Genomic DNA, 57,671 nt, shown 5'->3' on the forward strand with positions numbered 1-57,671 from the left:
TAATTTTTTTTAAATTATTTTCATCTACCAGAACCATTGTTAACTATTTATAGTTAGTTAATTATAATTATATTATTATAAAACAAATTCATATTTTATTTTTTAAGGTGATTATATGTTGCTTGAAATAGAAAATTTGGCGGTTGAAGTGGCCGGTAAAAAAGTTTTAAAGGATATCAATCTCTCTATTGCTGAAGGAGAAACTCATGTTCTTTTAGGACCTAATGGTGCAGGTAAAAGTACTTTATTTTTAACAATTTTGGGTTTTCCAAATTATAAAATTGTTAACGGCACTATCAAATTTAAAGGTCAGGATATTACTGGGTTATCCACTGCAGAAAGAGTTAAATTAGGTATTGGAGTAAGTTTTCAAACACCTCCTGCAATTAGGGGAGTTTCAGTAGGAGATTTATTGAAAATCATTTCTAATCAGGATGTTAGTGATGAATTAAATCCTAGAATGCAAGAATTGGCTAGACAACTTAAATTCAGTGATGAGTTCTTAAATCGTGATGTCAATTTAGGATTTTCCGGAGGGGAAGTTAAACGTTCCGAAATTTTGCAGTTGCTTGCTCAAATGCCGGATTTCACCATGTTTGATGAACCTGATTCCGGTGTGGATATTGAAAATGTAGAATTATTAGCTTCTGAAATTGGTACTTTATTGGATAAAGATAAACCACAACGCAGTAGAAAAAGAAGTGGACTTTTAATTACTCATTTAGGTTATATTTTAAATTTTGTTAGTGCTGATAAAGCGCATGTTTTAATTGATGGGGTCATTTCCTGTTCTGGAAACCCGTCTGAAATTTTAGAAGATATTAGAAAAAACGGTTTTAATGGATGTGTTGAGTGTGCGCAATGTTTATGAAGATGCTGAAAGAGCAAAAGATAAAAAAGCAGCAATCGGTGCTGATGTAACTATTGAAAACTTCACTGATGAAACTGTTAATGCTTTGGACATGATTGATGATTTGAATGATTTAAATAAACAGACCAAATCAGATCTTTTAAAAGTAGGTGTTGATACTGACGAAAAAAACAGGTCAGGTTCCTTTTTACAAGTTGACCAAAGTAATATTTTTACAAATAACACTATGTCTGATTCCATTGAAGTGATGAATATTGGAATTGCATTGGAAAAATATAATTGGCTTGAAGATTACTTGTGGAATGTTGTTAAACCTGATGCTGATAAATACACTGCTAAAACTGCTTTAAGAGAGCAAAAAGATGGTGTTAAAAGCGGTTATTTTGTAAGATCTCTTCCTAATACCTGTGAAGTAATGCCTGTTCAGGCTTGTATGTTTATCAGTGATGAGGATATTATGCAAACTGCACACAATGTAATTATTGCTGAGGAAAACTCTGAACTTCACTTGATTACCGGTTGTGCAACTGGTGATGATGTGTCTTCTGCAATGCACGTTGGCGTATCTGAGATGTATTTAAAACCTGGTGCTAAAATAACATTCACTATGGTTCATAATTGGGCTGAACAAGTTGAAGTGCGCCCAAGAACTGGAATCAAATTAGGTGATAACTCAACTTATATCAATAATTATATTTTAACCAGTCCTGTAAGTACTTTACAATCTTATCCTACTGCTTATTGTGATGGTAAAAACTCAAGAGCTATTTTCCAATCTATTCAGGGCGGTAAAAAAGATTCTATCATTGATGTGGGTTCTAGAGCTTTACTTAATGCTGAAGGGGCCCGTGCTGAAGTTATTTCAAGAGCTGTTGCTCAGGATGAATCTAAAATTTATGCCCGAGGTCATTTGTCCGGAGCTGTTCCTGGTGTTAGGGGACACTTGGAATGTAGTGGATTAGTTTTATCTGATGACAGTTTAATTTATGCAGTTCCTGAACTTGAAGCTAGTTCTGCAAACTTAGAATTATCTCACGAGGCTGCTGTAGGTAAAATTGATGAAGATGAGATTAATTACCTAACTTCAAGGGGTATTTCCGAAGAAGATGCGGAATCCATGATTGTAAGAGGATTTTTAAACATGGATATTACTGGGCTTCCTGATGAATTAGCTCAACAAACTCAAAATATGATTGATATGAGTCTTGATGGAATGTAATTCCATCTATTTTTTCCTTTTTTTCTTGTTTTTTTGATTTAACTTCATTCTCAAGAATTCTTGTTTTATAGTATATAAACCTTTTGGCTTTAGTTTCTAAGTAACCTTTATATTAATTATTAATGAAATATATTAATCAGTACATAATGTTCTGCTGAGCTAGCTCATTAAGTACATAAATTGTGATTTTAAGGCATACCTAAACAGTATTCCTTAAAAGAAAAATTTTAAAATTTTTTAAAAAACTTTAAAATTGGATTTAGAAAGATTTAAATTTTTCTAAAGACGGAAAAAAATATTTATAGAGGAGGAGAAACTCTATGGCTGATGATGTAAAAATTGTAATGTTTTGTTGCAACTGGTGTTCCTATGGAGGAGCAGACACAGCTGGTACTGCAAGGATGCAATACCCACCGAATATTAGAGTTATTCGTGTAATGTGTTCTGGAAGAATTGATCCACAATTTGTTTTAAAAGCATTTAAAGAAGGTGCTGACGGTGTATTTGTAGCTGGATGTCACATGGGTGACTGCCACTATGATGCAGGTAACTACAAATTAGATCGTAGAATGAGATTAATTTATAAATTAGTTGAAGATATGGGAATTGGAAAAGAAAGAGTTCACCACGACTGGATTTCCGCATCCGAAGGTGAAAAATTCTCTGAATCTGTTAAAATGATGGTTAACAGAATCAAAGATTTAGGTCCAGCTCCATTAAAACAACAATTAGATGCTGAAAGATAGATTGGAGGAATGAATATGGCAGATAAAGTAAAAATAGGAACTATGTGGTTCGGCGGATGTTCCGGTTGCCACTTATCCATTGCGGATTTCCACGAATCCTTAATTGATGTAATGGAATTTGCAGATTTTGAATTTTCCCCTGTACTCATGGATACTAAATATGATGAAGTACCTGAATTAGACATTATTATTGTCGAAGGTGGAGTAAGAAACGATGAAAACAGAGAATTAGCCGAAATGTTAAACGAAAAAGCTAATATGGTTATCGCTTACGGAACCTGTTCATGTTACGGAGGTATTCCAGGTCTCGGAAACTTATGGACTGTTGAAGAATTAGAAGAAGAAGCATACATTAACTCTGTATCTACTGTAAACCCTGAAGGAATTATTCCTCACGAAGATGTACCTCATCTCGAAAGCAGAGTAAGACCTATTGGTGAAGTTATGGATATTGACTTAATGATTCCAGGTTGCCCACCTCGTTCTGATGTTGTAGCAGAAGCTATTTTAACATTATTAAGAGGCGAAACAATCGAATTACCTTCAACCAACCTTTGTGAAGTATGTCCTAGAGAAAAACCACCTGCAGGTTTAGCTATGGACTTCATTAAAAGACAATTTGAATTAGGTGCTCCTGAACCTGATTTATGTTTAATTACTCAAGGTTTAGTATGTATGGGTCCTGCAACCGTATCATTATGTGGTGCAGAATGTCCTTCCATTGGTATCCAATGTAGAGGATGTTACGGTCCTACTGCTAAAGTATTAGACCAAGGAGCAAAAATGATCAGTGCGATTGCATCTGACTACGGTGTACAAGAAGATAAAACTGTAGACCCTGAAACTGTCGCAGATCAATTAGATGATATTGTAGGTACTTTCTATACTTACACATTACCTGCTGCTTTAGTACCAATTAAAATGCAGAAAGGAGGAGAATAAAATGGTTAAACTTACTATGGAGCCTGTCACTCGTATTGAAGGACACGCTAAAATTACAGTACATCTTGACGATGCTGGAAATGTACAAGAAACAAGATTACACGTTATGGAATTCAGAGGTTTCGAAAAATTCTTAACAGGTCGTCCTGTAGAAGAATTACCAAGATTAGTACCTCGTATTTGTGGTATTTGTGATGTACAACACCACTTAGCAGCTGCTAAAGCAGTTGACCAAATTTTCGGTTACGATGATTATGAAATCTTGCCTGCAGCATACAGAATGAGAGAAATTATGAACTGGGGTTCCTACATGCACTCCCACGCTCTTCATTTCTACTTCTTAGCAGCACCAGATTTAATCATTCCAAACGGAACTAGAAAAACTAGAAATGTTTTCCAAGTAATTAAAGACATGCCTGAAATAGCACTTCAAGCTATTAACATCAGAAGAAACGGTTTAGAAATGGTTAGAAAAATCGGTGGTCGTCCAATTCACCCAACTTCATCCACTCCTGGTGGTATTTCTACCGAATTAGATGATGAAACTCAAAAAGATTTACTTGAAAGAGCTAAACAAAATGTTGAATTAGCACAAGCTACTTTAGACTTAGCTATTCCAGTATTTGAAGAAAACATTGACTTAATATCTTCATTAGGTAACTTCGGTGACACAAGACACTGTGGTACTGTAAAACCTGATGGAACTTGGGATGTATATAACGGTAATATCAGATTCAGAGATAAAGATGGAAGCGACATGTTCGAATACAGAAATGAAGAATATGTTGACATTGTTGCAGAACATGTAAAACCTTACTCCTGGTTAAAATTCCCTTACATTAAAGAATTAGGATACCCAGAAGGTATTTACAGAGTTGCACCATTATCCAGGATTAACGTATGTGACCAAATGCCTAAAGAAGCACCTCTTGCACAAGAAGCTCTTAAAGCTTTCCGTGATGCATTTGGATATGCTCAAGCACCATTATTATTCAACTATGCTAGACTCATTGAATTATTAGCATCTGCTGAATGTGCTGCTGCAGCATTAGAAGAAGACTTATCAGCTCAAAAATTCCCTGATGAATTAGAAAGAACTGAAGGTAAAGGTGTAGGTATTGTAGAAGCACCTCGTGGTACTTTAATCCACCATTACGAATCTGATGATAATGGATTATGTAATTACGCTAACATTGTTGTTGCTACAATCCAAAACAACCCAGCTATGGAAATGGGTATTCACCAAGTTGCTAAAGATTACATCAAACCAGGTATGGAAGTTGGCGATGAAATCTTCAACTTAATGGAAATGGTTATCAGAGCTTACGACCCATGTTTATCTTGTGCTACCCACTCAATGGATAGTCAAATGAGATTAGCTGAAGTAGATATTGTAGACAGTGAAGGAAACCTCATTAAAAAATTCTAAATTTAAGGGGGTTTTTTACAAATGATAGTATTTAACGAAGATGGCTGTATAAAATGTGGTGCTTGTGAAGGTACTTGTCCTACATCAGCTATTGAAGTAACACCTGAATCTATTATTCACTGTGACCTTTGTGGGGAAGAACCTAAATGTGCAGATGTTTGTCCTCAAGGTGCATTAAAAGCAGAAGAATACGAAATTGCTGATGGAATTACTCAAATCAGATTAGTATTCAACTCTGTTTTATGTGACTCCTGTGGTAAATGTGCTGAAGTTTGCCCACAAGAAACTATTAATGTCACTGGTGCTAAATTAAAAGAAGTTGAAGGATTCTGTGTAATGTGTCAAAAATGTGTTGACATTTGCCCAGTAGATGTAATTGGTATTCCTGGTCTTAAAGAACCTGCTGAATATGAACTTGACCTCAAAGGAAAAGGTCCTGTTTACATCAAAGATTGTGTTGGATGTGGAACCTGTGTTGAACCATGTCCTGTAAGTGCAATTACTCTTGAAGAAGTTGGAAGTCCAGTTACTGTAAATGATGATTGTATTAGATGTGGATTATGTTCCCAAACTTGTCCTTGGAATGCAATATTTATTGCAGAAAAAGTACCTGTTAAACGTTCTAAAGAAATCACTTCATTTACTTTCGATTCAGCTAAATGTATTGGTTGTAACACTTGTGTAGAAGCATGTCCTGGAGACTTTATTTCTGCAAACAGTGCAAGTTTAACTGTTGCTATTCCTAGTGTCTGTGCTGCATGTGGCTTATGTGTAAAAATGTGTCCTGTTGATGCATTAGACATTGAAGTCGAATGGGGTGAAGGTGCTCCTGTAGACGCAGAAGGTATCGGAAGAGACGCAGAAAAATGTGACTTCATTGGTGCATGTGCTAACAAATGTCCTACTGAAGCTATTCGTGTAGTTACCAAAACTGGTATGTCCTGCCCTGCTTTAGTAGAAACTGATGCTGAACCATCTTTCACTAGTTGTATTAGATGTGGAGCATGTGCTTCCGTATGTTCTAACGATGCATTAAAAGTTGAACAATACGAAATCACTATTGACGGCGAACCTGTCGCTAGAGACAGAATTGCATTCAACCCATCTAAATGTGATCAATGTGGTGACTGTATCGAAGCATGTCCTTATGACATGATTCACAAAACAGAAAATCCTAAATTACCAATTGCAGGATTCTGTACTTTATGTGGTCAATGTCTTGAAGCATGTCCTGAAGACGCATTATGTTATAAATAGGTGTGTAAACACACCTTAATTTTTTCTTTTTTTAAAAAATCAGTTTAATTTATCCATTACTACTTTTCCATTAACGATTGTCATTATAGGCATTCCAATATATTTCCAACCGTCAAACGGAGAATATTCTGCTTTTGTTTTAAATTCATCAATGTCGAATTTGCCTTCTTGTTTTAAATCAATTAATGTTAAGTCCGCATCATATCCGACAGCTATTTTTCCTTTATTTTTAAGATTAAATACTTTTGCAGCATTTTCAGATAATATTTTTGGGATTATTTTTAAATCAATGTTTCCTTTATTGACTTCTGTTAAAAGTAATGGAACTACTGTTTCCAAATTAGGGATTCCTGGAGATGATGACCATACACCTTTTGTTTTATCTTCCAGTGTATGAGGGGCATGATCTGTTCCGATTATGGAAGTTGAATTTAAATCATTTAATGAAATGCTGTCACGTTTTTCTCTAAGTGGGGGGTTGGTTTTTATGAATGTGCCATATGTATTATATGCTGAATTATCCAGCAATAAGTGATGCGGTGTAAATTCCCAGCTTACATGCATTGTTTTACTTGCATCTTTCGCAAGAGACAATGATTTTGCGGAACTTAAATGGCAAATGTGTAAACGTAAATTGTTTTCACCTGCAAGTTTTATGGCCTGTGCAACTGATTCGTCTTCTGATTTTGCAGGTCTTGCATAACTGTAGTCTATTGCTTTGTTTTCCTGTTTTTGTTTTAATTTGTTGGTTTCTTCCTGTACTATTGACTGTTTTTCACAGTGTACACAGACAAGTCCATTATATTCAGTTGTATCTTTCAGATGGCCTAAATTGGAAAATATTTCTTCTAGGCTTTCGTCAGTTTCCAAATCCATGAAAACTTTAAATGAGACAGGGTTAAGCTCAACCATTTTTTCCATTTCTTTTAGCTCATTATGTCCTGCCTGAAGCTCAAAGTTAACCACAGATTTTTCATTTCCAATTTCAATTTTCTCCTTCAGTGCTTTGTAGGTATTGGTCTTTGGAATGGTGTTGGGCATATCAATCACGGTTGTAAATCCTCCGGCAGCCGCACTTAAACTGCCTGTTTTAAAATCTTCTTTCTGTGTTAGTCCGGGATCTCTAAAATGAACGTGGGGATCGATAAGGCCTGGTAGAATATAATTGTTTTTTGCATCGATATACTTATCTGCTTTTATAGGATTTTTTGAAATTTCAATTATTTTTCCGTTTTCTATTTTAATAAAATGTTCTCCAGCATCATCTACAAGTTTACAATTTTTTATAACTAAATTCATTGTCAAATCCCCATTACTTTAGTTTAATATATGTAGTTTATATTTTAAAACATAATCTTTTTTTAATTTAATAAATATATTTATTTTTATGTCTCAAGTTTCAAACATTCTGAAGAGGGATTATGAATTATTTTTGAATGATTTGTCTCAGGATTATAAAATTTCCGATACCACTTCAGATGAGATTTTAGTGTCAGATTTTACTGAGTATAATCCTTTACATAATGGTCATTTTCATTGTATGAAAACTGCAAAACATATGTTTAATGAGTCATTATTTGTAGCTGTTGTGCCGGGATTATTTGAAAGAAGTGGGAGAGGAATACCATATATATTACCAAGGGAACTTAGGGCAGAAATTGCAATTTCTGTTGGTGCAGATATTGTAGTTGAAGGACCTCCTATGGGAATAATGGGTTCGGGCCAGTATTCATTATGCCTTTGTAAAATGTTTAAAGCCTTAAACACTGATTATATTCCTAGGGGGTATAAACCTGTTGAAGGAATGGATGAAATATTAAAAAGAATTAACATGGGACATCATGTAGCTTCAAAACCATATAAAATTGTAGATAAAACTACTAATGAGATTCTGTTAAAAGGTAAATTGGAGGAAGACAACTATGTAATAACCTCTTTTGCCAATTCATTAAGTAAAATTGGTTTTGATTATGCTGATAAGTTTATTTTTGTTGAGAGAATAGGTGGGGTCAGCGGCACCCTTATCCGTGAAAGCATTTTGGAAGATAATTTTGATAATGTATTGGACATGATGCCTTCCAAAACCATTGAGGTTTTAAAACGTGAAATTAAAAATGATTCCATCATTTATGGTATTCGAGATGTCGATAGAATTTTAGATACGGCAAATAATTACAGTTTTGAGGAATTGTCCAATTTAAATCTGTTTAATGAAAAATTAGCTCAAAATATTATTGACAATAGGTATTATGATGATTTAAATCAACTTGAGGATGCTATTCTTCAGGGATTTTCAACACATTTCCGCCAAAGGGTATTAAGTATTTTAGAAAATCCGATACCTAAAAAAGTAATTTCACAATATATTGATAAATATCCTTCAGTAATCAGAATTTTAGGATATAAAAATAAAAATAGTTTAGAAATATTTAAAAAAAAGATAAATAATGAAAATATTTCATTATTTTAACGTGTTAAAACTGTATTGATAACATTTTGCGGATTCTTAAGTGCGAATATAGCATCCATATATGTTGGATAAGCTGCATTTAAGAAGAACAAGTATATTATGTAGTACAATACAACTAAAATCACTATAATTAAGATTATAGTTAATAGTATATCCACAACACCCATTGGTTCTTTTTCTTCCTGGTAATTTAAGTTATGGATGTTTTTATCAACGGATTTGTCACCACTCATTTCTCTAGCAATTTCAGCTCTAATTCTTGCTTCCATTTCTTCTGGAGTCTCATTTCTTGGAGCTACTTTTCTAGTTACCTGTTCTTTAGGTGGTTGTTCAACAGGTCTAGGTTTGTATTCCTTTTTTGTTAGAGAACCGTATTGTTCTTCATCTTTTGCTAACTGTTCACCTAAAGGAACTTCCTTTTCATCAAAATACAAGTCATCTAAATATTTTTCATATTTGTCCTCAAGATCTTGTCTTGCACTTGTTTTTTGAGGTTCATAAGAGTGATCTGGATAAATGTAGTCATCTTCTTGAGGTGCTGCTTGTTGTTGAATTTCCTCTTGAGGATTATATTCATATTCGTCTTGTGCAACTTGTTGTGGGGCTTGCTGATAAATGCTTTCATCTTCAATTAAATAGGATGATTCCAATCCTCCACTATATTCAATATTGTCTTTTATGTTGTATGGAGAATCATCACTAATTGCCTTATATTCTTGAACAGGTTCTTCCTGAGCATATGGTATTTCATAGTCTTCTTGCGGTTGGTAGACACTTTCTTCAACAGGTTGCTCTTCAACATGAACCGGTTCGGGTTCAACTGTTTCTTGTGGGCTAGAATTATCTAATCCAAGGCCTACAATTTTTTCCAAACAGTCTTTACAGTAAATTTTTCCAGCAATTTCTAAACCACATTCTTTACAAATGGATTTTCCACATATTGCACAAATATCTGTGCCCTCTCTTTCAGGATGATAATGACATTCCATAAATTACACACTCTAACGAATAAATTTTATTAATGTATATATTTATTATTTTTATTCATATATATCTTTTCATGATTTGTTTGTTTTTTCAATTATTTTTTCCGCAACTATTTCTGAAGCAATCAAATCGTCAACTGTTGCAAGGAAACTGCCTAAACTTTCACTATTTATTTTATAATCGATAGTATTTTTGTTTAGATTGCTTTCAAGATAATTTTCGTTATCAATTTCTAATGAATTATATATCAAGCAAGCAAATTCTTCAGTTTTATAATTTAGTCTTATTGATCCGTTTATTTTCATTTTTTTCACTTCATTCTCAATAATAATATTATATTATATTTGATGTATAAATTAATTTTTATCAATACATTTTTGAAAATATGGTAACATTTATTAATGACTTAATTAATATATTTAAGTATTCTATATATTACGATATATGATTTTTATATAGCTATCATTGGAATTTAATAATTATATAGCTATTTTTTAATTAGACATGTTTATCATGTTATTTTCATTTCGGAGGAATAATTATGGTTCGTGCTTATACAAGAAGAGATTATATTAGAAAAACCCCAAATTCAAGAATTGTACAATATGATATGGGTAATTTAAGAGATGAATTCCCTGTATCTTTAAGTTTAGCTGTTAAAAAACCAGCTCAAATTAGACACAACTCCTTAGAAGCAGCAAGGATTGCTTCTAACAGATTAATGCAAAGAGCTGCTGGTAGAATGGGTTACCACTTAAAATTAAGAGTATATCCTCACCAAATCGTAAGAGAAAACCCGATGGCAACTGGTGCAGGTGCGGATAGGGTACAAAGTGGTATGAGAAACGCATTCGGTAAACCAATCAGTGTTGAAGCTATTGTTAAAAAAGATCAAAGAGTCATCACTATTGACTGCCAAGAAAAAAACTTTGAACAGGCTAAAGTTGCATTAAAAAGAGCAGGTATGAAATTACCAGTTCCATGCAAAATAGTTGTTGACAAAGGCGCAGAATTAATTAAATAATTTTTTTAATTAATTTCTTTTCACTCTTTTTTTATAATTTTTATAAACTTTTTTTTACTGATTTTTCGATTTTTATAATTAAATATTTAAACTTTAAAATTAATATTTAATATATAGTATTGACGTTGTTTTTTCTATCTAAACTATTGTCAATTTATTTAAATTTTAATCCAAGAGGTTATATTTCATGTATGTTGTAAAATTTGAGGATTTAAATAAATCCGACATTGGAATTGCCGGTGGAAAAGGTGCTAATTTGGGTGAATTAACTCAAGCAGGTATTCCAGTACCACCTGGTTTTGTAGTAACTGCACAAGCTTATGAAAAGTTCATGGACGAAGCGGGAATTAATGATAAAGTCATGAGCATTCTTGATGAAATTGATATTAATGATACCAAAGCTCTTCAGGCAGCTGCTGAAGAAATAAAAAGTATCATCATTGAAGCTCCTATTCCAGAAGATTTAGTCATCTTTATTCGTGAATATTATAATGAACTTTGTCAAAGAGTTGGTGAAGATGATACTGATGTTGCAATTAGGTCATCAGCTACTGCAGAAGATTTACCTGAAGCTTCTTTTGCAGGTCAACAAGATACTTTCTTACATGTTTCTGGTGATGATGAAGTAATTGAATACATTAGGAAATGTTGGGCTTCACTATTTGAAGCTAGAGCTATTTTCTACAGAGAAGAAAATGACTTTGAACATTCTAAAGTTTATATTGCAGTTGTTGTTCAAAAAATGGCAATTGCAGACAAAGCTGGTGTGATGTTTACTGTAAATCCATCTACCGGTGAAGAAATTGCTTTAATTGAAGGATCTTGGGGACTTGGTGAATCAGTAGTGTCCGGTGATGTAACTCCTGATAATTATCAAGTTGACAAAAAGAACAATGAAATTATCAATGTAACCATTAGTGATAAAAAAGTCATGTACACTAATGATGAAAGCGGTACTAGTGTCAAAGTTGAAGTTCCTGAAGAAAAAAGAAAAGAAAGAGTTTTATCTGATGATGAACTCATTGAATTAACTGAAATGGGTAAAAGGGTTCAAGCTCATTATGGTGAACCAATGGATACTGAATGGGCATTTGAAAGAGACAATTTATTCTTATTACAAGCAAGACCAATTACCACTTTAGGCGATGCAGTAGAAGACACTGGTGATGAATCTTCAGATTTAGGTGAAGTTCTTGTAAGAGGTCTTGGTGCAAGTCCTGGAATGGCATCTGGTAAAGTTAAAATTGTTCTGGATATTGATGAGTTAGATAAAATCAAAGATGGCGACATCATGGTTACTACCATGACCACTCCTGATATGGTTCCTGCTATGAGAAGAGCAAGCGGTATTGTAACTGATGAGGGCGGAGTAACCTGCCATGCATCAATTATTTCCCGTGAACTCGGAATTCCTTGTGTTGTAGGAACTGGTGATGCTACAACTACATTAAAAGAGGAATCCGGTGTTACATTGGATGGTAAAAAAGGTTTAGTATTTGATGGAATTTCCGAAACCAAACCTGAAGCTCCAGTTCAAGGAGGTGCTGTTGAAGCAGCCCCAATAATAACTGTTACTGAAGTAAAAGCTAATGTAAGTATGCCTGAAGCAGCAGAAAAAGCAGCAGCTACTGGTGCTGATGGTGTTGGACTTTTAAGAACCGAACATTTAATGTTAACTTCAGGTATTCACCCTGGCAAATTCATTGCTGATGGAAGAGAAGATGAATTAATCGACACCATTGCAGACAATGTTATGATTGTAGCAGATGCATTCTATCCAAAACCGGTATGGTACAGAACTTTAGATGCACCTACAGATGAATTCATAACTTTAGAAGGTGGGGAAAACGAACCTAGAGAACACAATCCAATGCTCGGTTGGAGAGGTATCAGAAGAGAATTGGACCAACCTGAAATCCTTAAATGTGAATTTAAAGCTATTAAAAAGTTACATGAAAAAGGATACACTAACATTGGTATTATGATTCCATTATCACAAAGTCCTGAAGAACTTAAACAAGCTAAAGCACTTTGTTCTGAAGTCGGCTTTGAACCTCACAAGGATGTTGAGTTTGGAATGATGGTAGAAATTCCTGCAGCTGCAATAATGATTGATGAATATATTAAAGTTGGAATCGACTTTGTAAGTTTAGGAACAAACGATTTAACTCAATATACTCTTGCAGTCGACAGAAACAATGAGTTTGTAGCAAAACACTACACTGAAGAACACCCTGCAGTAATGAAATTAATTGAAAGAACAATTAGAAAATGTGCTGAAGCGGGTGTTAAATGTAGTATTTGCGGTCAAGCAGGTAGTGTTCCACACATTGTTGAAAAACTTGTTGCATTTGGAATTACTAGTGTATCTTCAAATACTGATGCTATTGCTGAAGTTAGAAAGACTGTTGCTAGAGCTGAACAAAAAATTATTCTTGACGCTGCACGTAAACGTTTAGAATAATCTTTTTATTTCTCTTTTTTATTTTTATTTTTATTATAATAATGTTTAGTTAGGTTGTTTTATGCAAGATAAACCAGTAGATAAAGATGATATTTTAAAAGAATTATCCGAACTCCATGAATTGGATTATAATTATTCTGATGGAAGGATTTTAGGATCAATGTGTACTGAGGCACATCCATTTGCAAAAGAAGTTTATTGCAAATTTCTTGATACAAATTTAGGTGATCCTGGCCTTTTTAAAGGAACAAAACGTATTGAAGATGAGGTTATTCAATCTATTGGTGAAATATTGTCTCTTGATGTTGCATATGGTAATATTGTGACTGGAGGTACTGAAGCTAATCTCATGGCTATCCGTGCTGCTAGAAACCATGCAAGAAAATATAAAGGAATTGTTGACGGTGAAATAATCATCCCTGAATCTGCACATTTTTCTTTTAAAAAAGCAGCTGATATGTTAAATTTGAAAATTGTGGAAGCGGAATTGGATGAAAATTATAAAATCGATGTTGATTCATTAAAAAAAGTAATCTCTGATAAGACTGTTGCAATTGTAGCTATTGCAGGTACTACTGAATTGGGATTAATTGACCCTATTGAAGAAATTTCAAAAATAGCTTTTGATAATAATATTTATTTCCATGTTGATGCTGCATTCGGTGGTTTTTCTATTCCATTTTTAAAACAAAGGGGATATGATTTACCTACTTTTGATTTTTCCCTACCTGGTGTTTGTTCCGTTACTGTTGATCCTCATAAAATGGGATTGGCACCAATTCCTGCTGGGGGAATAATTTTTAGAAAAGAAGAGTATCTGGAAGTTATGGCCGTTGATTCTCCATATCTGACTGTAAAAACTCAATCCACTATTGTGGGTACTCGATTAGGTGCATCTTCAGCTGCAACTTATGCAATAATGAACTATTTTGGAAAAGAAGGATATGCCGATTTGGCACAAGATTTAATGAAAAATACTCAATATCTATATGATGGATTGCTTGAAATTGGATATGATGTTATATGCAAACCTGAATTAAATATTCTAGCTTTCAATCATCCGGATATCGAAACTAATGAATTTGCTGAAAAATTAGAAAAATTAGGTTGGAAAGTTTCTGTTGCTAAATGCCCAGTATCCATCCGAGTAGTTTTAATGAATCATATTAAAAAAACCCATATAAAAGAATTATTAGAAGATTTAAAAGATTTGTTTTAACCTTCAATCTTCTGTAATTTTTTCAACATACATTAGAGGATAATTTAACTCCTCAATAAACTCTATTCTTATTATAGCTTCAACATTATCTACTTTTGTATAGATTTTAACATCCAGCATATCTCCTGTAAGTGAAGTATAGTCAAATTCGGTCATTGATTCTTCAAGTTTGTCGAAGCGAATATTCACTTTCACATCTTCAATTGCAGGTTGCAACTTTAATGATTCTTCCATACTTGTCTCTAAGCTATTTTTAGTACTTTTATTCACTGGGGTTCCTACGAACTGGTGAAATAGTGCACCCATACTTATAGCGCCTTCAAATATGGCTCTTTCACGGGTTGTTATATTTGAGAAGTATTCTTTATCAACATCCATTATAATCCTCCGTTTAAAAAGTTAATCTTATCGTAAATAATTTCAGACGGTATTGGGAACATGCAACAGTAGAATAATATTGCTGATATAATCAATACTGCTGCTAAGATGAATATTCTTTGATTTTTAGGATATATGAAACTAAAGATTATTCCTACAATTAAGAATATTGCGCTTATAATCCATGCGTTTGATTCTTGAGGATTGTCTTTAATTATTTCTGTATTGAGCGGATTGGTTTCACTCACCTCTCCTTGTATTATCAATCTGTTTTCAGTAGATCCTATCGGGTCACATGTAATTAGATACAGCTTGTTTCCTCCTTCCTGAGCAACAAGCTCGTAGGTTGCAGGCACGATTGTTGAATTAGTTACAGTATAAGTTATTTCTCCAATTCCGGGCCATTCTAGAACCAATTTATCTCCCGAATTCAGTTCATTCAACCTTAAAAATGGTGAACCCTGCAGGGTCCTATGTCCAAATAGTAATACGTCCCCATCAAGCGGATTATATGATGTAGGTTCATGCAATACTCCCTGAGATAATGATACATTATTTAATTTCTCATTTACTCCTATGGAAGGTATTAAAATTGCTGGAGATTCAATATTTCTTTCTATTGAAACTTTAGTTGAGAAATAGTTGACTTCTCCTAAGGCATATAATCCAATTATAAGTATGCATATTATAATGACTATTGTTGAAATAGTTGGTTTATTCATAATATCACTTTTGTATTGCATAATATAATAATTTTTTTAATTGGTGTATGCGGTATTTATTTCATTAATCATCCAATTTGGTGCATTGGATGTTGGAATTGTTAACACTATATTTTCCATATTATTTAGCATGAAATTAACTTTATCTCTTGGTGTTTCAATCAAAAGCATATATTGCGCATCCAAATCCCCTAGATTTATTTGACGTTCGTAATTGGATAATTTGACTCCATAATTTTTCAGCATGTCGATTGTTTCTTTTTCATCATATCCCTTAATAATGGATCCTTTAAGAAGTTCCAACACATTTGAAGAAAATGCTTTAGTATTTTCTTTCGGATATGTTGTATTTCCTTTAACATTCATATTTGATTTTGAATACTCAGAATCAATTTCCCCATTTTCCTCATATCTCATTATCGATAAAACAGTACATCCGCTTATTTCAGGGCTTGTTGTGTTGGTGATATTTGTATCATATTCACTGTAGTTAGAACTCAAATAGATATCTACTACGCTACCTACATTAATTAAACCCGCTCCGGCCTGAAGTCGGGAAACGAGTATTGGTACGGATACGGTATTCGGTTTTTCGAATTTGATTTGGGATAATATTGTTGCATCATTATCGTTAACGATTTTTATTGCTTCTGCACTATTCATTAAAACGTCTTTGCTTTCATTTTCATAAACGACCATTGTTCTGTTGTATTTATCTTGGTTAGCCGTAATTGATTTTTTATGGTATGATTTCCAATCCTTCGTTGCAGGTGTTAGAATATTGATGTTTTCTAATTCTTCTGCATTTCTTGCATCGTTAATTTTATTTTCCAAGGTTAATGCATTTGGTGAAGTTATTAACGGTCCGGAATATAAGTCGTGAAGTTCATTTAATTTTGTTGTTCTCATGAGTGATAGTTCTTCTTGCTGGGGCTGGTAGATTAGGAAATAATAGGATGATATGATTAATGTAATTATTATTAATGTTGTTATTATAATCCCAATCTTTCTTTTTTGTTCATCTTCAGTTATCTTTGTTGATTTTGGATTCAAATAGATTCCGATTTTATGATTCAGTTTCCTTAAAGGACTTATTTCATCTTTTTTATTCGGTTTTGGCAAATTTTCTTCATAATATTGTTGTTTAATTTCTTTTGTTTTTCCAAAACCTTTTGGGAACAATGGATCTTTAGGTTTTTTGTTCATTTTTCTACTCCTAATAATTTTATTAAAAGTAGATGGTTAATTTAATTAGTATTGGATGTAATTTTTAATTAAATTAATTATAAGGTAGTATAAGCAGAATACTAACAATAATAGTGCTGGTATATTAATATTAAACATAACAAGTTTGAATGGAAGAATTAACAAGAATATTAGGATGCATGATATTGCAAGTATTGGAATATTGTCGAATTTGGGATAAATAATGGTACTTATCATAATTAAAGAGATGATTATGCTTAATGCTAAAGCAAGATATGGGTTATATATTCCACTTAAATATAATGTGGCAATTACAAATGCGATTCCAGGTATTGGGAATCCTATGAAATCTTTGGTATCGATTTCATCGGCAATTACATTATATCTTGTTAATCTTAAGACTCCACAAATAACAATTAATAAGCTAACTATTAGGCCAATTAGTTGAATATTGGGGGATGTGGTGTTAATAGTTGAATATACGAATACTGCTGGTGCAACACCAAAAGATACGACATCTGATAGGGAATCGATATTTTTTCCGAATCTTAATGTGTCTTGTCTGTTGGTTTTCCTTGCTACCCAACCATCTACTGAGTCAAACATTATTGCAAATATCATTAATAGGGCAGATAACTCAAAATTATTGTTGAGGGCATTTATTATTGATAAAAAGCCACAACTCATATTTAATAGAGATATTATGTCAGATATTGCTATAAATTTTTTAATATTTGTATCTTCAATTTTCATGTTTAACTCCAGTAATACTTTTTACTTCATATGTTATTAATTTTGTCTTTGTTTCTGCCTTATTTTTATTTATATTTGTTTTTAATTATTTATAAGTGTTGTTTCTTTATTGATTTGTTATTTTTTTTACTTTTTTAAAATTTACTTGGCATATAGGTATCTTTTTTTAATTAGTCAAAGTAACTATTTAGTTCTCTTTAAAATTTGAGATTTTTTGACTATTTTTGATAAATTACCAATTGAAAGATAAAATATATATAATAATATTTTTAATAAATATTAATTGTTAGACTATAAATTGATGACTGAAAATTCATTTATTCTTTTGAATTTTATGTTATCTGTTTTTAGTAACTGAATTAATATTAATGAATTGTGAGTAGTTAAATGATTGAAGATAATATTCGTGTTCTTAGACAAGCTGCAAGAGCCACATCAGATAAAGATTATAAAATCGAAAAAAATTGGTGTGTTATTGCAGGCAATGTCGAATTGATTGATGAAATGGCATATAAAGCTATTTTATCCAATGCTACTATAAAGATCTTATTCAGGGAACATGTAATATTAAAAGAAGGCAAATTGGATAAAAAATTTGATTTCATCATGCTTTATGGTAACTCTATTGTAATTAATGATTTCAAAGACATTACTAGAAGTGGTGGTGGTGCATATGTTCAGATATCTCGCAAATATTTGGCTGATGAGCCTAATATCATGGTTCTTGTTGGGCCGAATGATGTTGTTAAATATGTAGCATCTGCACTTGAGAAATCAAGAATTCAATTTAAAACTCTTCAGGAATCTCATACTACTAGTTTCATTGATGTTGATATAAATAATGAAGTTAGATTACCCAATTTCATAAAATCTGCTTTAAAACCTTTCTACAATGCAAATGAAGTTGTTTTAACAACTCTTGTAGTTTCAATTAAAAATGATGCAGACGTTGGGAAAGTTCAAAGCATAGCTACATCTAATAAAATATTCGTTATCGACTTTAAAGATATTGTAACGGAGGATTAACCATGAATATTTTCGGAAAAGACGAGGAAGAACCACAAGTTGATGATACTAGAGTCATTAGCAATAGTTTAGGAATTGATTTAGGAACTTTAAACACTGTAATTGCAAAACCTTCAGGAGATAAATTTGATTTATATCAAATTCCATCTGTTGTTGCAGTTAAAAAAGATGATCCATCAGAAGTTTTGGCTGTTGGTGAAGAAGCTAAAAGAATGCTTGGAAGAACTCCGGAAGACATTCTTGCAGTTAGACCTTTGAAAAAGGGAGTAATTGAGAATGTTGTACAAGCGCAAGCATTACTTATTAAAGCAATGCAAATCGGTATTAATGAAGGAGAAAGTGTTGGAAGGATAGTTATTGGTATTCCTGGTGATGCATCTGAAGTAGAAAAAAATGCTGCTGAAGAGATTGGTAGAAAAGCTGGTGCTCAAAATATATTGGTCATTAGTGAAGGATTAGCTGCAGCTATCGGTGCAGGTTTACCTATCGCAGAGCCAAATGGTACTATGGTTGTCGATATTGGTGCAGGTTCAACTGATGTCGTTGTAATTTCTCTTGGTGGTATAAATGATATTGAAACCGTTAGATGTGGTGGTGACGATATAGATAATAGAATTGTAGAACTTGTTGCAGAAAAATATGATGTAGCTATTGGTATTCATGATGCTGAATCTGCAAAAATTGAAGTGGGTATGGTTCATTGTTCAGAACAACTTGAAAACTTGAGTGTTGAGGTAATTGGTAAATCTTTAGAAACAAATAGGCCTAAAAAAGTTGTTATTGATTCAATGCTAGTTGCTGAAGCAGTAGAACCATATATGCAACAAATTGTAGGTGGCTTAAATATGATTTTGGAAAGATTATCTCCAGAATTGATGATGGGTGTTTACAATAATTCTGTTGCAGTTGGTGGAAGTTCCAGACTTCGTGGTTTAAAAGAAAGAATTTTCGATGAAATAGGAATTCCTATTGAAATTTCCGATGACCCGATGACTGTTGTAGCAAAAGGTACTGCAATTGTAGCTGCCGAACCTCTTGCATTAGAACCTGAAGTCCGTCTTAGGGCTATGAAATAAATAAATTTTTATTTATTTCTCTTTTTTTTATTGATTTTTATGGATATTTTAGGTATTGATGAAGCAGGCAGAGGTTCTGTTTTGGGACCTTTGGTTATTGCGGGCGTTGTTGTACCTGAAAAAATGGAAAAAGTTTTAGAGCGTATGGGAGTAAAGGATTCTAAAAGATTGGCTCCTCATAGGCGAACTATTTTATCTCGCAAACTTAAAAAGATGTTTGATTATGAGATTGTTGTTATTACTGCCCGTGAAATTGATGAGATGCGGGCTGAAGGAATCAATCTTAATGAAATAGAAAAAAATGCAATGGAATCTATTTTATTAAAAATGAAACCTGAAAAAGCAATAGTCGATGCTGTTGATGTTAAAGCAGAACGTTTTCAGGAAAATCTTTGCAAAGACACTGGTGTTAATGTTATAGCTGAACATAAGGCTGATGATAAATATATTGAAGTGAGTGCGGCTTCAATCATTGCTAAAGCTGAAAGGGATAATCAAATTTCGCAAATCAACAAGGAATTCATTAAATCCGGAGGAATTGGTTCGGGTTATCCTTCTGACCCAAAAACAAAGGAATTCTTAACTCATTATTCGTATGATGAAATGCCTGATTTTGTAAGAAGGTCATGGGCGACTGTAGCTAAATTGAGATAATTCATCTTTTTTTTAAATAATATTTAAGTATATGAATTAATAAATTTATTTTTATAAACTTTTCGATAATAATAGTATATAGAGGATGAAAATGATTATTGAATATATTGCTCCACTTCTTGATGGGATTGTGGATATCTTCACTCAAGGTGGAATTATTACTTACATAATTCTTTTTGTTGGAATTTATGGTATTGTTATTTCAATAAGAAAAATTGCTTATCTTAGAAGAATCAGCAAAGTTGATACAACTGAGATATTTGGCGTTGTTACTGCATCCATGGAAAGAGGTGGTGCAGTTGAAGCTCTTAAACAAATTAACGGTTTTAAAAACCCTATTTCTAAAATTATTTCTGAAACTTTAAAGATTGGATATAAAAATAAAACAGAAGTTGAAGAAAGTATGGAGCAAATTTTCATTGTTGAAGTGGCAAAAATGACTAAAGGATTGAGTACTATTAAAACCATTACGGAGCTTGCTCCTTTTTTAGGTTTGATTGGTACTGTTATAGGTATTTGGATGACATTTAAATCATTGGGGGTTCATCCGGACTCCGCAGCCATGGCTGAAGGTATTTACGTTGCTTTAACAACAACAATTATGGGACTTTTAGTGGCTATTATATTGTTGCCTATTTATACTTATATCCAGGGGCTTATTGAATCTGAAATGGATAAAATTGAGCTTGCTACAAAAATGACTAATTGGGGATTTGCAGTTGTTAAAGTTAGGGTGGATTCCAATGTCGAATGTGCACTTGAAGCCCTTCAGGAAGCTGAAGGTGTTGTAAATACAAGATTAATTTCAGATCCTTATGCTAATATTAAGGTTTCATTTAAACCTAGTATGTTAGATAAAAGTATTTCAAATATTATTTTAGAAAAATGTAATGTTAATGCTGAAATTACTGAAAGTAAACTTAAACAATAGGTGATTTGATGGCTATTGATGTTAGAGGCTATAAAAAGAAAGTTTTAGACCAAAAACCAAGTATTAATCTGGTTCCTTTCATTGATATTCTATTTACAATCATGATTTTTCTAGTGGTTACAAGTAATTTTTCAGCTACTGATGTTCAAACTGATGATTCTAGTGTTGCAGATGGTGCAACTGGAAAACCAAATGTTACTGATGTTTCTGGTGATGCACAATACTATGTTATGCCTGTAGCTAATTTACATAAAGTTACAGTTAATGGTGTTGATAAGTCAGACACGATATCGGGCAGTTCAGTTGGTGTTCTAGGAAAAGTAATCGACCAAGGACAGATTTCTATTAAACCTGGTGAAATAGATATTAAAACTCCTGCGGGAGTCTCTCCAGATGAAGCTGTTCAACGTCCTGAAGTATAATTGGGGGAACAAAATTGTATACAGGTAGAATTTTATCAACAGGAATGAATAATGACGGAAAACCTTTTGTGGCATATCGTGTTTCAAGCAGATCATTTCCAAACAGACAATGTTTGAAATTTGAAAATCGTGCAGCGATTGTTCCGAAAGAAGGTTTTGAAAAGGATATTTATGAGAACACATATATCACATACAATTGTATTCGTATTGTAAGGGATATGGCAATTGTGTCTAATGGTTCTCATACTGATGTTATAGCAGATAAAATTGCTTTAGGAATGAATATCAAGGATGCTATTGCATATTCATTGCTTACTATGGATTATGAAAAAGATGATTATCATACTCCAAGAATTGCTGCTGTTGTCACATCAACCAATAAAAAAGATGAATATGGCTGTTATGTTGGAATTGCTAATGATAAAAAATTGTTAGTGGAGCAAATTCCTTATGGGGATGCGGTATTTATTTCAACTTATGGAAGTCAGGTGCATGATTTAGTTGAGTTTGAAGCAAAAACAGCTACTGAATCTGCTAAATTTATTTTTGATGAAGGTACTTTTGCAAATTATAAAAAGCCAGTAACTTCATGTGCGGCTGTTTTTGATGGAGAATGGACTATTGATGTCTATAATCCATAATTTTTTATTTTTTTTTAAAATTTTTTAGAGGATATTATGACTATTGAATTAATTGGCTTAGAGAATATTCCTATTGTTGATGACAATGATGATATTTCAAAAATTGTTAAAGAGGCAATAGATAAGCAGGGTTGTTTAATTAATCACGGGGATATTATTTTAATCGCAGAAACTTTAATTTCAAAAGCTGAAGGTAATTTTATTGAATTAGATGGTTTGACCCCATCCGATGAAGCTTTTGAGTTGGCTGAAAAAGCTAATAAAGATCCAAAACTCGTTGAAGCTATTATCCAACAATCAAATGAGATTGTTGAAGTTGGTCCCAGTTTTATTATTACTGAAACAAAACAGGGATTTGTTTGTGCAAATGCTGGAATTGACGAATCAAATGTCGGTGAAGGTTTAGCTACTCCTATGCCTGTTAATGCAGACAAATCTGCTTTTGAAATTCGAGAATATTTGGAAAATGAGTTTGGCGAAGAAATTGCTGTAATTATAACTGATACTCAAGGAAGGGCATTTAGATTTGGAGCTATTGGGACTGCTATTGGATGTTCTGGAATTTCTCCTCTCTGGAAAAGAGTCGGTGAAAAAGATTTATACGGTCGTGAACTTGAAACTACTGAAATTGCAACTGCCGATGAATTGGCTGCTGCAGCATCTCTTATTATGGGACAAGCAGATGAGGGGCTGCCTGTTGTAATTGTAAGGGGATTCAGTAATTTTGATGATTTGAGAAATGTTGATTCAGATATTTCTCCGTTAATCATGCCAAAGGAATTTGATGTATTTAGAAAATAAGTGGTTTTATGATTACAGTTTTATCGGGGGGCACAGGAACCCCAAAATTATTGCAGGGTTTAAAAGAAATAATTGATCCTGCTGAATTAACTATTATTGTTAATACATTGGAAAATGATTATTTTGCAGGAGTTTATGTTTCTGCAGATATTGACACTGTTTTATATACGATGGCTGATTTAATCAATGAGGAATTGTGGTATGGTATTAAAGATGATACTTTTATCACTCATGAAAGGCTTGAAGAGATAGGATGTTCTGAACTGTTGAGAATAGGTGATAAGGACAGAGCAACCAAAATACAAAAAACATTATTGATGGAAAAATATGATTTGGCGAAAGCCTGTGAGATTCAAGCGAAAAATATGGGTTTGACATCAAAAATTATTCCCATGAGTAATGAACACTCTGACATTAAAATAGTCACTGACATTGGTGAATTGGAATTTCATGATTTTTTAATTAAACATCGCTCCGAACCTAAAGTGTTGGATGTTAAGTTTTCCAGTGTGGCTCCAGCTTCAGGAATAATTGATGCGATAAATAATTCTGATGCGGTTATAATAGGTCCATCAAATCCAATTACTTCAATTTCACCGATTTTGTCTCTTGAAGGAGTAAGGGAAGCTTTAAAAAATGCTTATGTAGTTGCTGTTTCTCCAATTATTGGTTCGGGTGCAGTTTCGGGTCCTGCAAGCAAATTTATGGAAGCACTTAATGTAGATGTTTCTGCAATAGGTGTTGCATCACTATATCAGGATTTTTTAGATGCTCTTGTAATTGATACAAAAGATGACGATAAGAAAGTTGAGGTAAATCAAATAATTAATAAGGTAATAGTTACAAATACTATAATGAATAATTTAGATGCTAAAAAAAATTTGGCTAAAATTATTATTGAAAATATTCCTTAATATTTAATAGGCGGTTATTCAATGATACAAATGACTTTAATACAAATTGACAATTATGGTCCTTGGACTGTTACTCCAAGGCCGAGAACTGAATCTGATTTACAAATGCTTCAGGCAAATTTATTTGCTGATTTAAATAATCATTTTGGGAATAAAAAAGGTTTAGTTTTCTTTACAAGATTCGATAATTTACTTGCAATTTCAAATGGTCTTGATGAAGAAGATCATTTAAGAATTCAAAGATCTATTAGAAACAGATACCCTATCACTATAAGTATGGGTGTAGGTGCTGCTGAAACTCCACATGAAGCTCAAAAATTAGCTACTATTGCTCTTCAAAAAGCAGGAAGCGCTCAATCAGGTGAAAGAAAGGAGATTTTAGCTATCGATAGTTTAGTAAGTGAAGAAGATAGTTTCGTTCAAGCAGCACATATAGACATTAACAGTGTCACTGAAACTTTGACTGATATAGAATCAGCATTTGATACAAGTTTTATGGTTAATAAGGCTCAGCATTATTTAATGACAAAATTGATTAAAAAAGGAGCATTATTGTTCTTCATCGGTGGAGACAACTTCATGTCCCCATGTAATGGTTTATCCGAAAAGGAAATCGAAGATATCATGGTTGAAATTGATGAAGAAATTGGCATTAAACTTAAAGCAGGTATTGGAAGAGGCAAAAACGCTGAAGATGCTGCTTATATGGCTGATATAGGTCTTGAAGAAATTCGTGCCCACAATAATGAAATGTGGACTTGGGTAATCGAAAAAGAATATTGAGGATTTTCATGCTTAAAGTAGTTGCACCGATGGCCGGAATAACTGATGCTAATTTTTTAAATAAAGTTATTCCATTTGGTTTTAACGTAGCTACTTTGGGTGGATATAGTTTAGATGCTCCAACTATTGAAGCAAGTAAAAGAATCATTGAAAGGGGAAGAAAAGAATTTGATTTTCCTTTAGATGAAATTTATTCTCATATTGAAAACGAGGTTGCTTCAATAAAAAGTGTTCATAGTGATGTAAAAGTGTCTGCTAATGTAAGATCAACTACTCCTCAACCAATAATTGATGTCGGCAATATTCCTGATTTGGATATTGTTGAAATTAATTGTCATTGCCGCCAAGATGAAATTTTAAGTATTGGTTGTGGGCAGGAAATGCTAAAAAGGCAGGACTTACAAGATTTTGTTTCTCAAGTTGTGGATAATGTTAGCTGTGAAGTTTCAGTTAAGATTCGTGCTAATGTTGAAGGTGTTAATACTTTAGACATTGCTTGTTTAATTGAAGATGCTGGCGCTGATTATTTACATATTGATGCTATGAAAAAAGGAGTTTTCGATGCAGATTATAATCTTTTAAAAGATATATGTAATAATGTTCACATTCAAGTTATTGGAAATAATTCTGTTAATAGTGATGTTAATGTTAAAAAAATGATTGAAACTGGTGTAAACGGTTTTTCAATAGCTCGTGGAGTTATTTCTGGTAATTTAGATTTTAATATTTCTGATTTTTAATATTTTTAAAACAATTGTTATTAGAAAACATTATTAATAGTTTAAAATAAAAATAGTTTCAATAGGTGATTACATGGATTTTATAACTCTTAAGAATATTACAAAAACTTTTGATGGTGTCGATGTTCTTAAAGATATTAATTTGAAGATCAATGAAGGAGAGACTTTAGGTATATTAGGGAGAAGTGGAAGTGGAAAATCTGTTTTAATCAACATGCTCAGAGGTACAAAGGATTACATGCCTGACGGAGGTCAAATATTGATTAATGTTGCAATCTGTCCGGAATGTGGTCTTGTTGATTCACCTTCTCATGACGGTAAAAAATGCAGTTGCGGAGCAACATTTAAAACTCAGGAAGTAGATTTCTTCAATTGTGAACGAAAATTATTCGCAAGTATTAAAAGAAGAATTTCCATTATGTTACAACGTAACTTCGCGTTATATGATGAGGAAACTGTTATTGAGAATGTCATGAGAGCAATGGGTGATGACAAAGAATATGAAGAGAAAATTTACTTTGCTTTGGAATTATTAGAAATGGTTCAGATGAACCACAGGATTACTCATATTGCACGTGACTTGAGTGGGGGAGAAAAACAAAGAGTTGTACTTGCAAGGCAATTAGCTAAAAATCCAATGATGTTTTTAGCAGACGAGCCAACTGGTACTTTAGATCCACAAACTGCAGTAAAACTTCACAACACTTTAAAAGAAGGTGTAAAAGATGAAGGAATTACCATGTTAATCACATCTCACTGGCCTGAAGTAATGGTTGAACTTGCTGATAGTGTAATTTGGTTGGAAGATGGTCAAATTAAACAAGAGGGCAATCCTCAAGAAGTTGTAGACAGCTTCATGGAAACAGTTCCTATTCCTGAAAAACCTGAAATCCCTGAATTTGGTGAACCGGAAGTTGTTCTTGAAGATGTTAAAAAACATTATTATTCTATCGAACGTGGTGTTGTAAAAGCTGTTGACGGAATAAGTCTAACTATCAATAAAGAAGAAATCTTCGGTATTGTTGGATTAAGTGGTTCTGGTAAAACAACTACTACCCGTATGTTAATGGGATTAACTGAGCCAAGTAGTGGTGATATTCAAATTAAACTTGGTGATGAATGGATTGACATGACTAAAGTCGGTCCACTTAATCGTGGTCGTATCATGCCTTATATAGGCTTATTGCATCAGGAATATTCATTATATCCTCACAGAACAATTTTAGGTAACTTGACTGATGCTATTAGTTTAAACTTACCTGCTGAGTTCGGTAAAATGAAAGCGGTTCATGCATTAACTACCGTGGGGTTCACTGATGTTAATGCTCAATCTATTTTGGATAAATATCCTGACCAGTTAAGTGTAGGAGAAAAGCACAGGGTTGCACTTGCTCAAGTTTTAATTAAAGAACCTAATTTAATCGTGTTGGATGAACCAACCGGTACAATGGACCCTGTTACTCGTGTTGTTGTAACTGATTCTATTCTTAAAGCTCGTGCTGAATTAGAACAAACATTCATTATTATTTCTCACGATATGGATTTCGTGTTAGATGTTTGTGACAGGGCAGCTTTAATGAGGGGAGGTAAACTCCTGGATATAGGCACTCCTGAAGAAATAGTCGATAAATTAACTGTAGATGAAAAAGAAGACATGCTTAAAGAACATTAATTCTTCTTATTCATTTAATATTTTTTTTATTTTTTTCCAATTCGGACAAAAATCGTCCATTAATTCTTTAAATTTTTTGCCATGATTGAATTCTATCAGATGGCACAGTTCATGAATCATCACATACTCCAAACATATTGGATCTTTTTTTGCTAGATTTAGATTAAGTGTAATTCTTTTATCCTGATATCTGCAGTTTCCCCAATTTTTCATATTTCTTATTTTGACTTCTGAAGGTTTTTTTCCAACGATTTTTACGCATTTTTCTAAAACCGGAGGGATTGCTTTTTTCAGTTCTAATCTGTAAAATTCAGCCAGTATTTTTCTTCTCTTTTCAATGGTGCTTCTTTTAGGGACCGGCAAATATAATATTGATTTTTCTTTATCTACTAAAACCTGTTTAATGTTTTCATTTGAAATCAATTGCAAAGTATATTCATTTCCCCACAAAAAATGTTTTTCGCTATTAACATATTTCAAAGGTGCTTTAATGCCATTTTTCAAAATCAGGTCCTGTTTTTTTAAAATCCATTCTTTTTTGGACTTTACAAAATTGGTTATTTCCTCATCGGATAAATATAATGGGGCAGATATTTTAACTTCGCCGTCTGGCGGTAAAATGCGCAGATACATATTTTTAATATTCTTGCGGTATAATGTGAGGGTTATACCTTCAATTAGCACTGTTTCTTTTGACATTTTAAAACCTAATCTGGTTTAATCTTAATATTTTTTTATTTTTGAACCATTGCTTTGGAAAAGCCGGTGAATTCTTGCACAAATATGTTAATATTTTGAAGGTTATATATTTTCCTCACAAAAAGATTATATATTCTTAGTTAAAATAAATTATATTATTATTTTATAAATATTACGTATTATATTAAATTATTTTGGAGGTTTATTATGACTTGGGAAGATGCACCATCTCATATTTGCAGGGGTGGGGATGTTAGAGGATTGGCTTTTTGCTGCCCTCCAGTTAAACCATGTCCGGTATTAAATGCATTACAGGAAGTAAACTTAACTCCTCAAGAGTATATTGATATTAAGATTCAATTCGGTAAAGAAACTAGATTAGGTGAAGGCGCAGGGACCTGTTTCGGTTCTCTTATTTGGTGCTGTAAGCCATCAAAACCTTGTCCGTTAAGGGATATGACTTTAAGAAATATGGGAATGAGTCATGATGAATACTTGGACTTAAAAAAAGAGTTATCCGAAAGGTTGGTCGGTGTTAAAAAACCGGATCCTGATGAAAAAGCAGAAGCATTGGCTGAAACATTTCATGTAAGTAAATTGGAAGCTATGAATGTTTTAACTGAATGCAATAATGATTTGAGGGCAGCTGTAAAAGTTTTACATGCAAGGTCTCTTGAAAATTCTGATTAAAATGGATTGGACTTCTCTTTATTTAAAAACATCTAATTTAAATGTTTTTATTTTAGGTACAGGTGAGGTTGCAACCAGGCGCGCTAATAAATTTTTAGACCATGGGGCTAATGTCAGGTTGGCTGGAAATCACTTGTCAGAAGATTTAGAACATAAAGGGGCTGTTTTATGTTCAACTGATGATGCTGATGATTTGGTCAAGTGGGCTGATTTGGTAGTTGTTGCCAGTGGTGATGAAGAGTTGTCCGAATATGTTTGCGGAATAGCTCAAAATAAATTGGTTAATAGAGCAGATTTTCCGCATAAAGGGGATGTAATTGTTCCAACAAGTTTCAATATAGGAGAAATTGAAATATCTATTTTTACAAACGGCAAAAGCCCATTGATGGCTCGTCAATTAAGAAAGAAAATTCAATCAATAATCACTGAAGAAGATATCTTAAAAATCGAACTTCAGGATTATGCACGTTCCATTTTAAAAGAAAATATTGAAAATCAGAAAGATAGGCGAAAATATCTTTATGAAATTTTTGAAGATGAAACTATCAACGATTTGATTGATGATGGAAAAATTGATGATGCTAAAATTTATATTGATAATTTAATAAGGGGATTAGAGTGATACTTAATTTAAGAGTTGACCATAAAATGGCAAATATTCAGTCAATGGAAAGCATTTCCAAAGATATGGATGAACTGTTCTGGAAATTGCAGGAGAAATATTCCATAAATGAATTTGTTGAAATTTCAACATGCAATAGGAAAGAATATTATATCAGTAACGATTATATTTCAGAGGATGATGAATTATTGTCTCATGAAAATCAGAGTATTGTAATTGAATATGGTCCCTCAGCTGTTATGCATCTGTTGCGAATGACTTCAGGTTTAGAGTCAATGATTGTTGGTGAAGATCAAATCTTGGGTCAGGTTAAGGATGCAAAGCATAAAGCTTCAAAAGAACATCACTGCGGTAAGGCTCTTGACACTATTTTTACAAAAGCAATTCATGTTGGCCAGGTTGTAAGAAACAAAACTAAAATCAATAAGGGATCAGTTTCCATTGGCTCTGCAGCAATTGACCTTGCTGAAAAGCACATGGGCAGTTTGGATGACAAGTCTGTTTTGGTCATTGGTGCTGGAAAGATGGGCAGGTTAGTTGCTAAGGCACTTGCTGAAAAAGATTTGAATGCTATTTTTGTTGCAAATAGGACTTATTATGTTGCTGTTGATTTGGCAAAAGATTTGGGTGGGGAAGCTATTCTTTTTAATGAACTGGAAGATTATTTGGCTACTGCCGATTTGGTAATCAGTGCAACCAGCGCTCCTCATGCCATTATTGACAAGGAACGTCTTTTAGGTATTGAAAGAGATTATAATAACTTAATGATGGTTGATATTGCAAATCCTCGTGATATTTCTGAAGATGTTTGTGAATTGGGTGTTAAATCATTTAATATTGATGACTTAAGGGAAATCGCTGATGAGAATACTAGTCTTAGAATTAAGGAATTTGGTGAAGCAGAAAATATCATCGATGAAGAGTTCATTTTGCTTAAAGAAACCTTTAAAATAATGGAAGTTGATGAACTTCTTGGTAATTTAAGAGCATCTATGGAAGAGATAAGACAACGTGAAACTCAAAAAGCTAGTCTTAAGCTGGCTGATGTAGATGGTAGCGCAAAAATTCTGAATAATTTAACCAACTCAATTGTCAATAAGATATTTTTTGATATTTCAAAAAAAGTTAAAGTTGCTGCAAAAGATGAAAATAAACAAATCATTGAAGCAGCAGAGTATATTTTTAATTCAGATTAAAGGAATATCTATTCAAACATTCCTTTAACATCACTGTTTTTAATTTTTGTTGAATCTAGGGCATAATCAATATTTTGCATTCTGATTATGCTGTCGTCATTAGCTATTGCATTGTGAAGAGCAGTTTTAAGAACTTTTTCTTTTATGTCTCTTCCGGACAATCCTTTTGTAACTTTTATAAGTTTGTTTAAATCAAGTTCATATTTTAAAGGCATGGTTTTCAAATTATTTTCTATAATAGCTAATCTTTCCTCATCATTTGGCAATTTGAATTCAATTTCTTCTTCGAATCTGCTTCTTACAGCATAATCCAATGAAGTAGGATTGTTGGTTGCTCCAATTGTTATTACAGATTCATTTTCACTTATTCCATCCATTTCGGTTAAAAGTGAATTTACTATTTCTGAAACGTCTCCTCTCAATGATTGAAAAGATCTGTGAAGTGCAATTGCATCGATTTCATCAATAAATATTATGGATGGTGAATTTTCACTGGCTTTTTTAAACAAATCATGAATTTTAGATGCACCATCGCCGACATGGTCTCCTATTAATGATGTTGCCTTAATTAAATACAATGGGACTTCAAGCTCATTGGCAAGTGCCTTTACAAGCATGGTTTTACCTGTACCTGGAAGTCCGTAAAACAATATATTTTTTGGAGCCCATGGTCCGAATGTTTCTGGACTTTCCAAATATTTTGTAATGACCTTAACTTTATTTTTGGCATTTTCCTGGCCAATGATATCTGAAAGGTGTAAATTTGATTTGATTTTTGTATTGTCCTTTAGTTTATTCAATTCATCGGTAATTATTTTAATTCTTGTTTTTTCAGAAATTATGGAATTATTTGGTTTTGCAGTTACAATTTCAAAACCATAATCTGGGATGATTTTTTGATCAAACAAATGTGAATTTTCACATACGACCAGTCCCAACCACTGTTCACGTGCATATTCTTCAAATAAATCTTTGTTGGTAATTTCTATATCCTCATCCATCAAATTAAATTCAAATGGATAACCGACTGGTTTAAGTACAACAAGCTCTGCATAATCCTTATTTTCATTTTCTTTAATGACTGGCTTTGTGTTAACTGATTTTAGTTCTTGTTTTTTGCTATCGTTTTTCAAATCATCACCTCCTAAACCTCATTTTTTAACATTTTTCTTATTTGTTTTAATTATTTAAATACTTGTTGAAAGTAATATATGTTTAATTGGGAGTAGAGTTTATGAGTTTTAGAACAAGAAGAGTAATGTTTATGACGCCGTTTTACATGTTATTTGAGTTTTTCCTGCTTAAATATACATTTGCCGTTTTGGGCAATGTAAATGATGTTTACATTATTTTATTGACTGTGGTGATAGGTTTATTGCATGTTGTGCCGATGTTTCTGGAGGCAGAAAAATCAACCAAACTGGGAAGGTTATGCCAGACAGTTGATGGAGTCTGGATGTGGGCTTCAGTGATGTTTTTAATAGATATTTTAATTATTTATCTCATTGGTGCTTTTGTACAACTTCCTTTTTGGATTAGAGTTATTTTACTTGCAATTGTACCAATCCTTGGTATTTATAATTATTATAAAGCTCATAAATTGGTTGTCAATGAAAAAACTATATTGCTCGAGAATTTGCCTTGTGAAATCAGCATTGCTCATTTATCAGATGTTCATTTTGGCTCTGTAAGACACAAAGAGATTATCCGTAAAGTCGTCGACAAATTAAAAGAACTTGAAGGCATCTGTGAGATTGCTATCATTTCAGGGGATTTGGCAGACGGTTCATCAGTAGTTGAAGAGGATGATTTTCTTGAATTTAAAAAAGTTAACATGCCTATACTATTTACTCCTGGAAACCATGATTTCTATCCTGGAATTGAGAATGTCTTTAAAGCATGTAAAAAAGCAGGTATTATTGTTTTGGATAATGAAAGTTTTGAATTTGAATGTTTGAATATTTTCGGTTTGACATTCAGTTTTGAAGATAGGGATGTTCCAAAAATAGATGATAGTCTTATTCGTGAAGGTTTTGTTAATATTATTAATTATCATGTACCATATTACTTCGATGAGTTCTCTAAAATCGGATTTGATATTCAATTATCCGGCCATACTCATGGGGGACAGTTCTATCCTGCCATAAATTTTGCAAATAGGATGTTTGAATATAATATGGGTCTTTTTAAGAATGATTTGGGCAAATATATTCATGTTACAACAGGTGTCGGGTCAATGGACACTCCGATGAGGTGGGGAACTGATTCTGAAATTGTTGTTTTGAAATTAAAAGATAACAATAAACTATAAGTTTTTTAATAAATATTATCAAATATTAAATTAGGTTTTTATCATGGCAATTGAAGATAATCATAATCATTTTTGTATTTACTGTGGAGCAAAAATCGATCCAAACCAGAACTTTTGTGCGGATTGCGGAAAACCTGTTTACAAGGATGAATCTGTAATTCAAAAGAGCCCATCAAAGTATGATGCAAAAATCAATGAATTGGCTCAAGAATATAACAGTAAACAGGCCAGAGCTAAGGAATTAGTTGAAAAACTTTTTGATTCAAGCCATATGGCATACGAACGGTTCGATTCTTCAATCAATAAATCAAATAATCTATTTGATATTCAATTGGGAATTGCAAGAAAGATGGCTGAGATGGATGTTGATGAAAATCCTTTCATTGAAAAAGAGATTGAGTCTAAACTTGTTACTCTGCAAACATTCATTGATAAAATGGATGATTTAACTAATGAATTAATTATTCATTTAAGCTCAAATAAAAAAGATGATGAGGATATAAATAATTTATTTAAAGATATGGATGATTTAATAGATTCCGTTAAAGATTATTAAATCATGTTTTTATATATCTCTTTCATTTTTAATGCGTCAACATCTCTTAGAGGTGTTTCACATATGATATTCGCTTTCCATCCATTGTCAATAAGATTTGCAAGTAAATCTTCGATATTCGGACCATATTCATCACTTTCATCTAATGTATGATGTTTTACTTCGCCGTGACTGGCATATTCGATGGTTGTAAAGTGACAATGCAGGCGGTCAATATCGAGCTGATTTTCAATTGTTGAGAATATGCAATTATAATCGTCTTTTTTTGTTAGAAATCCTCTTCCACGAGCATGAATGTGTGCAAAATCAATTGTCGGTTCAAAATGATCAAAAGTAGCGCATAATTCAACGATTTCTTCAATATTTCCCTGTTGAGTTCTTTTTCCAGTAGTTTCGGGAGCGAATGTAAAATCTTCAATGCCTTTCGCTTCAAGTTCTTCAAATAATCTGTTGACGGTATTTTTTGAAATTTCCATTGCTTTTTCAGGTTTTCTATTTAAATAAGCACCAGGATGAAAAACTAATCTGTAAGCACCCATCCATTCTCCGGCACGGGCCATTGAAATTAAATGGTTGAGGCTCTTTTCAAGTTTATCTTCTTCTTTTGCACATAAATTGATATAATATGGACCATGCATGGAAATTAGGATATTATGTTTTTCAGATTCTTTTTTTAATGTAGTTGCTGAGGATTCCCCAATTCTTACTCCGTATGGGGATTGATATTCGTAGGAATCGAGTCCTTCTTCGCAAATATATTTTGGAGCTTTATAAGCGGCTCCTTTATAATCAATGGGGCTTCCAGCAGGGCCAAAAAATACATTATGTTTCATTTAAATCAGTTAAAAAAATAGTAAAAAGGGAATTTAGAATATTCCCATAGCTTCGTTGGTTTTTGCAATTGATTTTTCGTTGTCACTTTCCATTTCTAGGAGTGCACGAATTGCATCAATATTTTCCGGAATTACGTCAGATTCCTGGTGAACTGCTTGCATGTAGAACAATTCATTTCCCACGACATTAATGGATTCTTTCCAAACTGGAATTTCATATAAATCGTTTCTGTTTCTTCCAAGCTCTTTAGCATATTCCATTAATTCGGCAGTTGAGCCTAAACCTTCTTCAGCTGATACGACGATTACTCTTGAACGTTTTTCTAATGCTTCAATAATTTCTTCAGTTTCAACATCGTTGTTGATTTCAACCATAATGTTGTGTTGGTGCATTAATGTAGTAGGTACGAGTAATGCCATAGTAGTCACATCAATACCATTCATTACAGTTTTTACGTCAGGACCGTGGTGGGATGGTACTTTTGGAGGGTTTGGAACAATTGCATTAATTGGTCCTTTCTTAATTTCAGAAGGATCTGAACCTCTTCTCACCATCACTGCTCTGACTTTTTTGATATCTGCAATAGGATCAATAGTGGATAATGTACGGGTGAGCCCAGTAGTGTTACATGAAACAACTCTGGTGTAGTCTGCACCGTATGAATCATCATAATTTGAAATAGCGTTAAATGAAAGGCCTGTTAGGTCGTGGTCTTCTCCACCCTGATAAATTGCTTTAACACCTGCTTTTTTATACATTTCAAGGTTTTGTGGTCCGATACTTCCAGGAGTACAATCAACAACAACATCTGCTTCCTGAATCATGTCTTCAACAGTACCGGCTATTTCAATTCCAGCGTCTTTAAATAATTGTTCTCTTTCTGGAATTCCAATGTATAAAGGATAGCCCTTTTCTTCAACTGCAGTTCTTGCTTCGTAGTTTGGTCTAGTTTTACTTACACCAATTACTTTCATATCATCTTGAGCAGCTACTGCATCAGCCACTCTTTTACCGATGGTTCCATAACCATTAATTGCAACAGTTTTCATTTTAATCCCTTTTTTATTTATAATAATTTTAAAAATATTATTATATGGATTAAAATTTATTGTTTAAGTTATTTATAATTTGATATTTGAAAATAAGAAAAATAGAAAAAAAGAAAAAAGAAGTAGAATTATTCTACTTTAAAGCCTGCTTCTTCGACAGCTTCGTTAATGTCGGCATCACTAACATCGCCAGACATTGTGATTGTTGTAATTCCGGAGTCTAAATCAGCTTTAGCATCGTCAATTCCGTCAACGTCTTTTAAGCATAGTTCAACAGCGTTTACGCATGATGGGCAGTGCATGCCCACTACTTTAATTTCTTTTTCAGCCATAATTTCACCTATATTATAGTTAATGTTATTGATTTATTTAAACTTTTAGTTAAACCTAACTTTTTATATTTTTTATAATCCTTTCTCGATATCTTGAAGTTAACCAGAGTTGATGAATAAATGATAACAATTACTGATCCGATATTGTGGACTAATGCTCCTGTAATTGGGTCTAAAAGACCTAAAAGAGCCAACACCATTGCTATAAAGTTTAATCCGAGGGAAAATGCAATATTGAAATTAATTATTTTTATGGTTTTTCTTGCAAGTGCTATTAAGTGAGGCAGATTTCCGATATCGTCATTGATTAGTGCAATATTGGCTGCATCAATTGACACGTCACTTCCTATGCTTCCCATAGCTATTCCAACATTGGCTTTTCTTAGGGACGGTGCATCATTTATTCCATCTCCAATCATCGCAACTTTTCTGCCTTTAAGCTGTTGCAGTTTGATGTATTCGCATTTATCTTCAGGCAGGCAATTGAATTTTGCATCTGTCACTTTTACTTCGCCTGCAATAAATGAACCGGTCTTTTCATTGTCTCCGGTAAGCAATGTGGTTTTAATTCCTAAACGTTTTAATTTTTCAATAGTTTGTTTTGAGTTATCTCTTAAGACGTCTGCTAATATCACTTTTCCTAAAATTTCACGGTTTTTACAGACATAAATTGATGTCTCTCCATTTCTTAAATTGTTTTCATCGGCTAATTGGATATTTTCACTTTCAATGAATTTTTGATTTCCGGCTATTATCAAATTCCCGTTTATTTTTCCTTTGACTCCTTTTCCAATAGTCATTTTAAAATCAGACACTTCAGCTAAATCATTACTGTTGTAATATTTTACAATTGATTTGGCTAAAGGATGTTCTGATTTTGACTCAAGAGATGCAAGCAGATACATCATTTCTTTTTCATTATCTGAGATTACTTTTGTTACTTTTGGTGTTCCATATGTCAATGTTCCGGTTTTATCGAATATCAATTCAGAAATGTGAGCTAGCTCTTCTATTGATGCTCCGTCTTTTACCAGAATTCCATATTTTGTCAGATTTCCAATACCGGCCATTATGGCGGTAGGTGTGGCAAGGACTAATGCACAAGGGCAGAATACTACCAAAACGGTTACTGATCTTGTTATTTCAAATGTGAATAAGTAAACCAGTACTGCAGCACTAAAAGCTATTGCAACAATCATTGCTGCCCATTTATCAGCGGTTTTCACGATTTCTGCATTTTCAGGGTTTGATGATTCAACCAATTTTATTAATTTTTGAAGGGAACTGTCCTGGCTGACCTTTGTTGTTTTCATTGTAAATGATCCGTAAAGGTTTATTGTTCCGCTATAAACTTTGTCATTTTTAACTTTATCAACAGGCATTGATTCGCCGGTTAATGTTGATTGGTCAATGGATGTTTCTCCTTCAATGATTATTCCATCAGTTGGAATGCTTTTGCCTGGAAGAACTTTTAAGATATCTCCGACTTGTACTTGTTCGACAGAAATTTTTTCTTCAATTTTGTTTCTAATTCTTGTTGCAACTTGAGGTGTGAGTTTAACAAGTTTTTCAATTCTTCCTTGAGTTCTGGATACAGTATATTCTTCTAAAAATCCACCGATTGCCATAATTGTTGCAATTTCACCTGCTGCAAAAACTTCTCCAATTATTATTGAAGAGATTATTGCAATGGACACAAGCAAATCCGCTTTTATATCAAATTCTCTAATCAATCCTTCTGCACTTTCTTTCAATATCGGTAATCCGCAAAGTATTACTGCAATCCAAGAGAGATAATCGAGTGATTGAGTATAACTTGCAATAATACTTATTACGGATACTATTATTAGTAGCAAGTCAATTTTTTGACTTTTGTCTAATTTTAGTTTCATATTAAACAGCCCCATTAGTATAGATATACCCCATAGGGTATAGTGTTAATTTAAAAAAATTAAAGTCTGGAGTAATATTCGATGATTGATGTAATGTCACCTAAAGCATTATCTGAATCTCCTTCGTCAATTGCTTGTTTTACACAGTGTTCAAGATGTCCTTCAACAATAATGTATCCAACTTTGTGTAATGCTGATTTTACGGCATTAATTTGCATCAATATCTGTTCACAGGGAATATCCTCATCAATCATACGGTCAATTGCATTGACTTGACCTGAGATTTTTTTGAGTCTCCTGTGTAAATTTTCACTATCCATACATTCTTTCAAATTAACACAACCTATACGTGCTAGGGTATATGAATTTTTTAGTATATAAATATTTTGGTTAAAAATTTAAAAAAATAAAAAAAGGAGGAAAATATCAAGTCTATGCTTGATTTTCCATTTCTTCAAATTTAGCTGGGAAATATGTATCTACTACATATTCAAGCCCATATTTTGAGAAAGATTGCTGTTCTGCTTTTTTACCAATTTTAAGCATCTTTTTAATTTCAGTTTGCCAGAAATCAGTTTTATACCTTGGGTCTTTTGAAAGCTCTTTTAATCTCATTACATCAACGTCTTTGAGCTTATCGGTAGGTAAGTCATAGTTGATGATATCAGATGCAGTTACTCCAATGAATTTAGCATCAGGAGTTGCTAATTGTTCATTAACGTGAGCTAATTTTGCACTTCCGGAAATAATTACCTGTGCAATGTGGAATCCCCAAGGGTCTCCGTCGTTACAAATGTAGACTGGTAAATCAAGTTCTTGGTTGACTCTTTTAAGGAATCTTCTTGTAGCACGAGCAGCTTGTCCTTTGAGTCCCACAATCAAACAATTGAATCTTTTGTGAGCATTTTCCTGAACTAACCTGTGAAACATTCCCATAGTTTCCACAGCCAATACTTTATCAACCTTACACTTGTCGAATACAACTTGATCAATTGTAGGGGATATTGTATAACCTGATTTTCCAACCTTTGAAGCATTAATTTCCACTTCATCAAATAAAGTAAGGTCTCCATAAACTGATGCTCCGTCTTCTTCAGGCATTAAACCTAAATCTTCACGTGTAACTCCGAGTTTAACTTCCAGGTCTTCTCCGATAATGTTGGATTCTTGTTGTGTTTTAAAACTGATTCCCCAACCTTCAGAAACATAATACATTTCCCTGATTGTAGCTGTTTTTTCTCTTGCAACAAGGTCCTTACAGAAATTTCCCACATAAACCATTTGGCCTAATTTTCTGATTTGTTTCACATTACCTAAAGATCTTCTACCGAATCTGTCGCCCAATACATAGTATCTTTTAGCTTCATCATAAACGATGTTTCCGGTACCTCTGGATGGAATTTTAATACTAGGAACTTTATTTTTTTCAATGTCTTCAATAATTTCTTGGCCTAATCCTTTTAATTGGTTGAGGGTTATTTCTTTAGTTTTCTCTTTATGGTCTTGATTTTTTTGTTGTAGTTCATCCATTTAACCACCTACTCCTCAAATTCCTCTTCTTCATCATCGTCTGTGAAATTATCTAATGTGGAGTTACCTGCTTCGACGGTATGTCCAAATTCATCAACTTCTTCCATGATGATTGCATCAAGTTCTTCTTCTTCCTCTTCTTCAACTTTTTCACCAAGCAGCTCTGCAAGAGCCCTTTTGGTTACTTTTACTAAAATATCTTGATATTCAGGAACTCCGGTCTCACCGAGTTTTGCTGCTTCTTCGATAATTACTGGAACGTATTCCTCGAATACTTTAGAACGTTTTTCTTTTTCTTTAGCAGCTTTTTTAGCCCTTATATGTTTTTGAAGTTTACGGGCTAATTTCATTGTAGCCTGTCTGATTTCGTGGACAATTTCAGGCTCTGGTGATACACTTTGTTTTCCTGTTGAAAGGTAAGGTACCTGTGTTGAAATGATATTGACAAATAATGTTAATGGGGTGTTGTCTAAATCTTTAAGACCGTAACGTTTCCAATCAATACTTTTAAGCGCTTCTGTAATAGCACAGCTTCCGGCATCGAATGTTAATGGAACTCTGTTTGCAAATCTCATAATTTCAGATTTTCTTTTCTCATTAACAACTCTTCCTGCATCTCCACCATAAGCAAGACCTGCTTCAATAATGAATGAAACTCCTCCCGCATAGGTAACCGGTTTTCTTGTAATTGTAGCTACAAATTCAGGTTTAAGGATTTGTTTCATACCTTTTTCGATTTGTTCAGATCCGATTGGTATAAGTCCGTCGGTTGGAGGTGCCATGAATTTCATTTTCTTAAAGCAGTGCACAATAGCTTCAGCTTCAGGGAATGTCATAGCTTTCGGACGTTTGTTCATGTCAATTCCGGTTGCTTCCGCAATTTCGTCAACTCTTTTATTTGACATTCTTGACATTGAAGATGTTAACATACTTTTATATCTTCTTTTGTCAGTATTTTTAGCCATTGTCATTAAATCGTCAGCGCTAACACCTTTTGGGTGAGGTAGGACTTCTTTTGGCTGTACTGGAACAACATCTGCAGCTCTTTTGAAGATGTATTTGTGTCCTGATGGGTCTCTAAATGTGATTTTTGCATGAGGATTTCCAATCATGGTTCTTCTGATATATTCAAAAGCACCCTGTTCTGCAAGTGAGTATGATACGTCTTTAAACTGTAATTCAATACATACTCCGGTACTTTCTGCTGGATAATCTTCTCTTTCCATCAAGATTCCACGGTTGTTTTCAACATCCATCTGGAACTTCATTTTCACTCCTTTAATTTCATCTCCTTCTTTGTAGCATGAAATTACACGGGCAGGTTTACCTGTGGTCATTTGTGATAAAAGCACACAACCACTACAACCTAAACCTTGCTGTCCTCTGGATTGGATGTTTCTGAATTTGGATCCTGCAAACATCATACAGTATACCTGCATCACGTAATCTTCAGGAATTCCAGGTCCGTTATCCTTATGTCTTAAAATATAATGTTCTTTATCAATACGTTTTAATTCAATATCAATGTCAGGCAATATTCCAGCTTCTTCAGCTGCATCGAAACTGTTTGTAATCAGTTCGTGGAAAACAATAGTTAAAGAACGAATTTTACCTGTAAATCCAAGCATTTGCTTGTTTTTTCTAAAGAACTGTGATGGGGTTAATCTCTGAAAGTCTTCTTCCCAATCAAGTCCCATTTGTTGTTCTGGGGCCAAAATTTTTCCTCCTTAAAATTATATATTTAAATGTATTATATGATACTATATTTAAATCAAGTCAGAGAGCATTTGAAAAGTAATATGTATGCGGTGCCCTAGCTAGTCCGATTAAATATATGGTAAAATAATAATTTAAAAACATGTAAAAAATATAGTATTTACATTACACTACCTATATATGTTGGTTACAGTATATAAGGTTTTACTATTATTTACATAATTTTTACAGTAAGCTTTCATTAAATTGGTAGGTGTATAAAATATTGTTTTCGGCATGGTTTATGGGTGTATTAAAAAATAAGTTATAGGAGGCAGTGCTCCTAATAATCTTTTTCATCAAAGTCGATGCCATCCTTGAATTCGATTTTATCGTCTTCAATTCCAACCAGGTCTTTAAACTCTTTCATTTTTAAAGTTTCTTTTTTATGTTCTAGAAATCCGTAAACAGATTTGTGTCTGGACCCGTTCAATATCATTTCGATAGCTTCTTTTGCAATCATGATATTGTCCATTTCTCCGATAAGGGAAACTGTTTTACCATAAATTGCCATGTCCACTTCTGCCATTTCCATAATTATTTCCCGTGTTTTCCCGTCTTTTCCAATTATTCTGCCTTTGTATCTAGCAAGTGCTTTTTTGGATTTTCCTATGTATAATGGCAAGCTTAATACTTCCAGATAAATGTCATCGCTAACTAATTTAAGTGCAACTTCCGGGTTAAATCCACGGGCAACTGCTTTAACGATATGATTTGCATTCCAAACTCCTAAAGGATCTTCCATATCATCTCTAGGTGTTATATAAACTGTTCCATCATCACTATCAATGTCCAAATGTGTACCAGTTGCCTGTTCAATGGATTTTTTTACTCCTCCATTGCTTCCGATTAATGCCCCTACTCTGTTTTGAGGTATTTTTAAATAATCTGTTTCTGGCATAATTTTCACCTTTTAATCTAATTAATATTAATTATTTAATCTTAAATTTTTAAATGTTTTTATTAAAGCGAGTATTTAAAAGTTAGGATTTAATGTTTTTTGAGAAGAATTTTTTCACTGGGCTTTCAGGAAATTAATATATAAAAATAAGTTAATGAAGTGCAATGCACTTCAATAAAATAGGATTAAGTATTAAAGTTGGGATACAAACATTTTGGCAGTGTCCACATACCATTTATATAATGCTTCATCATGATATTTTGAAGTTAATCCTTTTTGATATAGAGTTTTTAATTTGGACACGGACATGGAGGTGTCTCCTGCATGAACTCTAGCTCCTGCATAGATGATTGTAGAAGCTAAAAACATATAAGCATCATCATCACTATTATCATAGCTTACCCATTGATTTAGAATATTCATTACTCCAGTGTCCTGTTTTTCAAATGCTTTTTTGAAATCTAAAGCATATTGATAATTTGTGGTATCGTAAGAAGTCTCATTACTTGTGTTGTTTTTCTTAAATATTTTATCCAAAAATCCCATGTTTTCACCTTTGAGGCATCAGATACAAATAGTATTTAATTTAAAATATTTATATGTTCACTGTTGATATGATTTCAATTAAACTAAATGGTGATTTTAATGGGTTTGTTTGATAAATTAAAAAAAGATAGTGCTAATGAAAAATGGGATTACGCAAAAAAGTTTAAAGATGCATATGAAAACGGTACTTTGAGAAATGTTTTTGATGCTCTTGATGAATGGCAAAAAAATGGTGGCGGAGGCGATGCAAACTGTAGTTTTGCAGTTGTTATTACAACTCAGTTCAATAGTTTAATCAGTTTGGGTGATATTAAAACTTTGTTTTTAGCTGCAAAAGATCAGGATGCTGCAAATAAAGAATTGCGAAGTTGGTTTGAAGCAACCGCTCATGCTGTAGTAAAGCAGAAGGGAATTGATATTTAAATTATTATAATCAGCTAAATGGTGTTTAGATGATTAGTCAATATTTTAACATTTATATTTAACTAATCGAAATTGGAATTTATTTGGGTGAATAATGCCAATTTGTCCTAATTATGGGAGTTATAATCCTTTAGGTGACCATCATGAATTTGTGGAACTACATTCTGGTGTGATTTTGAATGGGGATTTGGTGAGGGCGTGGAGTCTCGTTTAAATGATGAAAATCCATACGGTTATGATTTTTTAAAATATAATTATTTCTTTGTTAATACTTAAAAAATTAAAAAAAAGTTAAAAATCATTTTTTAACTTTCAGTCCATCATTGAATGCCTGTCCGACAACTTCTCCAATAATTCTGTAGGTGTTTCCAATGGAATCGAACATTATAGGTTGCAGTTTGTCAACTGAAATGTTTCCGCCTTCATCCAAAATAGATTCGTCTGCAGACATGTTAACGATTTCCCCGATGACTTTCATTTCACCAAGTTCTTCTTTGATGCTTAAAGCCTTACATTCAACAGTCAATGGATATTCTGCTATAATCGGTGCGTCCACATTTTCTGCTTTTTCGACGCTGACTCCAGATTCTTCAATTTTATCTACAACATTTCCTGAAAACAGTCCGAAGTAATCTGATATTTTCATTGTGTCCTTTGTCGCATAGCTTACTGTAAACTCCTTTTTAAGTTCAATGTTTTTAAGTGTCTTTTTTCCGCCAGGTGTGATTCCGATGTTAAGTGCAACATGTTTTGGTCCGCATTGGCCTCCCCAAGCAATATTCATCACATTTGTTTTTCCTTCTTCATCGTATGTTCCCACCATTAAAACAGGTAATGGTGTTATTTTTGCTTCTTCAATATTAATTCTCATTATTTTCACCTTTATTAGATTTATTTGTTATCAAATAGAAATTTCTCAGAGTTATTGTTTCAATGTGTTATTGTCCGGTTACTTGATGACCTCCAAAAACTGGAACATCAATATTGTCCAATAGCTCATCAATCTCCTTTACAATATTCTCTGACAGTTTGACTTCACTTGCCTTGAAATTGGATTTCATGTTTTTAATGGAAGTTGTTCCTGGAATCGGGATAATATAATCTTTTTTTGATAACATCCAAGCTAGTGAAATCTGTGCTGGTGTCGTATTTTTTTCATCAGCAATATCTGCCAGCAATTCAATTAGGCTTGCAGCAGATTCAAATCCCTTTTGGCTGTATTGTGGGAGGTTTGTTCTGTAGTCTGTTTCTTCAAAAGTGGAATTCTGGTTATATGCTCCGGTTAAAAAACCGTTTGCCATTGGTGAGAATGCAACAAAGCTCACATTCAACTCTTCACAAACCTGAAATAGGTTTTCATGCCATCTTGCAAGCATCGAATATCTGTTTTGAATTGCACTAACCGGACACACATCATTTGCTCTTCGAAGATATTCTTCATTTGCCTCGGATATGCCCCATGCTTTGATTAGGCCTTCATCAATCAGATTCTGCATTTCCTCCGCAACGGTTTCAGGTTCTGTTTTCGGATCTATTCTGTGCTGGTAGTACAAATCAAGACAATCTATATTCAATCTCTCAAGACTGCCTTCAAGTGACTTTCGGATGGCTTGGGGTGATGAATCGGGAATAAGTGCTGTTCCGTCAATTGTTATTCCGAATTTGCTGGCTAGTACCACATCATTTCTAAAGGACTTGATAGCCTCACCAATCATTTCTTCATTGTTACTTGCAGTTCCATTTTTGGTTTTTCCCACATAAACTTCTGCGGTGTCAAAAAAATTATAACCCTCTTTAAAGGACTGTTTTAGAAATTCAATCCCTTCTTCCATTGGAACTGCACTGCCATAAGCATGGGAAAGTCCCATGCAACCGAGTCCGACAGAATTTACATATAATCCTGTGTTTCCTATTTGTCTTTTCATCATGATTTCACCTAGGATGTCATTTAATCTGAAAGAAAGGGATTTAACTTTCCTTAGACGGCCTTACTACAATGTCTGAAACATCAATATTGTCCGGTTGGGAAATTGCATAAACTACTGCATTGGCAATGGCATCAGGTTCAAGACCGACATTTTCGTAAAACTCTTCAACCATACTTTTGGTTTCAGATGGGGCTATTGTATTTAAAAGCTCAGTTTTAATTGCTCCAGGATAAATAATTGTTGTGCGAATATTGGTTTCTTCCATAACTGATTCGGACCGGAAGGAATCAATTAATGCACGGACGAAATGCTTGGTACCGCTGTAAACAGCATTTCCAGGGACTGATTTTGTACCTGCAATGGAGGAGGTTACTAGGATGTGGCCTGATTTTTGTTCTATGAAATCCGGAAGAACAGCAGCCATTGTGTTTAATACTCCTTTGATGTTGATGTCAATCATTCCCATCCAGTCATCAATTTTGAGTTCTGACATATTTCCGCCAGGCATAATCCCTGCATTTGCAAATACAACATCAACCTTTCCAAATTCCTCTTTTGCCAATCTGACCAAAGATTTTATGTCCTCCAAACTGCTTACATCTGATTTTATATAGGCTGCATTTTCACCTATTTCGGATGCGAGCTTTTCAAGTTTCTCTTCACGTCTTGCGCTTAATACTACTTTAGCGCCTTTTTCTGCAAGAACTTTTGCGGTTTCTTCTCCAATGCCTGAAGAAGCACCTGTAATGATAATTACTTTCTCTTTCAAGTTTTCCATAACTAACACTAATTTTAAACATGTTCAACAACATGTGCACGTACTACAGATTTGATTTAAAGAATTCTTCAAGCTTATCGGTCACTTGTATGATGTATTCATCTACCCAATATGTTTGGATATGACTTGCACCGTCAATCAGGAATAGCTCCTTGTTTTCAGCATTTATTGCTTTTTCAAATGCTGAATCTGTCATGTATTTTGTATCGGCAGAACTTCCGGCCATCATCAATAATGGCTGAGTAATTAAATCCATTCTGTCATCAACATCAAAGGCCATTACCTTCGGTAGAGATTCTGTGGTGAATCTTGAATTGGAATTTGGATGTTTGTGTGTTATTCCATAGTATTCAACACCGTCACGGTAAAGTCCTTCAGGAAGAGATTCCATCATCTTACGAGTTTCCTCTTCTGTCATTTCAGGATTGTCTCCTTCATATATCACTTCACCTTTGAGAAGTTTGTTTCGAGCTTCGGCTCCTTTTTGAAGTCTTTCGCCAATGCCACTGATATCAGAATCCAAAAATCCGTTTCTTCTAACTCGTCCTGTGTTGAACATTGACAATACGGCCACTGCCTTGATTCTTTTGTCTTGTTGGGCTGAAGCTAGAGTGTAACCTGCTCCGCCGCAAATGCCTAAAGATCCGATTTTGTTAGTGTCTACAAAATCAAGGGAGGTCAAATAATCTACCATGCCGGAAACATCTTCTATTCTGTTTTCCGGATAATCACGGTTTCTCGGCTCCCCTTCACTTGCTCCCTGATATCTTGCATCACTGGCTAATGTTACATATCCCAGTTCGGCTAATTTTTGAGCGTATAGGCCTGCAACCTGTTCCTTGCATCCTCCATTGGGGTGGGCGACACTGATTGCCGAATATTTTTTAGATTCATCAAATTCAGAAGGTAAATATAAATTTCCGCTGACTTTAACATTTGACACTTCATAATTTACGGGTTTTATATTTACTTTACCTTCAATGTTTTCTTCTATTGCTCCATTGTAGACAAGTCCAAATTTATTCATTTTATCTCCAAAAAAATAAGAAAATGGAATTTAATTTCCATTTTTAAGCTATGCTACTTATAACGAACTTGATGAATTCAGGATTGTCGACTTCAACGATTGGGATGCCGGTTTCCAGTTCCTTGATTTTTTCCATATCTTCATCAGTGAGTTCAAAGTCAAATACGTCTGAGTTTTCAATCATTCTGGATTCTTTTGTGGATTTTGGGAAAACGACAATTCCTCTTTGAATCAGCCATCTTAAGATTACTTGTGCAACTGATTTTCCATATTTTTCACCTATTTCTGATAGGATCGGATTTGTAAATATTCCGTCTTTTCCTTCAGCTAATGGTCCCCATGCTTCTACAACAGCATCAAATTCCTTATGGAAGTCTTCTGTTCCTTCCTGTTGGAAAAATGGATTTACTTCAATTTGATTAACCATCGGTTTGATTTCAGCATTTAAGCAAAGGTCTGTGAAACGTCCTTGGGTAAAGTTACATACTCCGATTGCTTTGATTTTACCTTCTTTATATAAATCCTCTACTGCTCTCCATGTTGAGTATACGTCACCCATACATTGGTGGAGCAAGTATAAATCTACATAATCGGTTTGCAGTTTATCTAAGGATTCCTGAAATGCCTGTTTGGTTTCTTCATAACCGTATGATGAGACCCATACTTTTGTGGTTAAAAACAATTCTTCTCTTGCAATTCCACTTTCTTTGATTGCTTGACCAATTTCAGCTTCATTGAAGTATGCTTGTGCTGTATCAAAGTGTCTGTATCCTAATTCAATAGCTTTTTTAACTACATCTTTTGTTTCTTCTGGAGGTATTTGGAACACTCCAAATCCTAATTGAGGTATTTCAATACCGTTTGATAAAGTTAGATATTCCATAATTTTCACCTGTGGTAAAATATATTTGTTTCAATATATAAATGTTTCCAAAGGAAATATTTTCATAAGATAAATATTTATATGATGAAAGAGTAATATGTCATTATGAGCTTACCGAGTTATTTCAAAAAAGAAAATTATGAAGACATATTAATTTACCATTATGTTGAGGAACTAATCAGTTCCTTTGTAGAATTTGCTGATGAAGGGTTAAAAGATGATATTGTAACAACTAATAACTTAAGATTTTTACTTAGAATCAGATTCAGTGACATGACAACACAAAAGGACTTGGTAAATTTATTTAAGGTAAGTGATGGATATACTGCTAAAATACTTAGGCATTTTGAAGAAAACGGACTTATAAATAGGAAAGAGGATCCATCAAATAGGCGGAGAAAAATTGTTGAACTGACAGATAAAGGGATTGAAAAAACTGATTTGATTATAAAAACAATCGATGAACACGAAAAACAACAATCAAAAAATATGGATCCTGATGAGTTTAAACAACTGAAAAAACTCTTATATAAATTTTTAACTGGATAATGCATCATATTAAGTGATATTGTAGGATAATTCGAAAACATTATCTGCAGAATATTGGATTATGAAACAAATATTGTATCCATTTAAAACTAAACATCTAAAACTTAGGATCTACATATTCCCGTAAAAAAGATGTTTTACTTACAGCTCTTCTGACAACATTTCTGTAATAAAATTTGGAGTCTATGCTTAATATAAATTTGTATGATGCTTATGAAATTTTGAAATAAAATAATTACACTTTTCAAAAAATCTCATGTTCAGGTACCATTAATTTTATCTTAAAACTAGTTGTTTTCATTATTAACTTTTGAATGCAGCATATATCAAAGGAATATCCTTTTATGATATTATTTTTTAATTTAATTATATTAATAAAATCTTTTTCTTTAAATTTATAATATAATTGGTTTAATATTGATTTTAACATTATTTCGGGGTTATTTTTTTATTTTGGAAATATTTATAAGGAATGACAATGTAAAATTATCATAATGAAAAATTAGATTTGATGGTTTTATTAATTGGCTCAAGTAGGTTGGATAATAATGAAATATGAAGTTTTTATCAGCAGCAATCAGAGGGAATTTGAAAAAGAACGTCAAATTATTAAAAAACATTTTGAAGAAGATTATTTTTTAAAATCATTTTTCAATCCATTCCTTTTTGAGTTTTCTCCAGCTTCTGGTTTATCTCCTGAAACAACATTCTTTGAAAAGGTTAGAAAATCAGATGTTTACATTTGTTTAATAGGTTCAGACTATGGAACCGTAAAAGAAAACGGATTGTCTGCAACAGAAGAAGAATATGATGCTTTTCATATTTCAAATAAAAATTCATTTTTCTATCTTAAAAACACACCAACTCGAGATGAAAAAAGCGAAAAATTTATTTTAAAAATCCAACCTGACAATAAATATGTCTTTTTTGATGATACTGAAGAGTTAATTGAAGCTATTAAAAATAGTCTTGTAGAATTTTTAAATAGTCAAAGAAAAGACAATGATGATTTTGATAAAAAATTAGTACTCGAATCATCAATTGATGATGTGGATGATGAAGCTTACAATTTATTCTTTTCGCTATTAAAAGAGGATGATTCCTTTAATAAATTAAGGGGCAATGACGATAAGACTCATGTGTTAAAACTTATTGGTGCTGGTGAGGATGTCAATGGTGAATTTCACCTAAACAATGCAGGAGTATTATTTTTTGCAAAGAATATCACAAAATTCATCTCTCATGAAATTAAAATGGTTAGATTTAATGGAGTGACTAAATTTGATGCTATTGATAGAGTGGATTCAAGCAGTTCCTTTTTGATATTCCTAGATGAATTTGAAAACTTCTTTAAAAAGAATACTCGATCAGGATTTTATATTGAAGGAACCAAAAGGGTAAATATTGATGAATATCCGCTTAAAGCTATTCGTGAAGCTATTATCAATGCTTTGGCTCATAGAAATTATGATATCTCCTCAAGTTTTATAGAGTTCTTTATATTCGATGATAGAATCGAAGTTATGAGTCCTGGAAAGCTCAAATATCCATTAACTATTGAAGATATTAAAAAGGATGATAGTATTGCTCATAGAAATGCATTAATCTGTGATATTTTCTATAAAACCAATTATATGGAACACATTGGCAGGGGTATATCTCAAATGACAGATGAAATGCTAAAACTAGGATTGGAAGAACCAATTTTTTCTGAAGGAAATGATTCTTTTAAAGTGGTCTTTAAAGGAAACGGTGGTGAAATTATTCCAAGAGAAAACAGTAAAAATGTTCTGAATCTATCTGATTTGGGTTTAAATCAACGCCAATTTGACATTTTAACTGAAATAGTAAATAACAATGTTTCCATGACTTATGACGATCATATTAAAATGTTCAATACCTCAAAACCTACTGCTGAGAGAGATTTTAGAAAATTAGTCGAACTTAATTTGGTTAAAAAAACTATTGTTAACAGAAAGGCACAATTCTCATCACCAGATTATTAAACAATGATGGATTTCATCGATTTTTGATGGACTTTTTGATGGACTTTTTAATTAAAGAATTGATTAATAATTTGTCATGTTAATTATTAATAGGTTATTTTAATTATTCCTGTATTGAATATAATCAATACCAAAATCATGTTGATGGACTTGACATAATAGAGTAGTCATGTTATAATTTATGGATGGATGTTTTAGAATATCATATTTTCTAATATGCTCAGGGGATTTAATCGATATTTTTTTAAGGTTCTGAATCTTTTAATAAATTTTTTAATTTAACTTCATTAATAACATGTTTTGAAACTCCATTATAACCTGGAAATAAATATTCTTCTGAATATCCATCTAAATACAATTCATTTAAAATTTCTACTTTAAGTTCTTTAGATATGATTAATTTATATAAAATAGTATCATTTGGAGTTAAATTCGGAGGAACTGTAATAATATTCCGATTATATGATTTTCCTTTGCTTCTGTCAGTTAGGTCATGTTTTAACTCCTCTGATATGATTTCATCTAATGGACTCTCATAATTTCCAACATAATGATTTAAAAATGTAAATAATCCTTTTTGAGCAGTTAAGTTGGGATTAGTATTATATTCTGGCCTGTAAATAGTTAAGTTAATTGTATATTCGTTATTTATTAGTCTATTTTCAAATAATTTATAATTTAAAGCCCATAAAACACAATCTTGTGTATTTGAATTAGATAATACATCTTTTACAGCAAAATATAATGAAACCTTATAATCATAAGACCAATCCAATGCTTTTGTTGGTAAACCATAATGTTGAGCTAAGGATATGATTTCGGGATAATCGTAAAATATTTCATCTAACTTTGGCGGGTGTAATTGTGAAGTGGGATGTATTAATGCTCTAGTGAACTTATTTGTGTTAACTTTTAAACCACATCTGTCAGCATAGTTAAAAAATTTTTGAAGGATATATAATTCTTTTTCATTTTGCAATTCATTTTTTGCAACAGTGTAATCCTTGTTTTTGCCTGAAGTAGGATTCCCATATTTGTCAACTTGTATATAAAATCTTTTTTTATAATCAACTTCATCTTCATAGCATTCTAAATTTTTCTCTTTAACTTCATTCTCACTAACTTCAATCCAAAATTTTTTGTTGTTTTCAATAAGTTCATCAATTTTTAATTGGTTTAAATTATCTTTTCTAAGTGATGATGGAATTAATTCATATTTAATATCTGATACCCCTCTGAATATAAAATCTTCACGAAGATCAATTTTATTTTCCTCATGTTTTCCATAGATTATTTTTACAAGTTCATCATAACTTTCAATTTCTATTTTATTTATCCCATTTTTTAGCATAACCTCTCACCTGTTGTTCTATTTAAATGAATCAGGTATATACTCATTAATCAAACCTTAATTTATTCATGAATATTACTTTTCAATTGCTCTCTATAATTATTTATAATATTATTTATTTATTAAAATTATAGGGAGTTATTTATGTTTTCACCGAGAGAATTAAGTTTTTTTGAGAATTTATTTAATATGGAATCAGGATATGTTTTGGATTTTTCAAGAGACGGATTGAAAAATTTCATTCGGGACTCAGTAAATTTGGATGTTTTCACAGTTGAATATTCAAATCAGGTTAAAAAGAGATATAGAACAGACTCTATGGTCAATACATTAAAATATTTTTGGGAAACTGAAGATTTTAGCAAAACATTAAAATTAATTAGTGATTTAGTTGATTATTATGAATTTGAATATTATGGTGATGAAAATGAAGTTAGCGAAGCTAAAATAATTTTAAATAGATATTATAATCCTGTTAAAATTAAGAATGATTTTTCAGATGAAAAAAGAATAACTGATTTAATTAATGAGATTAATTATATAATTGATGAACGACAACCAATTTTTGCGTTAGTGGAATTGCATACATTAACACATAATATATTTAGACGACTTTGTGATTCTCATAATATTTCCTACACTAAAACTGATGGAATAGATTCTTTATTTAAAAAATATGCTAAATTTTTAAATCAGAATAATTATGTGGAATCACAAATGTCAAAAACCATTTTTAGAAATACAGGTACATTGTTGTCACAATTCAATGATATTAGAAATAATAAGACCTATGCACATGACAATCCTATTTTAGACCAATTTGAAAGTGAATTCATTTATAAACAGGTTGTGAATATTTTATATTTCATTGACCTTGTTGATGATAATTTTAATATTAAAGAAAGGGTGAAATAGTATGGTTCATACTTATGAAAAAAATTTACTAGAAAGATATTTAAGACCCGTAAAAATCGAGAATAAAGAATACTATTACAGTTTAATATATGAAATTTCAGAATCATTAACCAGTGGAATAATCGTTGATTTTTTTCATTCAAATAAGATTAACATGATTATTACAGAAGCAGGTCAATCATTAGCTAATTCAATAAAGTTATATGAATTAGGTTATTTTGATGATGCTTATTATTCGATGAGATCCTCAATTGAACTAGCAACAATAATGCTGGATGTCGGCGATAACGAATATGAACAGATGATACATAATATGAATCTCTTTTCAACCAAGGAATATCGAAACTTTAGAGCAAGCACCTTAAGATATTTAAAAGATAATGGAATTGAATTTAGAGATGTTTCTAATAAAATGCCAAACTTTGTTAATGAGATTAATGATACCTGTAAAAAATTAAATAAATTTGTTCATAAGACAGGTTTTGATAATTTTTACGGTATTAGAAATAACTATGATGATGATTTTCACAAAAGACAATTGAAAGATTTTGAAGATAATCTAATTTCTTCAATTAGAATTGTAGCCATAATGAGATTGGTTATTGATCCATTCCCTTTGCTTTTGGCAGATGAAGAAATATATTGCAGGAGTCCAAACATTTTAACTTATCCATTTAATGAAAAGTTATTGGAAGTAATAGGGGATAAATCAATTGCAGAATTTAAAAGTACTGATATTTATAAATCCTATGAGGAAGAGTTAATGAAACTTGAAAAAAGAAATAGGGGAGTAAATGCAGTTGTAATGGCAAATTACATTGATTTGGATAATATTGATAATATCTATTTGCAAAAACATTTGCTTGATAGTCATGAACTGAAATATGTGAATATTGCAAGTTGCAGTGATAAGATAATTTTGATTATATCTGATAATGGATTATCAAGATATAATACAAGCTCTAACAATCATAAAATTTTGTGCAACCATACAGATATTAATTTTAGAAATTCCTCTGAAAAATTTAATATTAAATATGATTCCATTTTTGTTTCGATTTTAAAGCATAGCAAAGATGAAATATCTGAATTTAATGGCATGATTAATTATATTTATATTTTTCATTTAAAGATATTCGATGAACTAGAAATTAATAAGTTGAATTCATTAAAACTATAATGAAATTATTTATATTATTACTATTTATTATAATATCTTCTTCAAAGATTTGTAATGCAGTAATTAATGCAAAATCATGAATCCATACTCTTTATCAACAGAATATAAATAAAAATCTAATGCATTACAATATCTATTAATATCACGAATATTTTTAAAAAAAGTACCCTCCAGATCAAAAATTTTGAAAAATAAAACCCAACATCAATATTCATATGATTTGCTAATACATGATAAAATTTTAATTTATTTAAATAGTTATACAATTCAACAATAGTGATTGATACAAAAGAGTTTTATTTTTACATTTATACTTCTGAATAGTACAGATTTTTTTATTAATTTTTAAAAAATTAATTTTATTTCAATATTTCAATTTTTAACATTTTATTTTGAGTTATAAGATGAATAATTAGATTTTCATGTTAAAAATGAATTTTGCCTACTTTTTAAAGTTTAATCAAATTCTTATTAATAGATTCACATCCAAAACGTGAAAGATTATCAACTTGGTGAAATTCAGAAAACTCAGGTACAAAATTGAAAAATTTAAATTGTTTTGACCTAATATATCCATATGGAGCTTTTGTTTTAATATTAGACTATTAATATATTATTTCCACTTAATATGTTAATTTCACTACTTTTAAATTAAAAATAAATAAAAAATTGAGCGAAAAAATTCGTGACTCAAAAACTTGTGAAAATTCAAATTCCACAAATTTTTGAAAGAGACTTTTATATTCTAAAACTCCAAAAGATGAAAAAATAAAGTTGCAATTGATAAATAATGGAAATATAAAAAATTGGTTAAGCGTCATGATTAACTTTTGAATAGAGTAGTATTAATAGACAGATTCAAACTCAAAGAGGTATGATTTAACATTTACAAGGTAATTAACGTGTTAAGAAAGGTTTGTAATTTTTTTTAAATATTACTTCTCAATTGCTCTTTCAATTAATTTAAATAATAGTGTTAACTTAAATTTTTATATAATTATTTCGAGAAGATATTATGGTAAAAAATATGAATTTATCAAGTGGGATAATTGATAATTTGTTAAATGAATTTTCGATTCATGAAATTGAAAGTGCAGTTATCCAATTATTTTTAGATGATAATAATGTTTCTTTTTCAAAAAATTTACTTATTAAAGAATTTATGGAGAATAATAAAAATATTGATGATATTAAAGTTGTAATTAAGAATTATTGTTCAAATTTTGATTTAAAAGCTGTTGAGAGAATTTTTGAATTATTGATACCTAAAGAGGATAGGGAAACCAATGGTGCATTTTATACTCCAAATATTATTATTAAATATATTGTGGATAATTGTATTACTGGTGATGAAACAGTTTGTGATCCTTCATGTGGTAGTGGGGGATTTTTATTAGAAGCTACAAAAAGAATTCAACATTTAACGAATAAATCTGTTATACAAATTTTAGAAAATAATATTTTTGGTTGTGATATTTTAGATTATGCGGTTAAACGGACTAAGATTTTGTTAACATTGTATGCTTTATATAATTCTGAAGATACTAATCAAATAGAATTTAATATTATTAATGAAAATAGTTTATTATGTGACTGGAACAGTATATTTCCGAATATTTTAGGTCAAAAAGGTATTTTTGCTACAAAAAAAGATTTAATTAAAGGTTTTGATGTAATTATAGGTAATCCTCCCTATTTAAGAATTCAAGATTTAGATTTAGAAACAAAACATAATCTAATTAAAAAATGGAGTAATATTAATAAAGGAAATTTTAATATATATTTTACCTTTTTTTATTTAGGGTATCAGTTACTGAAACCTAAGGGTAAATTAGGTTATATCACTCCAAATAATTTTTTTACTTCATTATCTGGAAGGAAACTAAGGGAATGGATGGTTAATAAACTTGAAATTATTATGGATTTTAAACATTTAAAAATATTTCAGGATGTTTCTACATATACTTGTATAGTAATCCTATCAAAAATAGAAAAATCTTATTTTAAATATAAACCAATTGAAAAAAGTATTGATTTAAATTTGAATAATGAAAATCTTTCAATTATTTATGTTAAGGATTTAAACAATAAAAAATGGAGGCTATTGGAGTCTCAGGATCAGGAAAATATTAAAAAAATTGAAAATTGTGGTGAAAAATTAGGTGATTTAACTAATATTAAGGCAGGCATTGCAACATTAAAAGATAAACTATATTTTATAGATGGAGATTGTGAAGATGGTGAATTTTATTATAAAATGTTTAATAATATTTCATATCCTATTGAAAAGGAAATAACTCGCAGTATTATTAAGATTTCCACTGTAAAAAATGAAAATGATATAAAAAATAATACATTAAGAATAATTTTTCCATATTACTCTCATCCTAAAGTTCAAATTATTCCTGAAGAGATTTTGATTAAGAAATATCCAAAATGCTATGAATATTTATATGCTATAAAAAATGAACTTTCTAAAAGGGATAAAGGAAAGAAAAAATATGAATCCTGGTATGCATATGGTAGAAAACAAGGTGTTGATACATATGGTTTGAAATTATTAACTCCTACTTTTAGTAAGAAACCTCGTTTTTTATTGGATTCAGATGAGTCTTCTTTGTTTTGCAATGGTTATGCTATTTTTGAAAAAAATGGTGTTGATTTAAGAATTATCCAAAAAATTTTAAATTCAATTGTTATGGATTATTATATTAATAAAACAAGTGTGAATATTGAAGGAGGTTTTCCTTGTTTCCAAAAAAATTTCATAGAATTATTTTCAATTCCAAATTTAGATGATAATGATAGAAATTTTTTATTAAAAGAAAAAAGTAATGAAAAAATTGATGAATTTCTAATTAAGTTATATGATTTAGATATTAAACCTCTTATTAATTTTCAGAGGCGATAAACTACCATGTCGTTTTTCATAACAAGTTAATAAATCTGAAACTAAATTGCTAGTATTTAATTCTTTTAAATTAATATTTTCTAGTTTTTCTTCGTCAATTAAACCAGTGTTTAATAAATCTTTATTATTTTTTATTTCTTTTGGTTTTTCATCTCTAAAATCAACAATCAATAATGCAACACGTTCATATTTCCAATAATCTTCGTTTTTATCTTTTCGATTATTTATTTCAGAAAATGAAGGTAAATATTTTTCTAGGGGTAATTGTTCTTTCCATCCAATTTCTTTATTTTTTATTTTTATAGGATCATATGCAAATAAAGGAACCATATATAATTCGCCCATAACTAACTCAGGACATCTTAAATGAAGATTTAATGCTTCAGCAAATGTTCTTTCAAATAATGTATCAAAATTTTTTGCTAAACTACTTAATTGACTTCTAATATTTATAGATAAACTGACACTCATTGTGTGTTTTCCAATCTTGTCAGATTTACCTTTTAAAACCCCTCGCTCAATAATTTCAGAATAAGGATGTGAACCTAATACTGTTACATCTTGATCTTTTGTTTTTAAAAAACCAGACATTTTCACTTCTGGTTTTGATGAATTTAATGGAGGGTAAATATTTTCTTTGGGTATTCCTTCTAAAATCAGTTTATTCTTAACATATTCATGAATATAATTGATTAATTGTTGGGATCTAATTAAAGAGTGTACAGATTCTTCACCACCTTTTAAAATAGCGTTTTCATAATCATTTTTTATATTTAATAATACTTCTTCTAATAATTTATCCGTAGTCATTATTTTACCCTACTTATTACATTTATTATATATATTTCTGTTGATTATTTAAAATTATGGGTTAATTGTGTAATAAAATAGTTAGTATATTGTTTGAAAAAACCAAGAGTTGTATTAACACTATTGTTTAAGATTCCAGTTTTTTCTGAGAAATGTTTTAAATATCAAATGATGCTTTTTTTAGTAGTTTATATAAATTAAATTAATTTTTTCATTATTCATATAAATTCACCTTTCGGTCTTGCTTTTATTCCAAATTTTTTATACATTGCTCTTGTTGTTTTATTAGACTCGATTGCTAGGTATTTTTCCGGATTATCTCCGTGAGTTGGCAGCACTGCCTTTTCAAGCCAGTATTTTTTCAATTCATGAGGTCTTTTATTGAAGTTCCAGAAGGATTCGGCTATTTTTAAATCAGTGTTTTCTTCAATGTGTTTTAGTGAATCATATGATGTGCAATATGGGCTTGCTGTGATTAGGATAATGTAGTTGTCCTTGATTAGTTCAATCAGTTGGTGCTCATATTGTCTTTTGTTGATCTTTTCAGGCAGTTTCTCATATCTGATAGGCCAGGAATTGGAGATTAATGTGTAATTTAAATCCATAAGGATTATTTTATCTTTTGGGATTGGCAGTTTTTCTGTTAATAT

The 57,671-nt window shown here is 31.9% G+C and carries 58 protein-coding genes (1 of these 58 running past the window's edge); 32 read left to right on the forward strand and 26 right to left on the reverse strand.

What is annotated here, in order from left to right; all coding sequences use genetic code 11:
- Positions 1-115 precede the first annotated feature (115 nt).
- From IJL02_RS06035 to IJL02_RS06060, 6 genes are all read left to right on the forward strand, one after another.
- The gene (locus IJL02_RS06035; protein ID WP_292808751.1) at positions 116-871 is read left to right on the forward strand and encodes an ABC transporter ATP-binding protein; all 756 of its coding nucleotides are present in this window, start codon (positions 116-118) and stop codon (positions 869-871) included.
- Positions 840-2,090 (forward strand): SufD family Fe-S cluster assembly protein, encoded by a 1,251-nt coding sequence (locus IJL02_RS06040; RefSeq protein WP_292808753.1) that lies wholly within the window; start codon positions 840-842, stop codon positions 2,088-2,090. The genes IJL02_RS06035 and IJL02_RS06040 overlap by 32 nt, the downstream gene beginning before the upstream one ends.
- A 320-nt stretch (positions 2,091-2,410) precedes the next feature.
- Positions 2,411-2,836, forward strand: coding sequence for a hydrogenase iron-sulfur subunit (locus IJL02_RS06045; RefSeq protein WP_292813061.1), 426 nt, complete (start codon positions 2,411-2,413; stop codon positions 2,834-2,836).
- A gap of 15 nt (positions 2,837-2,851) precedes the next feature.
- Entirely contained in the window at positions 2,852-3,778 is a 927-nt protein-coding gene (locus IJL02_RS06050; protein ID WP_292808755.1) for a F420-nonreducing hydrogenase, read from the forward strand.
- Position 3,779: 1 nt separating this feature from the next.
- Positions 3,780-5,207, forward strand: coding sequence for a Ni/Fe hydrogenase subunit alpha (locus tag IJL02_RS06055; RefSeq protein WP_292813066.1), 1,428 nt, complete (start codon positions 3,780-3,782; stop codon positions 5,205-5,207).
- Between the two features lie 21 nt (positions 5,208-5,228).
- Positions 5,229-6,464: a 4Fe-4S binding protein gene (locus IJL02_RS06060; protein WP_292813069.1), complete on the forward strand. Its 1,236-nt coding sequence runs from the start codon at positions 5,229-5,231 to the stop codon at positions 6,462-6,464.
- A 39-nt stretch (positions 6,465-6,503) separates the two neighbouring features.
- On the opposite strand, the gene IJL02_RS06065 is transcribed toward IJL02_RS06060, so the two are convergent.
- Positions 6,504-7,763, reverse strand: a complete 1,260-nt coding sequence (locus IJL02_RS06065) for a dihydroorotase family protein (protein ID WP_292813073.1) — start codon at positions 7,761-7,763, stop codon at positions 6,504-6,506.
- 88 nt (positions 7,764-7,851) lie between these two features.
- Between IJL02_RS06065 and IJL02_RS06070 the strand changes: the two genes are divergently transcribed.
- Positions 7,852-8,934, forward strand: a complete 1,083-nt coding sequence (locus tag IJL02_RS06070; RefSeq protein WP_292813077.1) for a nucleotidyltransferase family protein — start codon at positions 7,852-7,854, stop codon at positions 8,932-8,934.
- Here the strand turns inward: IJL02_RS06070 and IJL02_RS06075 are convergent.
- Entirely contained in the window at positions 8,931-9,923 is a 993-nt protein-coding gene (locus IJL02_RS06075) for an ATPase (protein ID WP_292813080.1), read from the reverse strand. The two genes, IJL02_RS06070 and IJL02_RS06075, sit on opposite strands and share 4 nt — an antisense overlap.
- A gap of 69 nt (positions 9,924-9,992) precedes the next feature.
- Positions 9,993-10,226 carry a KEOPS complex subunit Pcc1 gene (locus IJL02_RS06080; protein WP_292813084.1) on the reverse strand — a complete coding sequence of 78 codons (234 nt, stop codon included), beginning with the start codon at positions 10,224-10,226 and terminating at the stop codon, positions 9,993-9,995.
- Positions 10,227-10,462: 236 nt separating this feature from the next.
- Here IJL02_RS06080 and rplJ point away from each other — a divergent pair, with 236 nt between their 5' ends.
- The 3 genes from rplJ (at position 10,463) to mfnA (ending at position 14,628) form a co-directional block, all read left to right on the forward strand.
- Positions 10,463-10,945, forward strand: coding sequence for a 50S ribosomal protein L16 (gene rplJ, locus IJL02_RS06085; RefSeq protein WP_292813088.1), 483 nt, complete (start codon positions 10,463-10,465; stop codon positions 10,943-10,945).
- Between the two features lie 187 nt (positions 10,946-11,132).
- Positions 11,133-13,409 (forward strand): phosphoenolpyruvate synthase, encoded by a 2,277-nt coding sequence (ppsA, locus tag IJL02_RS06090; protein WP_292813094.1) that lies wholly within the window; start codon positions 11,133-11,135, stop codon positions 13,407-13,409.
- A 61-nt stretch (positions 13,410-13,470) separates the two neighbouring features.
- Positions 13,471-14,628, forward strand: coding sequence for a tyrosine decarboxylase MfnA (gene mfnA, locus IJL02_RS06095; RefSeq protein WP_292813097.1), 1,158 nt, complete (start codon positions 13,471-13,473; stop codon positions 14,626-14,628).
- Positions 14,629-14,631: 3 nt separating this feature from the next.
- On the opposite strand, the gene IJL02_RS06100 is transcribed toward mfnA, so the two are convergent.
- Genes IJL02_RS06100 through IJL02_RS06115 form a run of 4 tightly spaced genes read right to left on the reverse strand, consistent with a single transcriptional unit; the run spans position 14,632 to position 17,687 of the window.
- Positions 14,632-15,006 (reverse strand): dihydroneopterin aldolase family protein, encoded by a 375-nt coding sequence (locus IJL02_RS06100; protein WP_292813104.1) that lies wholly within the window; start codon positions 15,004-15,006, stop codon positions 14,632-14,634.
- Entirely contained in the window at positions 15,006-15,728 is a 723-nt protein-coding gene (locus IJL02_RS06105; RefSeq protein ID WP_292813109.1) for a class E sortase, read from the reverse strand. Before IJL02_RS06105 ends, IJL02_RS06100 begins: the two co-directional genes overlap by 1 nt.
- 36 nt (positions 15,729-15,764) lie before the next feature.
- Entirely contained in the window at positions 15,765-16,934 is a 1,170-nt protein-coding gene (locus IJL02_RS06110; RefSeq protein ID WP_292813113.1) for a DUF515 domain-containing protein, read from the reverse strand.
- A gap of 45 nt (positions 16,935-16,979) precedes the next feature.
- Positions 16,980-17,687 (reverse strand): archaetidylserine synthase, encoded by a 708-nt coding sequence (locus tag IJL02_RS06115; RefSeq protein WP_292813116.1) that lies wholly within the window; start codon positions 17,685-17,687, stop codon positions 16,980-16,982.
- A 387-nt stretch (positions 17,688-18,074) separates the two neighbouring features.
- Between IJL02_RS06115 and IJL02_RS06120 the strand changes: the two genes are divergently transcribed.
- The 11 genes from IJL02_RS06120 to atwA all read left to right on the forward strand — a co-directional run bounded on the left by IJL02_RS06120 (position 18,075) and on the right by atwA (position 27,347).
- Complete coding sequence (locus IJL02_RS06120) at positions 18,075-18,713, forward strand: hypothetical protein (protein ID WP_292813119.1); 639 nt, start codon at positions 18,075-18,077, stop codon at positions 18,711-18,713.
- A gap of 2 nt (positions 18,714-18,715) precedes the next feature.
- Positions 18,716-19,789, forward strand: coding sequence for a rod shape-determining protein (locus tag IJL02_RS06125; RefSeq protein ID WP_292813122.1), 1,074 nt, complete (start codon positions 18,716-18,718; stop codon positions 19,787-19,789).
- Between the two features lie 39 nt (positions 19,790-19,828).
- Entirely contained in the window at positions 19,829-20,443 is a 615-nt protein-coding gene (gene rnhB, locus IJL02_RS06130; protein ID WP_292813127.1) for a ribonuclease HII, read from the forward strand.
- Positions 20,444-20,534: 91 nt separating this feature from the next.
- Complete coding sequence (locus IJL02_RS06135) at positions 20,535-21,374, forward strand: MotA/TolQ/ExbB proton channel family protein (RefSeq protein WP_292813131.1); 840 nt, start codon at positions 20,535-20,537, stop codon at positions 21,372-21,374.
- An 8-nt stretch (positions 21,375-21,382) separates the two neighbouring features.
- A complete protein-coding gene (locus IJL02_RS06140) occupies positions 21,383-21,796 on the forward strand; it encodes a biopolymer transporter ExbD (RefSeq protein ID WP_292813135.1) in 414 nt (137 codons plus the stop codon).
- Between the two features lie 14 nt (positions 21,797-21,810).
- Positions 21,811-22,437: an IMP cyclohydrolase gene (locus IJL02_RS06145; protein ID WP_292813140.1), complete on the forward strand. Its 627-nt coding sequence runs from the start codon at positions 21,811-21,813 to the stop codon at positions 22,435-22,437.
- Positions 22,438-22,473: 36 nt separating this feature from the next.
- Positions 22,474-23,238 (forward strand): coenzyme F420-0:L-glutamate ligase, encoded by a 765-nt coding sequence (locus IJL02_RS06150; protein WP_292813144.1) that lies wholly within the window; start codon positions 22,474-22,476, stop codon positions 23,236-23,238.
- An 8-nt stretch (positions 23,239-23,246) separates the two neighbouring features.
- Positions 23,247-24,152 (forward strand): 2-phospho-L-lactate transferase, encoded by a 906-nt coding sequence (cofD, locus tag IJL02_RS06155; protein WP_292813148.1) that lies wholly within the window; start codon positions 23,247-23,249, stop codon positions 24,150-24,152.
- Positions 24,153-24,173: 21 nt separating this feature from the next.
- Positions 24,174-24,935, forward strand: coding sequence for a GTP cyclohydrolase III (locus tag IJL02_RS06160; RefSeq protein ID WP_292813152.1), 762 nt, complete (start codon positions 24,174-24,176; stop codon positions 24,933-24,935).
- A 29-nt stretch (positions 24,936-24,964) separates the two neighbouring features.
- Positions 24,965-25,675, forward strand: coding sequence for a tRNA-dihydrouridine synthase (locus tag IJL02_RS06165; RefSeq protein WP_342765175.1), 711 nt, complete (start codon positions 24,965-24,967; stop codon positions 25,673-25,675).
- 73 nt (positions 25,676-25,748) lie between these two features.
- Positions 25,749-27,347, forward strand: coding sequence for a methyl coenzyme M reductase system, component A2 (atwA, locus tag IJL02_RS06170; RefSeq protein WP_292813163.1), 1,599 nt, complete (start codon positions 25,749-25,751; stop codon positions 27,345-27,347).
- Between the two features lie 6 nt (positions 27,348-27,353).
- Here atwA and IJL02_RS06175 read toward each other — a convergent pair whose 3' ends face one another.
- A complete protein-coding gene (locus IJL02_RS06175; RefSeq protein ID WP_292813168.1) occupies positions 27,354-28,046 on the reverse strand; it encodes a M48 family metallopeptidase in 693 nt (230 codons plus the stop codon).
- 207 nt (positions 28,047-28,253) lie between these two features.
- Here IJL02_RS06175 and IJL02_RS06180 point away from each other — a divergent pair, with 207 nt between their 5' ends.
- From IJL02_RS06180 to hemA, 3 genes are read left to right on the forward strand one after another with little or no spacing between them, the layout of a single operon-like run.
- The gene (locus IJL02_RS06180) at positions 28,254-28,736 is read left to right on the forward strand and encodes a methanogenesis marker 9 domain-containing protein (RefSeq protein WP_292813171.1); all 483 of its coding nucleotides are present in this window, start codon (positions 28,254-28,256) and stop codon (positions 28,734-28,736) included.
- A gap of 1 nt (position 28,737) precedes the next feature.
- Positions 28,738-29,358: a bifunctional precorrin-2 dehydrogenase/sirohydrochlorin ferrochelatase gene (locus IJL02_RS06185; RefSeq protein ID WP_292813173.1), complete on the forward strand. Its 621-nt coding sequence runs from the start codon at positions 28,738-28,740 to the stop codon at positions 29,356-29,358.
- Complete coding sequence (gene hemA / locus IJL02_RS06190) at positions 29,355-30,554, forward strand: glutamyl-tRNA reductase (protein WP_292813176.1); 1,200 nt, start codon at positions 29,355-29,357, stop codon at positions 30,552-30,554. The genes IJL02_RS06185 and hemA overlap by 4 nt, the downstream gene beginning before the upstream one ends.
- Positions 30,555-30,562: 8 nt before the next feature.
- Here the strand turns inward: hemA and IJL02_RS06195 are convergent, their stop codons facing one another.
- Positions 30,563-31,687 carry an AAA family ATPase gene (locus tag IJL02_RS06195; protein WP_292813179.1) on the reverse strand — a complete coding sequence of 375 codons (1,125 nt, stop codon included), beginning with the start codon at positions 31,685-31,687 and terminating at the stop codon, positions 30,563-30,565.
- Positions 31,688-31,788: 101 nt separating this feature from the next.
- Between IJL02_RS06195 and IJL02_RS06200 the strand changes: the two genes are divergently transcribed.
- Together IJL02_RS06200 and IJL02_RS06205 are read left to right on the forward strand one after the other, a co-directional pair.
- Positions 31,789-32,865 (forward strand): metallophosphoesterase, encoded by a 1,077-nt coding sequence (locus IJL02_RS06200; RefSeq protein WP_292813185.1) that lies wholly within the window; start codon positions 31,789-31,791, stop codon positions 32,863-32,865.
- Positions 32,866-32,908: 43 nt separating this feature from the next.
- Entirely contained in the window at positions 32,909-33,421 is a 513-nt protein-coding gene (locus tag IJL02_RS06205; RefSeq protein WP_292813188.1) for a zinc ribbon domain-containing protein, read from the forward strand.
- Here IJL02_RS06205 and IJL02_RS06210 read toward each other — a convergent pair.
- The 9 genes from IJL02_RS06210 to IJL02_RS06250 all read right to left on the reverse strand — a co-directional run bounded on the left by IJL02_RS06210 (position 33,418) and on the right by IJL02_RS06250 (position 42,260).
- Positions 33,418-34,254: a TIM barrel protein gene (locus IJL02_RS06210; protein ID WP_292813191.1), complete on the reverse strand. Its 837-nt coding sequence runs from the start codon at positions 34,252-34,254 to the stop codon at positions 33,418-33,420. The genes IJL02_RS06205 and IJL02_RS06210 overlap by 4 nt on opposite strands.
- A gap of 33 nt (positions 34,255-34,287) precedes the next feature.
- Positions 34,288-35,304, reverse strand: a complete 1,017-nt coding sequence (locus IJL02_RS06215; RefSeq protein WP_292813194.1) for a phosphorylating glyceraldehyde-3-phosphate dehydrogenase — start codon at positions 35,302-35,304, stop codon at positions 34,288-34,290.
- Between the two features lie 128 nt (positions 35,305-35,432).
- Positions 35,433-35,636: a heavy-metal-associated domain-containing protein gene (locus IJL02_RS06220; protein ID WP_292813199.1), complete on the reverse strand. Its 204-nt coding sequence runs from the start codon at positions 35,634-35,636 to the stop codon at positions 35,433-35,435.
- A gap of 8 nt (positions 35,637-35,644) precedes the next feature.
- A complete protein-coding gene (locus IJL02_RS06225; RefSeq protein WP_292813202.1) occupies positions 35,645-37,528 on the reverse strand; it encodes a cation-translocating P-type ATPase in 1,884 nt (627 codons plus the stop codon).
- A gap of 59 nt (positions 37,529-37,587) precedes the next feature.
- Entirely contained in the window at positions 37,588-37,860 is a 273-nt protein-coding gene (locus tag IJL02_RS06230) for a metal-sensing transcriptional repressor (protein WP_292813211.1), read from the reverse strand.
- 100 nt (positions 37,861-37,960) lie between these two features.
- The gene (locus IJL02_RS06235) at positions 37,961-39,058 is read right to left on the reverse strand and encodes a DNA topoisomerase IV subunit A (RefSeq protein WP_292813214.1); all 1,098 of its coding nucleotides are present in this window, start codon (positions 39,056-39,058) and stop codon (positions 37,961-37,963) included.
- 8 nt (positions 39,059-39,066) lie between these two features.
- Positions 39,067-40,755: a DNA topoisomerase VI subunit B gene (top6B, locus tag IJL02_RS06240; RefSeq protein WP_292813505.1), complete on the reverse strand. Its 1,689-nt coding sequence runs from the start codon at positions 40,753-40,755 to the stop codon at positions 39,067-39,069.
- Between the two features lie 341 nt (positions 40,756-41,096).
- On the reverse strand, positions 41,097-41,714 hold the full coding sequence (locus tag IJL02_RS06245; protein ID WP_292813219.1) for a KH domain-containing protein: 618 nt from the start codon (positions 41,712-41,714) through the stop codon (positions 41,097-41,099).
- Positions 41,715-41,906: 192 nt separating this feature from the next.
- Positions 41,907-42,260: a hypothetical protein gene (locus IJL02_RS06250; RefSeq protein WP_292813222.1), complete on the reverse strand. Its 354-nt coding sequence runs from the start codon at positions 42,258-42,260 to the stop codon at positions 41,907-41,909.
- A gap of 99 nt (positions 42,261-42,359) precedes the next feature.
- Between IJL02_RS06250 and IJL02_RS06255 the strand changes: the two genes are divergently transcribed.
- Positions 42,360-42,683, forward strand: coding sequence for a hypothetical protein (locus tag IJL02_RS06255; protein WP_292813225.1), 324 nt, complete (start codon positions 42,360-42,362; stop codon positions 42,681-42,683).
- Positions 42,684-42,981: 298 nt separating this feature from the next.
- Here IJL02_RS06255 and IJL02_RS06260 read toward each other — a convergent pair whose 3' ends face one another.
- From IJL02_RS06260 to IJL02_RS06280, 5 genes are all read right to left on the reverse strand, one after another.
- Entirely contained in the window at positions 42,982-43,554 is a 573-nt protein-coding gene (locus IJL02_RS06260) for a flavin reductase family protein (protein WP_292813230.1), read from the reverse strand.
- A 67-nt stretch (positions 43,555-43,621) separates the two neighbouring features.
- Positions 43,622-44,611 carry an aldo/keto reductase gene (locus IJL02_RS06265; RefSeq protein WP_292813235.1) on the reverse strand — a complete coding sequence of 330 codons (990 nt, stop codon included), beginning with the start codon at positions 44,609-44,611 and terminating at the stop codon, positions 43,622-43,624.
- Positions 44,612-44,651: 40 nt separating this feature from the next.
- Positions 44,652-45,389, reverse strand: coding sequence for an SDR family oxidoreductase (locus IJL02_RS06270; RefSeq protein WP_292813242.1), 738 nt, complete (start codon positions 45,387-45,389; stop codon positions 44,652-44,654).
- A gap of 43 nt (positions 45,390-45,432) precedes the next feature.
- The gene (locus tag IJL02_RS06275; protein WP_292813249.1) at positions 45,433-46,416 is read right to left on the reverse strand and encodes an alpha/beta hydrolase; all 984 of its coding nucleotides are present in this window, start codon (positions 46,414-46,416) and stop codon (positions 45,433-45,435) included.
- Between the two features lie 43 nt (positions 46,417-46,459).
- Positions 46,460-47,299, reverse strand: a complete 840-nt coding sequence (locus tag IJL02_RS06280) for an aldo/keto reductase (RefSeq protein WP_292813252.1) — start codon at positions 47,297-47,299, stop codon at positions 46,460-46,462.
- A 105-nt stretch (positions 47,300-47,404) separates the two neighbouring features.
- Here IJL02_RS06280 and IJL02_RS06285 point away from each other — a divergent pair, with 105 nt between their 5' ends.
- Together IJL02_RS06285 and IJL02_RS06290 are read left to right on the forward strand one after the other, a co-directional pair.
- Positions 47,405-47,848, forward strand: coding sequence for a MarR family winged helix-turn-helix transcriptional regulator (locus IJL02_RS06285; RefSeq protein WP_292813255.1), 444 nt, complete (start codon positions 47,405-47,407; stop codon positions 47,846-47,848).
- 548 nt (positions 47,849-48,396) lie between these two features.
- Complete coding sequence (locus IJL02_RS06290; protein ID WP_292813260.1) at positions 48,397-49,854, forward strand: ATP-binding protein; 1,458 nt, start codon at positions 48,397-48,399, stop codon at positions 49,852-49,854.
- A gap of 244 nt (positions 49,855-50,098) precedes the next feature.
- Here the strand turns inward: IJL02_RS06290 and IJL02_RS06295 are convergent, their stop codons facing one another.
- A complete protein-coding gene (locus tag IJL02_RS06295) occupies positions 50,099-51,205 on the reverse strand; it encodes an FRG domain-containing protein (protein WP_292813264.1) in 1,107 nt (368 codons plus the stop codon).
- A 144-nt stretch (positions 51,206-51,349) separates the two neighbouring features.
- Here IJL02_RS06295 and IJL02_RS06300 point away from each other — a divergent pair, with 144 nt between their 5' ends.
- The 3 genes from IJL02_RS06300 (at position 51,350) to IJL02_RS06310 (ending at position 56,211) form a co-directional block, all read left to right on the forward strand.
- On the forward strand, positions 51,350-52,120 hold the full coding sequence (locus IJL02_RS06300) for an abortive infection family protein (protein ID WP_292813268.1): 771 nt from the start codon (positions 51,350-51,352) through the stop codon (positions 52,118-52,120).
- Between the two features lies 1 nt (position 52,121).
- The gene (locus IJL02_RS06305; RefSeq protein ID WP_292813271.1) at positions 52,122-53,300 is read left to right on the forward strand and encodes a hypothetical protein; all 1,179 of its coding nucleotides are present in this window, start codon (positions 52,122-52,124) and stop codon (positions 53,298-53,300) included.
- 1,015 nt (positions 53,301-54,315) lie between these two features.
- A complete protein-coding gene (locus IJL02_RS06310) occupies positions 54,316-56,211 on the forward strand; it encodes a class I SAM-dependent DNA methyltransferase (RefSeq protein ID WP_292813274.1) in 1,896 nt (631 codons plus the stop codon).
- Here IJL02_RS06310 and IJL02_RS06315 read toward each other — a convergent pair.
- Together IJL02_RS06315 and IJL02_RS06320 are read right to left on the reverse strand one after the other, a co-directional pair.
- Positions 56,173-57,021, reverse strand: coding sequence for a hypothetical protein (locus IJL02_RS06315; protein WP_292813277.1), 849 nt, complete (start codon positions 57,019-57,021; stop codon positions 56,173-56,175). The two genes, IJL02_RS06310 and IJL02_RS06315, sit on opposite strands and share 39 nt — an antisense overlap.
- A 218-nt stretch (positions 57,022-57,239) precedes the next feature.
- Positions 57,240-57,671, reverse strand: the 3' portion of a protein-coding gene (locus tag IJL02_RS06320; RefSeq protein WP_292813280.1) for a hypothetical protein. It continues 36 nt past the right edge of the window; the window shows 432 of its 468 coding nt (coding positions 37-468); the start codon falls outside the window, past its right edge — the gene reads right to left on this strand; its stop codon occupies positions 57,240-57,242.

It is taken from the genome of Methanobrevibacter sp. (assembly GCF_017427765.1).
Classification (GTDB): Archaea; Methanobacteriota; Methanobacteria; order Methanobacteriales; family Methanobacteriaceae; genus Methanocatella.

Excerpts from the sequence above, each read along its gene's own strand:
- IJL02_RS06035 (WP_292808751.1), top strand. The coding sequence starts at position 116 with ATGTTGCTTGAAATAGAAAATTTGGCGGTTGAAGTGGCCGGTAAAAAA.
- IJL02_RS06040 (WP_292808753.1), top strand. The coding sequence starts at position 840 with ATGGATGTGTTGAGTGTGCGCAATGTTTATGAAGATGCTGAAAGAGCA.
- IJL02_RS06045 (WP_292813061.1), top strand. The coding sequence starts at position 2,411 with ATGGCTGATGATGTAAAAATTGTAATGTTTTGTTGCAACTGGTGTTCC.
- IJL02_RS06050 (WP_292808755.1), top strand. The coding sequence starts at position 2,852 with ATGGCAGATAAAGTAAAAATAGGAACTATGTGGTTCGGCGGATGTTCC.
- IJL02_RS06055 (WP_292813066.1), top strand. The coding sequence starts at position 3,780 with ATGGTTAAACTTACTATGGAGCCTGTCACTCGTATTGAAGGACACGCT.
- IJL02_RS06060 (WP_292813069.1), top strand. The coding sequence starts at position 5,229 with ATGATAGTATTTAACGAAGATGGCTGTATAAAATGTGGTGCTTGTGAA.
- IJL02_RS06065 (WP_292813073.1), bottom strand. The coding sequence starts at position 7,763 with ATGAATTTAGTTATAAAAAATTGTAAACTTGTAGATGATGCTGGAGAA.
- IJL02_RS06070 (WP_292813077.1), top strand. The coding sequence starts at position 7,852 with ATGTCTCAAGTTTCAAACATTCTGAAGAGGGATTATGAATTATTTTTG.
- IJL02_RS06075 (WP_292813080.1), bottom strand. The coding sequence starts at position 9,923 with ATGGAATGTCATTATCATCCTGAAAGAGAGGGCACAGATATTTGTGCA.
- IJL02_RS06080 (WP_292813084.1), bottom strand. The coding sequence starts at position 10,226 with ATGAAAATAAACGGATCAATAAGACTAAATTATAAAACTGAAGAATTT.
- rplJ (WP_292813088.1), top strand. The coding sequence starts at position 10,463 with ATGGTTCGTGCTTATACAAGAAGAGATTATATTAGAAAAACCCCAAAT.
- ppsA (WP_292813094.1), top strand. The coding sequence starts at position 11,133 with ATGTATGTTGTAAAATTTGAGGATTTAAATAAATCCGACATTGGAATT.
- mfnA (WP_292813097.1), top strand. The coding sequence starts at position 13,471 with ATGCAAGATAAACCAGTAGATAAAGATGATATTTTAAAAGAATTATCC.
- IJL02_RS06100 (WP_292813104.1), bottom strand. The coding sequence starts at position 15,006 with ATGGATGTTGATAAAGAATACTTCTCAAATATAACAACCCGTGAAAGA.
- IJL02_RS06105 (WP_292813109.1), bottom strand. The coding sequence starts at position 15,728 with ATGAATAAACCAACTATTTCAACAATAGTCATTATAATATGCATACTT.
- IJL02_RS06110 (WP_292813113.1), bottom strand. The coding sequence starts at position 16,934 with ATGAACAAAAAACCTAAAGATCCATTGTTCCCAAAAGGTTTTGGAAAA.
- IJL02_RS06115 (WP_292813116.1), bottom strand. The coding sequence starts at position 17,687 with ATGAAAATTGAAGATACAAATATTAAAAAATTTATAGCAATATCTGAC.
- IJL02_RS06120 (WP_292813119.1), top strand. The coding sequence starts at position 18,075 with ATGATTGAAGATAATATTCGTGTTCTTAGACAAGCTGCAAGAGCCACA.
- IJL02_RS06125 (WP_292813122.1), top strand. The coding sequence starts at position 18,716 with ATGAATATTTTCGGAAAAGACGAGGAAGAACCACAAGTTGATGATACT.
- rnhB (WP_292813127.1), top strand. The coding sequence starts at position 19,829 with ATGGATATTTTAGGTATTGATGAAGCAGGCAGAGGTTCTGTTTTGGGA.
- IJL02_RS06135 (WP_292813131.1), top strand. The coding sequence starts at position 20,535 with ATGATTATTGAATATATTGCTCCACTTCTTGATGGGATTGTGGATATC.
- IJL02_RS06140 (WP_292813135.1), top strand. The coding sequence starts at position 21,383 with ATGGCTATTGATGTTAGAGGCTATAAAAAGAAAGTTTTAGACCAAAAA.
- IJL02_RS06150 (WP_292813144.1), top strand. The coding sequence starts at position 22,474 with ATGACTATTGAATTAATTGGCTTAGAGAATATTCCTATTGTTGATGAC.
- cofD (WP_292813148.1), top strand. The coding sequence starts at position 23,247 with ATGATTACAGTTTTATCGGGGGGCACAGGAACCCCAAAATTATTGCAG.
- IJL02_RS06160 (WP_292813152.1), top strand. The coding sequence starts at position 24,174 with ATGATACAAATGACTTTAATACAAATTGACAATTATGGTCCTTGGACT.
- IJL02_RS06165 (WP_342765175.1), top strand. The coding sequence starts at position 24,965 with ATGGCCGGAATAACTGATGCTAATTTTTTAAATAAAGTTATTCCATTT.
- atwA (WP_292813163.1), top strand. The coding sequence starts at position 25,749 with ATGGATTTTATAACTCTTAAGAATATTACAAAAACTTTTGATGGTGTC.
- IJL02_RS06175 (WP_292813168.1), bottom strand. The coding sequence starts at position 28,046 with ATGTCAAAAGAAACAGTGCTAATTGAAGGTATAACCCTCACATTATAC.
- IJL02_RS06180 (WP_292813171.1), top strand. The coding sequence starts at position 28,254 with ATGACTTGGGAAGATGCACCATCTCATATTTGCAGGGGTGGGGATGTT.
- IJL02_RS06185 (WP_292813173.1), top strand. The coding sequence starts at position 28,738 with ATGGATTGGACTTCTCTTTATTTAAAAACATCTAATTTAAATGTTTTT.
- IJL02_RS06200 (WP_292813185.1), top strand. The coding sequence starts at position 31,789 with ATGAGTTTTAGAACAAGAAGAGTAATGTTTATGACGCCGTTTTACATG.
- IJL02_RS06205 (WP_292813188.1), top strand. The coding sequence starts at position 32,909 with ATGGCAATTGAAGATAATCATAATCATTTTTGTATTTACTGTGGAGCA.
- IJL02_RS06210 (WP_292813191.1), bottom strand. The coding sequence starts at position 34,254 with ATGAAACATAATGTATTTTTTGGCCCTGCTGGAAGCCCCATTGATTAT.
- IJL02_RS06215 (WP_292813194.1), bottom strand. The coding sequence starts at position 35,304 with ATGAAAACTGTTGCAATTAATGGTTATGGAACCATCGGTAAAAGAGTG.
- IJL02_RS06220 (WP_292813199.1), bottom strand. The coding sequence starts at position 35,636 with ATGGCTGAAAAAGAAATTAAAGTAGTGGGCATGCACTGCCCATCATGC.
- IJL02_RS06225 (WP_292813202.1), bottom strand. The coding sequence starts at position 37,528 with ATGAAACTAAAATTAGACAAAAGTCAAAAAATTGACTTGCTACTAATA.
- IJL02_RS06235 (WP_292813214.1), bottom strand. The coding sequence starts at position 39,058 with ATGGATGAACTACAACAAAAAAATCAAGACCATAAAGAGAAAACTAAA.
- top6B (WP_292813505.1), bottom strand. The coding sequence starts at position 40,755 with ATGGGACTTGATTGGGAAGAAGACTTTCAGAGATTAACCCCATCACAG.
- IJL02_RS06245 (WP_292813219.1), bottom strand. The coding sequence starts at position 41,714 with ATGCCAGAAACAGATTATTTAAAAATACCTCAAAACAGAGTAGGGGCA.
- IJL02_RS06250 (WP_292813222.1), bottom strand. The coding sequence starts at position 42,260 with ATGGGATTTTTGGATAAAATATTTAAGAAAAACAACACAAGTAATGAG.
- IJL02_RS06255 (WP_292813225.1), top strand. The coding sequence starts at position 42,360 with ATGGGTTTGTTTGATAAATTAAAAAAAGATAGTGCTAATGAAAAATGG.
- IJL02_RS06260 (WP_292813230.1), bottom strand. The coding sequence starts at position 43,554 with ATGAGAATTAATATTGAAGAAGCAAAAATAACACCATTACCTGTTTTA.
- IJL02_RS06265 (WP_292813235.1), bottom strand. The coding sequence starts at position 44,611 with ATGATGAAAAGACAAATAGGAAACACAGGATTATATGTAAATTCTGTC.
- IJL02_RS06270 (WP_292813242.1), bottom strand. The coding sequence starts at position 45,389 with ATGGAAAACTTGAAAGAGAAAGTAATTATCATTACAGGTGCTTCTTCA.
- IJL02_RS06275 (WP_292813249.1), bottom strand. The coding sequence starts at position 46,416 with ATGAATAAATTTGGACTTGTCTACAATGGAGCAATAGAAGAAAACATT.
- IJL02_RS06280 (WP_292813252.1), bottom strand. The coding sequence starts at position 47,299 with ATGGAATATCTAACTTTATCAAACGGTATTGAAATACCTCAATTAGGA.
- IJL02_RS06285 (WP_292813255.1), top strand. The coding sequence starts at position 47,405 with ATGAGCTTACCGAGTTATTTCAAAAAAGAAAATTATGAAGACATATTA.
- IJL02_RS06290 (WP_292813260.1), top strand. The coding sequence starts at position 48,397 with ATGAAATATGAAGTTTTTATCAGCAGCAATCAGAGGGAATTTGAAAAA.
- IJL02_RS06295 (WP_292813264.1), bottom strand. The coding sequence starts at position 51,205 with ATGCTAAAAAATGGGATAAATAAAATAGAAATTGAAAGTTATGATGAA.
- IJL02_RS06300 (WP_292813268.1), top strand. The coding sequence starts at position 51,350 with ATGTTTTCACCGAGAGAATTAAGTTTTTTTGAGAATTTATTTAATATG.
- IJL02_RS06305 (WP_292813271.1), top strand. The coding sequence starts at position 52,122 with ATGGTTCATACTTATGAAAAAAATTTACTAGAAAGATATTTAAGACCC.
- IJL02_RS06310 (WP_292813274.1), top strand. The coding sequence starts at position 54,316 with ATGGTAAAAAATATGAATTTATCAAGTGGGATAATTGATAATTTGTTA.
- IJL02_RS06315 (WP_292813277.1), bottom strand. The coding sequence starts at position 57,021 with ATGACTACGGATAAATTATTAGAAGAAGTATTATTAAATATAAAAAAT.